At 71.7% G+C, this 56,886-nt stretch carries 49 protein-coding genes and 1 pseudogene (1 of these 50 only partly in view); 26 read left to right on the top strand and 24 right to left on the bottom strand.

Annotation, left to right across the window (positions count from 1 at the left end):
• The 9 genes from AB0959_RS34865 to AB0959_RS34825 all read left to right on the top strand — a co-directional run.
• On the top strand, positions 1 to 296 hold the 3' end of the coding sequence (locus AB0959_RS34865) for a sugar kinase (RefSeq protein WP_366830779.1). 634 nt of this gene lie to the left of the window's left edge; 296 of the gene's 930 nt are visible here — the last part of the coding sequence; the start codon falls outside the window, past its left edge; the stop codon is at positions 294 to 296.
• 749 nt (positions 297 to 1,045) lie between these two features.
• Entirely contained in the window at positions 1,046 to 2,128 is a 1,083-nt protein-coding gene (locus AB0959_RS34860; RefSeq protein WP_366830725.1) for a lactonase family protein, read from the top strand.
• Positions 2,129 to 2,194: 66 nt separating this feature from the next.
• Positions 2,195 to 3,724, top strand: coding sequence for an alpha-N-arabinofuranosidase (locus AB0959_RS34855; RefSeq protein WP_366830724.1), 1,530 nt, complete (start codon positions 2,195 to 2,197; stop codon positions 3,722 to 3,724).
• A gap of 73 nt (positions 3,725 to 3,797) precedes the next feature.
• A complete protein-coding gene (locus AB0959_RS34850; RefSeq protein ID WP_366830778.1) occupies positions 3,798 to 5,915 on the top strand; it encodes an alpha-galactosidase in 2,118 nt (705 codons plus the stop codon).
• A 137-nt stretch (positions 5,916 to 6,052) separates the two neighbouring features.
• Positions 6,053 to 8,965, top strand: coding sequence for a SpoIIE family protein phosphatase (locus tag AB0959_RS34845; protein WP_366830723.1), 2,913 nt, complete (start codon positions 6,053 to 6,055; stop codon positions 8,963 to 8,965).
• Positions 8,966 to 9,105: 140 nt separating this feature from the next.
• A complete protein-coding gene (locus tag AB0959_RS34840; protein ID WP_366830722.1) occupies positions 9,106 to 10,659 on the top strand; it encodes a sugar ABC transporter ATP-binding protein in 1,554 nt (517 codons plus the stop codon).
• Positions 10,656 to 11,789, top strand: a complete 1,134-nt coding sequence (locus AB0959_RS34835; RefSeq protein ID WP_366830721.1) for an ABC transporter permease — start codon at positions 10,656 to 10,658, stop codon at positions 11,787 to 11,789. Before AB0959_RS34840 ends, AB0959_RS34835 begins: the two co-directional genes overlap by 4 nt.
• On the top strand, positions 11,786 to 12,943 hold the full coding sequence (locus AB0959_RS34830; RefSeq protein WP_366830720.1) for a substrate-binding domain-containing protein: 1,158 nt from the start codon (positions 11,786 to 11,788) through the stop codon (positions 12,941 to 12,943). Before AB0959_RS34835 ends, AB0959_RS34830 begins: the two co-directional genes overlap by 4 nt.
• Before the next feature lie 35 nt (positions 12,944 to 12,978).
• Entirely contained in the window at positions 12,979 to 13,500 is a 522-nt protein-coding gene (locus AB0959_RS34825; RefSeq protein WP_366830719.1) for a hypothetical protein, read from the top strand.
• A 53-nt stretch (positions 13,501 to 13,553) separates the two neighbouring features.
• Here AB0959_RS34825 and AB0959_RS34820 read toward each other — a convergent pair whose 3' ends face one another.
• Positions 13,554 to 13,769, bottom strand: a complete 216-nt coding sequence (locus AB0959_RS34820; RefSeq protein ID WP_366830718.1) for a dodecin — start codon at positions 13,767 to 13,769, stop codon at positions 13,554 to 13,556.
• Positions 13,770 to 13,993: 224 nt separating this feature from the next.
• Here AB0959_RS34820 and AB0959_RS34815 point away from each other — a divergent pair, with 224 nt between their 5' ends.
• Positions 13,994 to 15,259, top strand: coding sequence for an extracellular solute-binding protein (locus AB0959_RS34815; protein ID WP_366830717.1), 1,266 nt, complete (start codon positions 13,994 to 13,996; stop codon positions 15,257 to 15,259).
• Between the two features lie 52 nt (positions 15,260 to 15,311).
• Here AB0959_RS34815 and egtD read toward each other — a convergent pair whose 3' ends face one another.
• The 4 genes from egtD to egtA are packed head-to-tail and all read right to left on the bottom strand — an operon-like array spanning position 15,312 to position 19,709.
• Positions 15,312 to 16,274, bottom strand: a complete 963-nt coding sequence (egtD, locus tag AB0959_RS34810; RefSeq protein WP_366830716.1) for an L-histidine N(alpha)-methyltransferase — start codon at positions 16,272 to 16,274, stop codon at positions 15,312 to 15,314.
• Entirely contained in the window at positions 16,271 to 17,098 is an 828-nt protein-coding gene (gene egtC, locus AB0959_RS34805; protein ID WP_366830715.1) for an ergothioneine biosynthesis protein EgtC, read from the bottom strand. Before egtC ends, egtD begins: the two co-directional genes overlap by 4 nt.
• Complete coding sequence (gene egtB / locus AB0959_RS34800; RefSeq protein ID WP_366830714.1) at positions 17,098 to 18,438, bottom strand: ergothioneine biosynthesis protein EgtB; 1,341 nt, start codon at positions 18,436 to 18,438, stop codon at positions 17,098 to 17,100. Before egtB ends, egtC begins: the two co-directional genes overlap by 1 nt.
• Positions 18,435 to 19,709 carry an ergothioneine biosynthesis glutamate--cysteine ligase EgtA gene (gene egtA / locus AB0959_RS34795; protein ID WP_366830713.1) on the bottom strand — a complete coding sequence of 425 codons (1,275 nt, stop codon included), beginning with the start codon at positions 19,707 to 19,709 and terminating at the stop codon, positions 18,435 to 18,437. The genes egtB and egtA overlap by 4 nt, the downstream gene beginning before the upstream one ends.
• Before the next feature lie 264 nt (positions 19,710 to 19,973).
• Here egtA and AB0959_RS34790 point away from each other — a divergent pair, with 264 nt between their 5' ends.
• Complete coding sequence (locus AB0959_RS34790; RefSeq protein WP_366830712.1) at positions 19,974 to 20,795, top strand: TIGR02452 family protein; 822 nt, start codon at positions 19,974 to 19,976, stop codon at positions 20,793 to 20,795.
• A gap of 78 nt (positions 20,796 to 20,873) precedes the next feature.
• Here the strand turns inward: AB0959_RS34790 and AB0959_RS34785 are convergent, their stop codons facing one another.
• From AB0959_RS34785 to AB0959_RS34760, 6 genes are all read right to left on the bottom strand, one after another.
• Positions 20,874 to 21,320 carry a type II toxin-antitoxin system PemK/MazF family toxin gene (locus AB0959_RS34785; RefSeq protein ID WP_366830711.1) on the bottom strand — a complete coding sequence of 149 codons (447 nt, stop codon included), beginning with the start codon at positions 21,318 to 21,320 and terminating at the stop codon, positions 20,874 to 20,876.
• 62 nt (positions 21,321 to 21,382) lie between these two features.
• Positions 21,383 to 22,885, bottom strand: coding sequence for an SPFH domain-containing protein (locus tag AB0959_RS34780; RefSeq protein ID WP_366830777.1), 1,503 nt, complete (start codon positions 22,883 to 22,885; stop codon positions 21,383 to 21,385).
• Positions 22,886 to 23,025: 140 nt separating this feature from the next.
• Positions 23,026 to 23,244 carry a hypothetical protein gene (locus AB0959_RS34775; protein WP_366830710.1) on the bottom strand — a complete coding sequence of 73 codons (219 nt, stop codon included), beginning with the start codon at positions 23,242 to 23,244 and terminating at the stop codon, positions 23,026 to 23,028.
• 61 nt (positions 23,245 to 23,305) lie between these two features.
• A complete protein-coding gene (locus AB0959_RS34770) occupies positions 23,306 to 24,727 on the bottom strand; it encodes an amidase (protein ID WP_366830709.1) in 1,422 nt (473 codons plus the stop codon).
• 133 nt (positions 24,728 to 24,860) lie between these two features.
• Positions 24,861 to 25,991 (bottom strand): helix-turn-helix domain-containing protein, encoded by a 1,131-nt coding sequence (locus AB0959_RS34765; protein WP_366830708.1) that lies wholly within the window; start codon positions 25,989 to 25,991, stop codon positions 24,861 to 24,863.
• Positions 25,992 to 26,119: 128 nt separating this feature from the next.
• Positions 26,120 to 27,067 (bottom strand): LysR family transcriptional regulator, encoded by a 948-nt coding sequence (locus AB0959_RS34760; RefSeq protein ID WP_366830776.1) that lies wholly within the window; start codon positions 27,065 to 27,067, stop codon positions 26,120 to 26,122.
• 105 nt (positions 27,068 to 27,172) lie between these two features.
• Between AB0959_RS34760 and AB0959_RS34755 the strand changes: the two genes are divergently transcribed.
• Both AB0959_RS34755 and AB0959_RS34750 read left to right on the top strand, forming a co-directional pair.
• A complete protein-coding gene (locus AB0959_RS34755) occupies positions 27,173 to 28,090 on the top strand; it encodes an NAD(P)H-binding protein (RefSeq protein WP_366830707.1) in 918 nt (305 codons plus the stop codon).
• Positions 28,080 to 28,445 carry a darcynin family protein gene (locus AB0959_RS34750; protein WP_366830706.1) on the top strand — a complete coding sequence of 122 codons (366 nt, stop codon included), beginning with the start codon at positions 28,080 to 28,082 and terminating at the stop codon, positions 28,443 to 28,445. Before AB0959_RS34755 ends, AB0959_RS34750 begins: the two co-directional genes overlap by 11 nt.
• A gap of 147 nt (positions 28,446 to 28,592) precedes the next feature.
• Here the strand turns inward: AB0959_RS34750 and AB0959_RS34745 are convergent, their stop codons facing one another.
• From AB0959_RS34745 to AB0959_RS34735, 3 genes are all read right to left on the bottom strand, one after another.
• Positions 28,593 to 29,561: an alpha/beta hydrolase gene (locus AB0959_RS34745; RefSeq protein WP_366830705.1), complete on the bottom strand. Its 969-nt coding sequence runs from the start codon at positions 29,559 to 29,561 to the stop codon at positions 28,593 to 28,595.
• Positions 29,562 to 29,709: 148 nt separating this feature from the next.
• Positions 29,710 to 30,717 (bottom strand): FkbM family methyltransferase, encoded by a 1,008-nt coding sequence (locus tag AB0959_RS34740; RefSeq protein WP_366830704.1) that lies wholly within the window; start codon positions 30,715 to 30,717, stop codon positions 29,710 to 29,712.
• 139 nt (positions 30,718 to 30,856) lie between these two features.
• Entirely contained in the window at positions 30,857 to 31,090 is a 234-nt protein-coding gene (locus AB0959_RS34735) for a hypothetical protein (RefSeq protein WP_366830703.1), read from the bottom strand.
• Positions 31,091 to 31,204: 114 nt separating this feature from the next.
• On the opposite strand from AB0959_RS34735, the gene AB0959_RS34730 reads away from it, so the two are divergent.
• From AB0959_RS34730 to AB0959_RS34715, 4 genes and pseudogenes are all read left to right on the top strand, one after another.
• Positions 31,205 to 32,110 (top strand): LysR family transcriptional regulator, encoded by a 906-nt coding sequence (locus AB0959_RS34730; RefSeq protein ID WP_366830702.1) that lies wholly within the window; start codon positions 31,205 to 31,207, stop codon positions 32,108 to 32,110.
• A gap of 106 nt (positions 32,111 to 32,216) precedes the next feature.
• Positions 32,217 to 33,251 carry a LacI family DNA-binding transcriptional regulator gene (locus AB0959_RS34725; RefSeq protein WP_366830701.1) on the top strand — a complete coding sequence of 345 codons (1,035 nt, stop codon included), beginning with the start codon at positions 32,217 to 32,219 and terminating at the stop codon, positions 33,249 to 33,251.
• A gap of 138 nt (positions 33,252 to 33,389) precedes the next feature.
• Positions 33,390 to 33,628: pseudogene (locus AB0959_RS34720) on the top strand (hypothetical protein); the annotation flags it as partial.
• A gap of 24 nt (positions 33,629 to 33,652) precedes the next feature.
• The gene (locus AB0959_RS34715; protein ID WP_366830775.1) at positions 33,653 to 35,089 is read left to right on the top strand and encodes a benzaldehyde dehydrogenase; all 1,437 of its coding nucleotides are present in this window, start codon (positions 33,653 to 33,655) and stop codon (positions 35,087 to 35,089) included.
• A gap of 93 nt (positions 35,090 to 35,182) precedes the next feature.
• Here the strand turns inward: AB0959_RS34715 and trxA are convergent, their stop codons facing one another.
• On the bottom strand, positions 35,183 to 35,575 hold the full coding sequence (trxA, locus tag AB0959_RS34710) for a thioredoxin (RefSeq protein WP_366830700.1): 393 nt from the start codon (positions 35,573 to 35,575) through the stop codon (positions 35,183 to 35,185).
• Positions 35,576 to 35,705: 130 nt separating this feature from the next.
• On the opposite strand from trxA, the gene AB0959_RS34705 reads away from it, so the two are divergent.
• Entirely contained in the window at positions 35,706 to 37,157 is a 1,452-nt protein-coding gene (locus AB0959_RS34705) for an NAD(P)/FAD-dependent oxidoreductase (protein WP_366830699.1), read from the top strand.
• Between the two features lie 69 nt (positions 37,158 to 37,226).
• Here the strand turns inward: AB0959_RS34705 and AB0959_RS34700 are convergent, their stop codons facing one another.
• Positions 37,227 to 37,883 (bottom strand): peptide deformylase, encoded by a 657-nt coding sequence (locus AB0959_RS34700; protein WP_366830698.1) that lies wholly within the window; start codon positions 37,881 to 37,883, stop codon positions 37,227 to 37,229.
• Positions 37,884 to 38,069: 186 nt separating this feature from the next.
• Between AB0959_RS34700 and AB0959_RS34695 the strand changes: the two genes are divergently transcribed.
• Positions 38,070 to 39,464: a PepSY domain-containing protein gene (locus AB0959_RS34695; protein WP_366830697.1), complete on the top strand. Its 1,395-nt coding sequence runs from the start codon at positions 38,070 to 38,072 to the stop codon at positions 39,462 to 39,464.
• A 96-nt stretch (positions 39,465 to 39,560) separates the two neighbouring features.
• On the opposite strand, the gene AB0959_RS34690 is transcribed toward AB0959_RS34695, so the two are convergent.
• Positions 39,561 to 39,908: a tetratricopeptide repeat protein gene (locus AB0959_RS34690; RefSeq protein ID WP_366830696.1), complete on the bottom strand. Its 348-nt coding sequence runs from the start codon at positions 39,906 to 39,908 to the stop codon at positions 39,561 to 39,563.
• Between the two features lie 153 nt (positions 39,909 to 40,061).
• On the opposite strand from AB0959_RS34690, the gene AB0959_RS34685 reads away from it, so the two are divergent.
• Positions 40,062 to 41,027, top strand: a complete 966-nt coding sequence (locus AB0959_RS34685) for a pirin family protein (RefSeq protein WP_366830695.1) — start codon at positions 40,062 to 40,064, stop codon at positions 41,025 to 41,027.
• A 120-nt stretch (positions 41,028 to 41,147) separates the two neighbouring features.
• On the opposite strand, the gene AB0959_RS34680 is transcribed toward AB0959_RS34685, so the two are convergent.
• The 3 genes from AB0959_RS34680 to AB0959_RS34670 are packed head-to-tail and all read right to left on the bottom strand — an operon-like array spanning position 41,148 to position 44,678.
• Positions 41,148 to 42,701 (bottom strand): long-chain fatty acid--CoA ligase, encoded by a 1,554-nt coding sequence (locus AB0959_RS34680; protein WP_366830694.1) that lies wholly within the window; start codon positions 42,699 to 42,701, stop codon positions 41,148 to 41,150.
• Positions 42,702 to 42,712: 11 nt separating this feature from the next.
• Positions 42,713 to 43,834: a DUF5938 domain-containing protein gene (locus AB0959_RS34675; RefSeq protein ID WP_366830693.1), complete on the bottom strand. Its 1,122-nt coding sequence runs from the start codon at positions 43,832 to 43,834 to the stop codon at positions 42,713 to 42,715.
• Between the two features lie 40 nt (positions 43,835 to 43,874).
• A complete protein-coding gene (locus tag AB0959_RS34670) occupies positions 43,875 to 44,678 on the bottom strand; it encodes an SDR family NAD(P)-dependent oxidoreductase (protein ID WP_366830692.1) in 804 nt (267 codons plus the stop codon).
• A 238-nt stretch (positions 44,679 to 44,916) separates the two neighbouring features.
• Here AB0959_RS34670 and AB0959_RS34665 point away from each other — a divergent pair, with 238 nt between their 5' ends.
• Positions 44,917 to 45,552: a TetR/AcrR family transcriptional regulator gene (locus AB0959_RS34665; protein ID WP_366830691.1), complete on the top strand. Its 636-nt coding sequence runs from the start codon at positions 44,917 to 44,919 to the stop codon at positions 45,550 to 45,552.
• 233 nt (positions 45,553 to 45,785) lie between these two features.
• On the opposite strand, the gene AB0959_RS34660 is transcribed toward AB0959_RS34665, so the two are convergent.
• The 3 genes from AB0959_RS34660 to AB0959_RS34650 form a co-directional block, all read right to left on the bottom strand.
• Positions 45,786 to 46,589, bottom strand: a complete 804-nt coding sequence (locus tag AB0959_RS34660; protein ID WP_366830690.1) for a GntR family transcriptional regulator — start codon at positions 46,587 to 46,589, stop codon at positions 45,786 to 45,788.
• Positions 46,590 to 46,886: 297 nt separating this feature from the next.
• A complete protein-coding gene (locus AB0959_RS34655) occupies positions 46,887 to 47,783 on the bottom strand; it encodes a hypothetical protein (protein WP_366830689.1) in 897 nt (298 codons plus the stop codon).
• A 91-nt stretch (positions 47,784 to 47,874) separates the two neighbouring features.
• Positions 47,875 to 48,789 (bottom strand): VOC family protein, encoded by a 915-nt coding sequence (locus AB0959_RS34650; protein WP_366830688.1) that lies wholly within the window; start codon positions 48,787 to 48,789, stop codon positions 47,875 to 47,877.
• Between the two features lie 824 nt (positions 48,790 to 49,613).
• On the opposite strand from AB0959_RS34650, the gene AB0959_RS34645 reads away from it, so the two are divergent.
• The 5 genes from AB0959_RS34645 to AB0959_RS34625 all read left to right on the top strand — a co-directional run bounded on the left by AB0959_RS34645 (position 49,614) and on the right by AB0959_RS34625 (position 54,263).
• On the top strand, positions 49,614 to 50,510 hold the full coding sequence (locus tag AB0959_RS34645) for a fumarylacetoacetate hydrolase family protein (RefSeq protein WP_366830687.1): 897 nt from the start codon (positions 49,614 to 49,616) through the stop codon (positions 50,508 to 50,510).
• Complete coding sequence (locus AB0959_RS34640) at positions 50,507 to 51,622, top strand: alcohol dehydrogenase catalytic domain-containing protein (RefSeq protein WP_366830686.1); 1,116 nt, start codon at positions 50,507 to 50,509, stop codon at positions 51,620 to 51,622. The genes AB0959_RS34645 and AB0959_RS34640 overlap by 4 nt, the downstream gene beginning before the upstream one ends.
• A complete protein-coding gene (locus AB0959_RS34635) occupies positions 51,610 to 51,939 on the top strand; it encodes a helix-turn-helix domain-containing protein (protein ID WP_366830774.1) in 330 nt (109 codons plus the stop codon). The genes AB0959_RS34640 and AB0959_RS34635 overlap by 13 nt, the downstream gene beginning before the upstream one ends.
• Positions 51,940 to 51,996: 57 nt before the next feature.
• Positions 51,997 to 52,479, top strand: coding sequence for an IclR family transcriptional regulator C-terminal domain-containing protein (locus AB0959_RS34630; RefSeq protein WP_366830685.1), 483 nt, complete (start codon positions 51,997 to 51,999; stop codon positions 52,477 to 52,479).
• A 449-nt stretch (positions 52,480 to 52,928) separates the two neighbouring features.
• Positions 52,929 to 54,263 (top strand): aromatic acid/H+ symport family MFS transporter, encoded by a 1,335-nt coding sequence (locus tag AB0959_RS34625; RefSeq protein ID WP_366830684.1) that lies wholly within the window; start codon positions 52,929 to 52,931, stop codon positions 54,261 to 54,263.
• A gap of 698 nt (positions 54,264 to 54,961) precedes the next feature.
• Here the strand turns inward: AB0959_RS34625 and AB0959_RS34620 are convergent.
• Positions 54,962 to 56,884, bottom strand: a complete 1,923-nt coding sequence (locus AB0959_RS34620; RefSeq protein ID WP_366830683.1) for a beta-galactosidase — start codon at positions 56,882 to 56,884, stop codon at positions 54,962 to 54,964.
• Positions 56,885 to 56,886: the final 2 nt, after the last annotated feature.

The following is a 56,886-nucleotide window of genomic DNA, read 5'->3' as shown; positions in this document are numbered from 1 at the left end:
TCGGGCCGAACGGGGCCGTCATCAAGCTGGGTGCCGAGGGCGCGTACGCGCTCCTCGACGGCAAGGAACACCGACAGCCCGCCGTCCCCGTCACCGTGCTCGACTCGGTGGGCGCGGGAGACGCGTTCGTCGCCGGCTACCTAGCGGAACTGCTCGCCGGCGAACCACCGGAGAGGCGCCTGCGGACGGCGGCCCTGCTCGGCGCCTTCGCCGTCAGCACCACGGGCGACTGGGAGGGCCTGCCCAGGCGCCACGAGCTGGAACTCCTCGACCACCACGACGACATCGTCCGCTGACCCGACTTGGCCGTCCGGCCCGGCCGCCCGGGCCCGTCGCCCGACCACCCCTGCCGACCCGGCCCGTCGCCCGACCACTCCGGCTGACCCGACCCCCCGACCACCCCGTCCGACCCGGCCCAGCCGCTCGGCCCAACCGTGCCCGCCTGCCTCAGCCTGCCTGGCTGACTCGACCACCCGACCACCCGACCACCCGACCACCCGACCACCCGACCACCCCGTCCGACCCGGCCCAGCCGGTTCGGCACGACCGTGCCCCATCGCCCTATTGCCCCAGCCGGCCTGGCCGACCCGCTCGGCCCGTCGACCCGACCGTAGTGACCCGGCCTGCCTGGCCGACTGTCTGGCCGGCCGTCTGGTCCGACTGGTTCGGCCCGTCCGCTCCGGTCTGGTTGATCGCCCCTACCGCCCTACCGCCATACTGCCCCTACCGCCCCGACCACATCGGCGGACCTGTCCGACTGGCCGGTCCGGTCCGGTCCGGTCGGACCGACGCGGCCGGACCGACCTCGCCCGACCCCGAACGCCCCGGTCGCTCGACCGCGAACGCCGCGGTCGCCCGGCCCGTCCCGCCGGCCGACCCACCCGCCTGCCAACCGCCCGGTCCAAACTGCCGGTCGCCCGGCCCGACCTGAACGCCCGGACTTCCGGCCGCGCCGATCGACCCAGCAGTCCGGACACGGACGACCCCAAGTCCCCATCCCCGCTCCGCCCACGCCCGCCCGTCCCAAGGAACCCCCGGAACCCCCATGCCAACGCCCGCTTCACACCCCCCGGTTCACGTCCTCGTCGGCTCCTACACCCCCGACACCGGAGGTGAGGGCACCGGGCTCTCCGCCCTGCGGCTCGATCCGTCGACCGGCGGACTGGCGTACGACACCGGGGTGCCGCCGCTCCCCGTCAGCGGTGCGTCCTTTTTGGCCGCCCACCCGACCCTCGACGTCGTCTACAGCACGAACGAGACCGACTCCGGCACGGTCAGCGCCGTCGCCCGGCGCCACGACGGCGTCCTCACCACGCTGGGAGCCCCGGCCGACAGTGGCGGCGCCAACCCGTGCCACCTCACCGTCCACCCGGACGGAAACTGGCTCCTGACCGCCAACTACGGCAGCGACAAGGTGCCCGGCAGCGTGGCCGTGCACCGCCTCGACGCGGACGGGAGCCTGCTGGAGCCGACCGACTTCGTGGTCCACGAGGGCTCGGGTCCCGTCACCGGACGGCAGGAGGGCAGCCACGCGCACCAGATCCTCGTCGACCCGGCGGGCCGCTTCGTCCTGGCCACCGACCTGGGGGCGGACGCGGTGTTCACCTACCGCCTCGATCCCGGCACGGGAACCCTCGAACGGACGGCGGTGAGCCCGCTGCGCGCCGGCTCCGGCCCCCGCCACCTCGCCTTCGCCCCCGACGGGGAACGGGTGTTCAGCGCCGACGAGTTGTCCTCCACCCTCACCTGCCACCGGTACGACGCCGCCACGGGCACCCTCACCGCCCTCGCCACCGTGCCCGCCACCACGGCCCGGGACGTCGTCAACCAGCCTGGCGGCATCGTCGGCTCACCCTGCGGGCGCTACGTCTGGCTGACCAACCGCGGCGCCGACACCGTGGCCGCGTTCGACGTCACCGGCATCACCCCGGAACCGATCGGCGAGACATCGAGCGGCGGCACCTGGCCCCGCGGCCTGACCTACGCGGCCGGTCACCTGCTGGTCGCCAACCAGCACAGCGGCACGCTCGCCGCGCTGCGCGTCCTGGACGACGGAGCGCTTCAGCCGCCGGACCAGCCGGACCAGGTGGTGTCCGCTCGGTCCGTGGTCTGTGCGCTCGCCCTCTGACAGCCCCCTCAGAAGCCAACCAGAAGCCAACCCCAGAAGCCAACCAGAAGTCACCGAGAGGCAGTCATGTCCGACCCCCGCCCCCTCACTCCCGCCCGGTTCACCCTCGACTCGGCCTTCGGCGTCGGAGCCGTCCACCCCCGGCTGTACGGATCGTTCGTCGAGCACCTGGGCCGCTGCGTCTACACGGGCGTCCACGAGCCCGGCCACCCCACCGCCGACGCCGACGGCCTGCGCCAGGACGTCCTGGACCTGGTCCGTGAGCTGGGCGTCACCACCGTGCGCTACCCGGGCGGCAACTTCGTCTCCGGCTACCGCTGGGAGGACACCGTGGGCCCGCGCGAGGAACGGCCCACCCGGCTGGACCTGGCCTGGAAGACCACCGAGACCAACGAGTTCGGTCTCGGTGAGTTCATGGCCTTCTGCGAGAAGACCGGCATGGAGCCGATGATGGCCGTCAACCTCGGCACGCGCGGGCTGGAGGACGCCATACGGCTGCTGGAGTACTGCAACCACCCCGCCGGCACCGAGCTGTCCGACAGCCGCGTCGCCCACGGAGCGAAGGAGCCGTACGGCATCAAGATGTGGTGCCTCGGCAACGAGATGGACGGCCCCTGGCAGATCGGGCACAAGACGGCCGAGGAGTACGGGCGGCTCGCCGCCGAGACCGCCCGCGCCATGAAGATGATCCAGCCCGGCCTGGAACTGGTCGCCTGTGGCAGCTCGGGCTCCGGCATCGAGACGTTCGCCGCCTGGGAGGCCACCGTCCTAGAGGCCACGTACGACCTCGTCGACCACATCTCGCTGCACGCCTACTACGAGGAGGCCGACGGCGACCGGGACTCCTTCCTCGCGTCCGCCGTCGACATGGAGCACTTCATCGATTCGGTCGTCGCCACCTGCGACCACGTCCGCGCGCGGCTCAAGCGGCAGAAGCGCATCAACCTGTCCTTCGACGAGTGGAACGTCTGGTACCAGAGCCGTCCCAACCCGCACCAGGTCGAGGACTGGCAGCAGGCGCCGCGTCTGCTGGAGGACGTCTACACCGTCACGGACGCCGTGGTCTTCGGCTCGCTGATCATCGCGCTGCTGCGGCACGCCGACCGCGTCACCGCCGCGTCCCTGGCCCAGCTCGTCAACGTCATCGCGCCGATCATGACCGAGCCGGGCGGCCCGGCGTGGCGGCAGACCACGTTCTTCCCGTTCGCGCAGGCGTCGGCGTACGGGCGCGGCCGGGTGCTGCGCGTCGAGGTGGACAGTCCCACGTACACCACCGCCAAGTTCGGCGAGGTGTCGCTCCTGCACGCCACCGCCGTGACCGACGACGCCACCGGTGACGTCACCGTCTTCGCGGTCAACCGAGGCCAGAGCACCGCCCTGCCATTGGAGATCGACCTGCGCGGAGTCGACGCCCACACCGTGGTGGAGCACCTGGCCCTGGCCGACGCCGACCCCGAGGCCCGTAACACCCTGGACCACCAGGACCGCGTCACTCCGCACGCCGCCGTCGGCACCACCGTCACCGACGGAGTGCTCCGCGCCGAACTGGAGCCGCTCTCCTGGAACATGATCCGCCTGTCACGAGCCCAGAGCTGACCCGCAGCCCCCCCCGGCACCCCCCCCCGGCAGCTCCGCCTCCCAGAGCCGAAAGGACATCACCACCGTGACCGTGCCCGACGCACAGCAGACCATCCGCTGGGGCCACGAGGCCCTCGAACTGGAAATCGGCATCGATGACGACGGCACGGTCCGGCTGGTACGCCTCGGAGCCCCCGGCGAGGCGACCGTCGAGCAACGCCCGGGCGCCCCACTGCCGCTGGTGGAGGTGACGGCGGCGGGGCACGGCCGCACCTGGTCGGGAAATCGCTTCATCGACACGGCCATCGGCGAACGGCTGCGCCACCGCTCCCACCGGACGGGCCGTGACGGTGTCTGGCACACCCTCACCGTGGAGCTGTACGACCCCGTCAGCGGCCTGGCCGCCGAGGTGACCTATCGTTCGCCGGACGGCGTCCCCGCCCTGCGCGGCGAGGTCGTCCTGCGCAACGAGGGGGACGGGACGCTCTCCCTCGAGTCCGTCACCACACTCGCCGCGGGCTGCCTGACCAGCGGCGGAGCGGAAGGGCTCGGCACCTCCGACCTACTGTGGGCCGAGAACGACTGGCTCGCCGAGTGCCGCTGGCAGCGCCGCCCCCTGCGCCTCACCTCGCCCGCGCTGTTCGGCCGCATCCGCTCCCACGACGGCCGGGGCACCTTCGAACGTGCCGGTCAGGGCGCCTGGTCGAGCTGCGGCTCGCTGCCGATGGGGGGTCTGACCGACCGCCTGACGGGCCGGACCTGGGTGTGGCAGATCGAGCACAACGGGGGCGGCTGGCGCTGGGAGTGCGGTGAACGGGAGGACGCGGCGTACGTCGCCCTGTCCGGGCCGGGCGACTCCCACCACAACTGGCGCCAGGCCCTCGCGCCCGGCGAGTCGTTCCGCACGGTCCCCGCGGCGCTCGCCCTCTCCACCGACGGCGGCCCGGACGGCGCGTTCGCGGTCCTCACCCGCTACCGCCGCGCGCTGCGGCGCCCGCACCCCGACCACCAGCGGCTGCCGGTGATCTTCAACGACTACATGAACTGCCTGATGGGCGACCCCACGACGGCCAAGCTGCTGCCGCTGGTCGACGCCGCCGCCGAGGCGGGCGCCGAGTACTTCGTCATCGACGCGGGCTGGTACGACGACGCCGACGGCTGGTGGGACAGCGTCGGTGCCTGGGAACCGGCCGCCTCCCGTTTCCCCGGCCCGCGCGGCATCCACGAGGTACTGGACCGCGTCCGGGACCGGGGCATGATCCCCGGCCTGTGGCTGGAGCCCGAGGTGGTGGGGGTGCGCAGCCCCCTCGCCGAGAGCCTGCCCGAGGAGGCGTTCTTCCGCCGCGCGGGCGTACGCCTCGTCGAGCACGGCCGTCACCACCTGGACCTGCGCCACCCCGCCGCCCGCGGCCACCTGGACCGGGTCGTGGACCGCCTGGTGGGGGAGTGGGGCGTCGGCTACCTGAAGCTGGACCACAACATCAACCCCGGCTCCGGCACCAGCGCCGACCCCGGTGAGGCACCCGGTGCCGGACTCCTCGGCCACAACCGCGCCCACCTCGACTGGCTCGACGGCATCCTCGACCGCCACCCCCACCTGGTGCTGGAGAACTGCGCCTCCGGCGGCATGCGCATGGATCACGCACTGCTCTCGCGCGTCCAGCTGCAGTCCACCAGCGACCAGGAGAACCTCCTGGAGTACGCGCCCGTCGCGGCCGCCGCCCCCACCGCGGTCACCCCCGAACAGGGTGCCGTCTGGGCGTACCCACGGCCCGAGGACTCCCTCGACGAGGTGGCGTTCACCATGGCGAGCGCGCTCCTCGGCCGTATCCACCTCTCCGGGCGCCTCACGGAACTGTCGCCCGAGGCCCGCGCCCTGGTCCACGAGGCGGTGGCCGTGTACAAGGAGATCCGCGCCGACCTCCCGGAAGCCCTGCCGCTGTGGCCGTTGGGCCTGCCCGCCTGGGACGACACATGGCTGGCCCTGGCCCTGCACGCTCCGGGCGCCACCTACATCACCGTCTGGCGCCGTCCCGGCGGCGACCAGGACGTGACCCTCTCGCTGCAGCACCTGAGGGCCGGCGAGGTGCGCGTCGACGTCCTCCACCCCTCCACGCACCGGGCCACCACGACGTGGGACCCCGCCACCGCCGAACTCTCCCTGCACCTTCCCGACGCCCCGTCCGCCGTCCTCCTCCGCCTCACCTGACCCTCGAAGCACGCGATACCTCTGGTGAACGGTGACTCGTAGCTCGATTTGCCCGTATCCTCGTCAATGCCAGGAAGTTTCGAAAGTTACTAGTTTGTCCGAGGAGTAGGTATCCCGGGGAGTGAGTGGGGCGGAACGTGGTTCGTTCCGGCGAAACGCCGATAGCGGCGGGGCGCGCGGCAGGTGGCGCGGCGCCCGCGCACAACCGCGAACGGTTCATGCAGGGTGAGCCGGTCGACGGTGGAGTGCGCCCATCGATCCTGAACTCCTGGCAGCGCAGCCGCGCCCTGGGCCTGTCGCCGGACCAGAGCGAGCTTCCCTTCCGGGAGGACTTCGACGCGGACGGCCGGCTCGTCCGGGCCGCCACTCCCGTGGTCGACCGGCTGCAGCGCAGGTTCGCGGGCAGCAGCATGAACATCTCCGTCGCCGACGCGAACGGGACCGTCCTGCTGCGCCGCTTCGGAGAGGCCTCCATGGCCCGGAGCCTCCCGGCGATCCAGAGCGTCCCGGGATTCGTGTTCGCCGAGCAGGTCGCCGGCACGAACGGAATCGGGCTGGCGCTCGCGGACCGGCAGCTCATCCGGGTGCACGGGGCCGAGCACTTCGCCGAGCGCTCCCAGGCGAGCGCCTGCCGCGCGCTGCCCGTCCGCGACCCCCTCAGCGGTACCGTCGAGGGCGTCCTGTGCCTGGGCTATCCGCGCTCCGCCGAGGACCCGGCGCTGGTCACGGTGATACGCAAGGCCGCCGAGGCCATCGAGGGGCGGCTGCTCGGCCAGAGCTCCGCACGGGAGCGCGCTCTGCTGCGGACCTACCTGGACGCCTCCCTCCCCGCGGCGGGCGCCGCCGCCGGGCTGGGCCGCACCGTGGGAGTGGACGAGCTGTCCCGGGAGCTGCGCCCCGGCGATCGGGCGGTCCTCCGGCAGAAGGCCGCCGAGCTGCTCTCCTCCGGGCTGCGGGCCGCCGTGGACGTGGCGCTCTCCGACGGTCGCCGGGTGACGCTGATGAGCCACCCCATGACGAGCTCCTCCGGGGTGGAGGGCATCGCCATCGAGGCCGTCCTCCCGGGCCTCGCCCCCCGGCAGCCGTTCCCCGTCCCGCGCCCGGCCGACCGGCCGACCCGTTCCCGCGCCGCGGCCCTCGCCCTCCCCGGCGGGCCGTCGGAACCTTCCGCCGTCGCCCTGCCGCACGGGCACGGGCCGCTCACCGCACCTTCGGAACCGCTCTCCGGCACCTCACGGGCCCCGGGCGCCACCGGCACCGACGGAGGCGTGCCCCACGGCCCCGGCGGAACCGACGGCTCGGGCGCCGGCTCCGCCGACGCCTCCGCGCCGACCGGAGGGCTCGTGCTGGTCGGCGAGCCGGAGGTGGCGAAGTACGCCCTGGCCGCACGACGCCGACTGGAGCTGCTCTCCGAGGCCAGTACCCGCATAGGTACCACCCTGGACGTACGCCGCACGGCCGAGGAACTCGCCGAGACGGCCGTCCCGCGCCTGGCCGACTTCGTCACGATCGACCTGTCCGAGGCCGTCCTGCGCGGCGACGAGCCAGCGGACCCTCCCGGCGACCTGCTGCGCACGGTGGTCCAGGGCATCCGTGACGACCTCCCCTTCAGCCCCGTGGGCAAACGGATGGACTTCCATCCGACGACACCCCAGCTGCGCTGCCTGTCCACCGGGCAGGCGGTACTGGAACCCGACCTGAAGGCCGCCGCGGGCTGGCTCGCCCAGGACCCCGAGCACTCCGAGCGGCTGCTCGCCCACGTCCACTCCCTCATCACCGTCCCCCTCGCCGCCCGCGGTGTCGTCCTCGGTGTCGCCAGCTTCTACCGCGGACAGGACCCGGCGCCCTTCGCGGACGACGACCGTGCCCTGGCCCTGGAACTGGCCACCCGCGCCGCCCTCTCCATCGACAACGCCCGGCGCTACACGCACGAGCGCACCATGGTCCTGGCCCTGCAGCGCAGCCTGCTACCGCGTGGTCTGCCCGAGCTGGACGCCGTCGAGGTCGCCCACCGCTATCTGCCGGCCGAGTCCGGAGTGGGCGGGGACTGGTACGACGTCATCCCCCTCTCCGGCACCCGGATCGGCCTGTTCGTCGGCGACGTCGTCGGTCACGGCATGCACTCGGCCGCCACGATGGGCCGCCTGCGGACCGCCGCACGCAGCTTCGCCGAGCTCGACTTCCCTCCGGAGGAAGTCCTCACCCACCTCGACAACCTCGTGGTGCGCCTGGACCGCGAGGAGGGCAAGGACGACCCCGCGGCCGACAGCATGGGCATCATCGGCGCCACCTGCCTCTACGCCATCTACGACCCGACCTCGAAGCGGTGCGCCATGGCCCGCGCCGGCCACCCACCGCCGGCGCTGGTCCGCCCCGACGGCACCGTCTCGCTCCTCGAACTGCCCGCGGGGCCTCCGCTCGGACTCGGCGGACTGCCCTTCGAGACCGCCGAGATCGACATCCCCGAGCGCAGCCGGCTCGTCCTCTACACCGACGGGCTCATCGAGGACCGGGAGCGGGACATCGACGAGGCCCTCGACCACCTGTGCGAGGCCCTGGCCCATCCGGACCACACACCCGAGGACACCTGTCAGGCCGTCCTGGACACCGTGGCGCCCGCCCACCCCGCCGACGACATCGCGCTGCTCGTCGCGCGCACCCACGCCCTGGACCCCCGCCGGATCGCCACCTGGGAGCTGCCCTCCGACCCCGCCCGGGTGGCCGAGGTCCGCACCGCCGCCACCCGTCAACTGGCCGACTGGGGACTGGACGAGATCGCGTTCTCCGTGGAGCTCCTGCTCAGCGAGCTCGTCACCAACGCCGTCCGCCACGGGGCCGGGCCCATCCGGGTACGGCTCCTCCACGACCGCACCCTGATCTGCGAGGTCTCCGACACCAGCAACACCGCCCCGCACCTGCGCCGCGCTGCCACCCTGGACGAGGGCGGCCGGGGCCTGTTCCTCGTCGCCCAGCTCGCCCAGGCCTGGGGAACGCGCTACATCCCGGAGGGCAAGGTCATCTGGGCCGAATGCTGGCTCGACACGCCCTGAAGCCACGACAGACCCAAGGATCATGACGGGATCCTTAATGTCGCCTATGTAATGATCGGTCCCACTGGTACCGCTCGTGCACCTGTGCACCTGTGCACCTCGTGCATGTCGGGAAGAACTCGCCAGGCCGACCCCCGGAGATGTCCGTGCAAGACACTCCCGACACCTCTGCGACGGCGCCCCCGCCCTTCGGCGCGGAGCCGCTGGTCCGCATTCGCGGCCTCAGCAAACGGTTCGGCGGTACCCGCGCCCTGAAGGGCGTCGACCTCGACATCCCGGCCGGCAGCGTCCTCGCCCTCCTCGGCCCCAACGGCGCCGGAAAGTCGACACTCATCAAGGTCCTCGCCGGGGTCCACCGCGCCGACGCGGGACGGATCACGGTGGCCGGGCACCCCCTCGGCACCCCTGCCGCCACCCGGAGCATGTCCTTCATCCACCAGGACCTCGGGCTCGTGGACTGGATGACCGTGGCCGAGAACATCGCGCTGGGCGCCGGATACGCACGCCGGGCGGGGCTGATCTCGTGGCGGCGGACCCGGGAGACCTGCGTCGAGGTCCTGCGGACCGTCTCCGGGCGGCTCGACCCCGACGCGCGCGTCGCCGACCTCGCCCCCGCGGAGCGCTCGCTCGTCGCCGTCGCCAGGGCTCTGGCGACACGGGCGCGGCTCATCGTCCTCGACGAGCCCACGGCCCGCCTCCCCGCCGCGGACTGCGCCCGCCTCTTCGATGTCCTGCACACCCTCCGCGACAGCGGACGCGGCATCCTCTACGTCAGCCACCGCCTGGACGAGGTGTACGAGGTCGCCGACACCTTCGCCGTGCTGCGCGACGGCCGCCTGGTGCGCCACGGACCGCTGGCGGGGCACAGCCCGGCCCGCCTGGTGCACGACATCGTCGGCGAGGAACCGGTTGGCCACCGTCCCGCCGCCGTTCCCGCCGACGGCGCCGCCGTCCTGACCCTGGACGGCGTGCGCACACCCGGCGCCGGCCCGGTCGGCCTGGACGTCAGGGCCGGGGAGGTGCTCGGCCTGGTCGGTCTCACGGGCGCCGGGCACATGGACCTGGGCCGGGCCCTCGCCGGCTCCCGGCCCCTCCTCGAAGGGACGGCGCTGCTGGGCGGCCGGCCGTACCGCCCCCGTCTGGTCGCCGACGCCGTCGGGCTCGGCGTCGGATTCGTGACCGGCGACAGACAGGGGGAGGGCTGCGCCCCCGAGCTGACCGTACGGGAGAACCTCCTGGCCAATCCCCGTGCGGGAGGCCTGCCGGCACTGCGCTGGATCAGCCCCCGCCGGGAACGCGCGGAGGCCACCACCCTGATCGAACGGTTCTCGGTCCGTCCCCGCGACAGCGAGGCGCCCATCGCCACGCTCTCCGGCGGCAACCAGCAGAAGGTCGTGATCGGCCGCTGGCTGCGGGTTGGACTGCGTCTGCTGATCCTCGAGGAACCCACCGCGAGCGTGGACGTCGGCGCCAAGGCCGCGATCCACCGCCTGCTCGACGAGGCGCTGTCCGCCGGCCTCGCGGTGCTGCTCCTCTCCACGGACTTCGAGGAGGTCGCGGGCGTGTGCAGACGCGCCCTGGTCTTCGTCCGCGGCACGGTGACAGCCGAACTGAGCGGCGCGGACCTCACCGTCACCGGGCTCACCCGGGCGGCCTCGGCCCTGCCCCCTTCCGGAACCGCGACGAGCCGATGACCACCCCGCCCAGCCCCTCCTCACCGCGGGGGACCCGGCCACGCCGACCGGTCCTGCCCGGACGGCTGCGCGGGCTGGGCGTTCCGGTCGGGCACCTCATCGGCACCTACGGCCTCCTCGCCCTCACGGCCCTGCTCTTCCTGGTCTTCTCCCTGGCCCTGCCCCGCACGTTCCCCACCCTGGACAACGTCGACTCGATCCTGTCCAGCCAGTCGATCCCGGCCATCCTCGCGCTGGGCGCCATGGTCCCCATCGTGACCGGGCAGTTCGACCTCTCCATCGGGTACGGCCTCGGCCTGGCGCACGTCATGGTGATGCAGCTCGTCGTGAACGAGGGATGGCCCTGGCCCCTCGCCTGCCTCACGGTGATCGCCGGCATGACGGTCGTCGGTGTCCTCAACGGCGTCGTCGTCGAGTTCGGCCGGATCGACTCCTTCATCGCCACGCTCGGGACCGGCAGCATGATGTACGCCGTCACCGGCTGGATCACCGACGGCGGACGGATCGTCCCCGGCCCCCGGGGCCTGCCCGCCGCCTTCACCGACATCTACGACTCCACCTTCCTCGGCCTCCCGGTTCCGGCGTTCTACGTGCTCGCCCTCGCCCTCGTGTTGTGGCTGCTGCTGGAACGGCTGCCGCTCGGCCGGTACCTGTACGTCATCGGCTCCAACCCCCGGGCCGCCGACCTCGTGGGCATCCCGACCCGCCGGTACTGTGTCTACGCGTTCACCGCCTCGGGACTGATCGTCGGCTTCGCGGGAGTGCTGCTGGCGGCCCAGCAGCAGATCGGGAACCCCAGCGTCGGCCTCGACTACCTGCTGCCCGCCTTCGTCGGCGCCCTCCTCGGCTCGACCGCCATCAGACCCGGACGTCCCAACGCCCTCGGCACCCTCGTCGCCGTCGCCGTCCTCGCCGTCGGCCTCTCCGGCATCGGCCAGCTCGGCGCGGACTTCTGGGTGATCCCGCTGTTCAACGGGGCCACCCTGCTGATCGCCGTCGGCCTGGCCGGCTGGTCGGCCCGCCGACGGCTGAGCACCGGCGCCACCTCGGCCCCCGACACAACCACCGGACCGTCGTCCGCCCCGTCCTCGTCCCCTCCGGACGGAAGCACACCAGGGACCAGCCCATGAACCGCACCACCGTGCCCACCGGCTTCCCGACCCGGCTCGCCTCCGCGGCCCTGCTGGTGGCGGCGGCCCTCCTCGCCGGCTGCGAACGAGGGTCGTCGACCGGCCCGGAGAACCCCACCTCGGGCCCCGACGGCTGCCCCGCCGTGCACGCCCGTGCCGAGGCCGCCGTGGAACGGGCCCAGCGGACCGACGTCCCCTGGAACGGGCCGACGAGCGGTCCCGCGGCGGTGTCCGGCAAGAACATCGTCTACGTCGCGCAGACCATGACCAACCCAGGAGTGGCGGGCGCCGCCAAGGGAGTGAGGGAGGCGGCGAGGGTCGTCGGCTGGAACGTCCGGGTGATCGACGGCGGTGGCACACCCGCCGGCATCCAGTCGGCCTTCGGCCAGGCCGTGGCGCTTAAGCCCTCGGGCATCGTCATCGGCGGCTTCGACCCCAACTCGACCTCGCGGCAGGTCCAGCAGGCGAACGCCGCGGGCATCCCTCTGGTCGGCTGGCACGCGGTCGCCGCCCCGGGCCCCAGCGAGAAACCCAGGCTCTTCGCCAACGTCACCACCAGGGTCCAGGACGTGGCCCGGATCAGCGCCCAGTGGATCATCGCTCACTCCAACGGCAACGCCGGGACCGTCGTCTTCACCGACGCCTCCATCCCGTTCGCCAAGTTCAAGTCCGACCTGATCAAGAAGCAGCTCGCCACCTGCTCCGGGGTGCGGCTGCTGGCGACCGAGAACATCCCGATCCCCGACGCGAGTACCCGGACCCCCCGGCAGGTCTCCTCCCTCCTCTCGCGCTTCCGCGGCGAATGGACACACTCCGTCGCCATCAACGACCTGTACTTCGCCGACGCCGCCCCAGCCTTCCGCGCCGCCGGCGAAGCGAGTGAGGGCCCTCCCTTCAACATCGGTGCCGGCGACGGCGACCCCTCCGCCTTCGAGCGCGTCAACAACAAGCAGTACCAGTCCGCCACCGTGCCCGAACCGCTGTCCCTGCAGGGCTGGCAGATCATCGACGAGTTCAACCGCGCCTTCTCCGCGACGCCCGCCAGCGGATACGTCGCCCCCGTCCACATCAGCACGGCCGCCAACAGCAAAGGCGCCACCACATGGAACCCCTCGGGCTACCAGGAGGGTTACCGGCAGATCTGGCACCGGTAAGGGTCGCGCCACCCCGGGCGCCTAGGGTGGGCCGCGTGACGGAGCAGAACAGCGGTCCGCGGGCCGCCGCGCGCGAGGACGGCCGGCCTCTCGCCGTGTTCGACCTGGACAACACCCTCGCCGACACCGCGCACCGGCAGCGGTTCCTGGAGCGCGGGCCGCGCGACTGGGAGGCGTTCTTCGCGGCCGCGCCCTACGATCCGCCGCTGGCGCGGGGCGTGGCGCTGGTGAAGGAGAGCGCCGAGGAGTGCGAGGTGATGTACCTGACCGGGCGGCCCGAGCGCTGCCGGCGGGACACGCTGGACTGGCTCGCCGCGCACGGGCTGCCCCAGGGGCGCGTGTTCATGCGCCGCGACGGTGACCGCAGGCCCGCCCGCCGCACCAAGCTGGAGATCCTGCGCCGCCTCGCCCTCACGCGCGAGATCCGTCTCCTCGTGGACGACGACGAGCTGGTCTGCGAGGACGCCGAGCGGGCGGGCTTCACGGTCGTACGGGCACGGTGGGCGGCCGCGTCGGCCGCGCTGAAGGTGGCGCAGGAACGGGAAGGACGGACCTGACGGCGCCGTAGCGGCACCGCGTGCCCGGAGCGGTCAGTCCGTGTCCGGGTCGGTCAGTCCGTGTCCTCCAGCCGGAAGCCGACCTTCAGCCCGACCTGAAAATGCTCGATCTCGCCGTTCTCGAGGTGACCCCTGATCTGCGTGACCTCGAACCAGTCCAGCTGGCGCAGGGTCTGGGAGGCGCGGGAGAGCGCGTTGCGGATGGCCTGGTCGACGCCCTCGGGCGAGCTGCCGACGATCTCGGTGACGCGGTAGGTGTGGTCGGACATAGGGGTGCTCCTCTCGGCCGTGGCCGCTGTGCCACGCGTCACTCCACGGTGCCGCAGAGCGCGGCGGTGCGCGAGACGTCGGGAGACCGAAGGCGGGACACCCTTGACGTCCACCAATGGTCTATACCAAAATCCGGCCAACCCGTACGAGCGACGAGCTCGTCCCCCACGTCGGGCGCACCCTCCCTGTCCGGATCTCCGGCAAGGCAGAACAGGACCCCCTCGTGAGACGTCGCTCCAGTCGTGCCGCTGTCGTGTTCCTCGCCCTCTTCCTGCTCACCTCGTGCGGGCTCCTGCCCGGCGGCGACGAGCGGACCGTCACCGTGTGGCTCATGAAGGGCAGTGCCTCGGGCGCTTTCCTGAAGCGGTTCACCGAGGACTTCGAGCGGAAGCACCCCGACATCCGGCTCGACTTCCGCATCCAGGAGTGGGGCGGGATCGGCGACAAGGTGAGCAAGGCGCTCAAGGCGGACGACGGCACCGGGCCCGACGTCATCGAGGTCGGCAACACCCAGGTCGCCCAGTACGTCGACGAGGGTGGGCTGCTCGACCTGACCCTGGAGTCGATGCGTGACTGGGACATGAACCACTGGCTGCCCGGCCTCGCGGAACCCGGCCGGTTCCTGGGCCACCAGTACGGCATCCCCTGGTACGCCGCCAACCGCGTCGTGGTCTACCGCAAGGACCTGTTCGCCCGGGCCGGCATCAACAAGCCGCCGAAGACACGGGCACAGTGGCTCGCCGACACCAAGAAGCTCGACTCCGGGCAGCAGCAGGGCATCTATCTCCCCGGACAGGACTGGTACACGCTGGCCGGGTTCATCTGGGACGAGGGCGGTGAACTCGCCGAGGAGTCCGCGGCCGGCTCCGGCCGGTGGACGGGCACCCTGGACACGCCCGCGGCCCTGCGGGGCATGGACTTCTACCGACGCCTCCAGGCGCTCGGCGACGGGCCCAAGGACACCGACGAGGACAACCCGCCCCTGGTGGGGGTGTTCGCCAAGGGGGACATCGCGCAGGTGGTGGCCGTGCCCGGGCTCGCCCAAGTCGCCGTGCACCAGAATCCCGATCTGAAGGACGACCTCGGGTTCTTCCCCGTCCCCGGCGAAACGGCCGCCAAGCCCGGCGCCGTCTTCACCGGCGGCTCCGACCTCGTCGTGCCCGAGAGCACGGACGACAGCGCGGGAGCCGTCGCCGTCATCTCCGCCCTCGTCGGCGCCAAGTGGGACACCGAACTGGCCCGGTCGATGGACTACGTGCCCAACAAGACGACCCTCGCGGGCCGGGTCGCGGACAAGTCCGGCGTCGCGGCCATGGCGGCGGGCGCGGCGGAGGGCCGGGCAACCCCCGCCTCACCCCAGTGGGGGGCCGTCGAGGCCAACAACCCCATCAAGGAGTACATGACCGCCGTCCTGACCGGCTCCGACCCCACCACCGAGGCCAAGCGCGCCTCCCGCCGGCTCACGGAGGCCCTGACCGAGAACATGTGAGCCGCGGGACACCGGGCCGGTCACGCGCGGCGGACCGGCCCGGCGGGGCGCCTCACCGGGCGACGCTCAGCGACAGGGCGAACCTCCCCTCGCGGTCCGTCCACCAGTGCGTCAGCTCCAGTGCGGCGGCGGCCAGTTCACCGCGCACACCGTCCTCACGGAACTTCGCCGAGACCTCGGTACGCAGCTCCTCCCCGGCGGCGAAGTCGACGGCGAGGCCGACCGCCGGGATCTTCACGGTCTGCGCCGTCCGCGACCGCAGCCGCATCTCGATCCACTCGTGCTCCGTGTCCCACAGGGCCACATGGTCGAAGGCGTCCAGGTCGAAGTCCGCGTCGAGCTCGCGGTTGACGACCGTCAGCACGTTCTTGTTGAACTCGGCCGTCACCCCGGCCGCGTCGTCATACGCGGCCACGAGCACCGACGGGTCCTTGACCAGGTCCGTGCCGATCAGCAGCGCGTCGCCGGGCGACATCAACGCCCGCACGGACGCCAGGAACCCCGCGCGCTCGACGGGCAGCAGATTGCCGATCGTGCCGCCCAGGAACGCCACGAGCCGCGGCCCGGGTGTGTCCGGCAGGGTGAGCGCCGCGGTGAAGTCGGCGATCAGCGCGTGCACATGGAGGCCGGACCGTTCGGCGATCAGCGCCTCGCCCGCCTGCCGCAGCGCGCTCTCACTGACGTCGACGGGCACGTACGTGTGCAGGTCGGGCATGGCGTCGAGCAGGTGCCGGGTCTTGTCCGAGGACCCGGAGCCCAGCTCTACGAGGGTGCGGGCGCCGGTCGCGGCGGAGATCTCCGGAGCACGGGTCAGCAGGATCTCGCGCTCGGCACGCGTCGGGTAGTACTCGGGCAGTTCGGTGATCCGCTCGAACAGTTCGCTGCCGTGCGCGTCGTAGAACCACTTCGGCGGCAGCGTCCTGGGCGTGCGGGTAAGGCCGTGCAGGACGTCGGAGCGCAGGGCCGCGTCCGTGGCGTCCTCGGGCAGGGTGCGGGTCAGATGGAACGGGCTCACGCGATGGGCTCCTTGGGTGGTGCGGGTGCCGTGTCGTCGGGTGCCGCGATGTGGGCGGTGTGCGTCGCCCGGTCGTCCGGGTCCTTGAGCGGGGTCAGCAGGACGTCCGTACGGCTCGCCACGAGCAGCGTGCGGTCGGGCACCTCCTGCCAGTGCGGATCGTCGTCGTACGGCTCGGACGCCACGACCGTGCGGCGGCCGGGCTCGGCCAGGTACCAGAGCGTGTCGCCCCAGGCCGTGGCGGCGATCGTCTCGCCGTTGGTGAGCAGCAGGTTGAGCCGGGAGCCGGGTGCGGCCTCGGCGACCTCCAGCACCGTGTCGGCGAGTGCCTCGCCCTCCTCCTGACCGCCGCGCAGCCGGCCGAGCACCAGCGCCCAGACGAACGCGGAGTCGGAGCGGGCCTCCAGCGACAGCAACTCCACCGGAGGGAGGGACGGCACCAGGGAGGCCAGGGAGCGCGGCCATCCGGCGACGGCCCCGTTGTGGCTGAACAGCCAGGTCCCCGCGGCGAACGGCGCCGCCGCGGCCTCCCCGTCCGCCCCCGCCAGGGTCGCGTCCCGCACCGCGGCCAGCAGCCCGGTGGTCCGCACCACCCGGGCCAGGTCCGCGAAGCTCTGGTCACCCCAGATCGGCCCGGCCCGCCGGTAGCGCCCGGGCACCGGATCGCCCTCCGCGTACCAGCCGATCCCGAAACCGTCGGCGTTGACCGTCCCGTACCGCTGCCGTCGCGGCGCCCACGACTGCCGGAACAGGCTGTGCGGCGGGTCCACGAGGAGCCGGCCGAGCGGCTCCTCGGGCCCCAGGAACGCCAGGTGGCGGCACATCAGTCGAGCTCCGACAGTTCCGGCGAGGCGTCCCGCGCCGTGCGGAAGCCCGAGAAGATCTGCCGCCGGATCGGATAGTCCCAGTTGCGGAACGTCCCCCGGCACGCCACCGCGTCCACGGCGAACGCACCACCGCGCAGCACCTTGTACTCCGGGCCGAAGAACACCTCCGAGTACTCCTTGTACGGGAACGCCGTGAACCCCGGATACGGCAGGAAGTCGCTCGACGTCCACTCCCACACGTCACCGATCAACTGCCGCACCCCCAGCGGTGACGCGCCCGCCGGGTAGCTGCCCGCCGGTGCCGGGCGCAGGTGACGCTGGCCGAGGTTGGCGTGCTCCGGCCCGGGGTCGGCGTCGCCCCACGGATAGCGCCTGGAGCGGCCGGTGGCCGGATCGTGGCGGGCCGCCTTCTCCCACTCGGCCTCCGTGGGCAGCCGGCGTCCCGCCCAGCGCGCGTACGCGTCGGCCTCGTACCAGGACACGTGCACAATGGGCTCGTCCGGCGGCACGACCTCGGTGACGCCGAAGCGCCGCCGCAGCCACTGCCCGCCGTCACGGCGCCAGAACAGGGGCGCCTCGATGCCGTGTGCCTTGATGTGGTCCCAGCCCTCGGGCGCCCACCAGCGCTCGTCGCCGTAACCGCCGTCCTCGATGAACGCCTGGTAGGCGCTGTTCGTCACCGGAGTGGTGTCGATGTGGAACGGCGGGACCAGGCGCCGGTGCGCGGGCCGCTCGTTGTCCAGCGCCCAGGGCTCGGTCGAGGTGCCCATCATGAACGGGCCGCCGGGCACGAGCACCTCGGAGGGGCCCGTGAACAGCGGCACCGGCTCCGGATCGGGAGCCGTCAGGGCGGCGCCGCCCTTCCTGAGCTGGTGGGTGATCAGCATCGTCTCGTCGTGCTGCTGTTCGTGCTGGGCGATCATCCCGAACGCGAAACCGGCCTCGGTGAGCCGGGTGCCGCCGTGGAACGCGGCGCTCTCCAGCACATCGAGCGCCCGCCCCCGCACCTCGGCCGCGTACTGGCGGGCCTCGGCGGGCGGCAGCAGCGGCAGCGAGGGCCGCTCGGCCCGCGGGTGCTCGAACGCGTCGTAGATCCCGTCGATCTCGGGCCGTATCGCCTCACGTCCCGCGACGGTCCGCAGCAGCCACAGCTCCTCCTGGTTGCCGATGTGCGCGAGGTCCCACACCAGCGGGGACATCAGCGGCGAGTGCTGGGCGGTCAGCTCGGGGTCCTCGACACAGGAGGTGAGCAGCGCGGTGCGGACGCGGGCCCTGGTCAGCGCCTGAAGCGCGCGCTCACGGAGTATCTCCGGGTCGGTCGTCTCGGGCGCGGTCATGTGCGGATGTCCTTCCCGTGAAGCTGGCTGAGCAGATCGTCGGCGGGGCAGCGGCCCCGGGCCACGTAGCGGTCGGTGAAAGCGGCGACTGCCGCCTGTACGCCGTCGCCGGCGCCGAGCCGGGGCAGCGCCTCGACCGCCGCGTCGAAGCAGGCGAGAGCCGCCTCGTGCAGCTCGGGGTCGGCGAGACCCGACCGGGCGGCCGCGATCCACAGCGGATTGCGCGGAGCCGGCAGCGAGCCGGCCCGCTCCGCGAGGGGCTTGACGGTCCGGTAGGCGATCTCCGCCGCCTCGGGGTCCTCGAACAGGGCGGCCGTCACGGCGAGCGGCACGATCCACCCGTCCTCGCCGGGCTGGGCGTCGATCATGCGCAGTTCGAGGTGGCCGCGGGGCCGAACGGGTGGAAAGAGAGTCGTCAGGTGGTAGTCGAGATCCGCACGGCCGGGCGGATCCGACGACCGGGTCCAGTCCCGGAAACTCACTCCCTCCGGGACTCCCCAGGGGCCCTCGTCGGCCCGGACGCACATCACCGGCGCGTCCAGGACGTGCCGCGCCCAGACCGTCCGCGGATCACCGTCGAGCCGGGGAGCGCCGGCCCGGCCGGGGTCCATCGCCGCCCACAGGGACTGCCGCGTGGAACGCCAGCCGGTGACACGGCCACGGGCGAGCGGGGAGTTGGCGAACGCCGCCAGCAGGACCGCGCCCAACTGGTACGACAGCCACCAGCGCCGCCCGTAGCCCAGGGGGCCGGGCTCCTCGTACCCGGCGTCCAGGCACACCTGGACGGACGCGGAGGTGCACATCATGGCCCGGCCCTCGGGCCCGAAGCGGTCGAGGCACTGCTCCATCGCGTCGTAGCGGGGCTCATGGAGGTAGCGGCGGGGAGGGTTCCAGGGATCCTGGCCGAAGCCGTTCAGGACGAGTCCCGCCTCGCGCAGTACCGCGCGGACGGCGTCCAGATCGGCGGCGACGGACGTGATGACGTCCGTCAGGGAGGTGGCGGGCGCCGAGCTGAGCTCCAGCTGGCCGCCGGGTTCGACGGTGAGCGCCGAGGAGAGGGGCAGGGCCCGCAGTGCGGCGTAGGCCGCTTCGAGACGTTCGGGTGATACCGGGAGCCGCGGGTCGCGCGACTCGTGGACGAGCCATTCCACTTCGACACCGAGGGTGCGGGGCGGGCCGGTCTTGAAGCAGATGCCGCGGACCAGCGCCTCGACCTCTGCCTCGGTGACGGCGGAGCGTTTCTCCGTACAGCCACTGGGCGAATCGGACATGTAGGGATCCTCCTGAGATTCCACCATGCCGCCGGTCCGATGTCGGTTGGGTCCGGACCGGCAACGCTCGTCCCACCCAAAACCCTCGCGCCGGTTCGCACAAGGGCGCACATCGTGTCTTTTGGTATTCGAGAACCTCTCCTTCAGGGGGCCAGAGGCCGTGTTTCAGCAGCTTTCACAGGCCGTTCCGGAGCAGGAAATCCCGTTGCGGCTCAGAACCAGCATCGCTCAGGATGCGTGCATGAGCACGACGGGGGAGGCGCCATGAGCGCGCGCCTGCGCGGAATCGCGCGGGACACGGAGGAGATCGTCGCCCACGGCGTGTACCGAGCGGCCGACGGGCGCGAGGTGTCCATCGCCGCCGCGGTCGCGGCGGCGCGGGCCGGAACGCGGATGTTCGGCCCGGACCCGGTGCAGGCACCGCGGGCCGACCCGGTCCCCGCCCGGACCGAGGTCACCGAGGAGAGCAGCCTGGAAGCGGCACGGCGGCTGACCCTGGCCGACGGCTCGCCGGTCGCCGTCCTGAACTTCGCCTCGGCACGCAACCCGGGCGGCGGTTTCCTGAACGGCGCGCAGGCCCAGGAGGAGGCACTGTGCCGCGCCTCCGCGCTCTACGCGTGCGTCCGTGAGGTGCGGGCCTTCTACGACCACCACCGCACCCACCGCGATCCGTTCTACACGGACCGTGTCATCCACTCACCCGCCGTGCCCGTCTTCCGCGACGACCGGGGACGGCTCCTGGACGAGCCGTACACGGCCGGCTTCCTGACCGCCGCCGCACCGAACGCGTCGGTCGTCCGGCGTACGTCACCGCAGCGCGTCCCCGAGCTGCCCCACGCCCTCGCGCTCCGCGCCGAACGGGTACTGGAGACGGCGGCGGCGTGCGGTTACCGCCGGCTGGTGCTGGGCGCGTGGGGGTGCGGGGTGTTCGGGAACGATCCGGGGCAGGTGGCGGAGGCGTTCAGGGAACTGCTGGTGAAGGGGCGTTTCGAGGGGTACTTCGAGCACGTGGTGTTCGGGGTGCTGGACCGTACGCGGGGTGCGGTGGTCCGAGGCGCCTTCGAACGCTTGTTCAGCAGTGTGTAGGGGCGCGGGGCTGTCACATTGTGCGGCACCGCCGCGTGGGCGCGACCAGCCACAATCAACCCGCACCCGGCCGACCGCTCAAACCCACCCGTACCGCTCCCGCAACCGCCGCACAACGGAGTTGAACCGCATCCGGTCCAACGCACACGCCTCCCGCCGCATCCCCGCCTCATGCAGCCGCAGCACCCGGTCCACGTCCACCCACGAGTCCCGCCCCGTCCGGTCCCACGGCCCGCTTCCGATCGGCACCCACTCCCGCTCGCCGTCGTGCCGTTTGCTGGACAGCTGCACGGCGAGGAAGGTGCCCGAGGGCTCGCGGGCGACCACCAGCACGGGCCGGTCCTTGCCCCGCCCGTCGTTCTCCTCGAACGGCACCCACGTCCAGACGATCTCCCCGGGATCGGGGTCACCGTCGTGCGCGGGCGAGTACTCGGTGCGCACCCGGCCGACCCTGCGCGGGTCGGCCTCGGTGGTGGCGGAGGGGCCGTGGCGGCCGGGGACGTCTTCAGCGGCGAACGCAGTCACGCGGCCACGTTAAGCCCCCGTCAGCCCTCGGTACGCGCCAGGCCCCCCTCACCTTCCTTACGTCACCTTTCGTCCTTGTCCACGTCCACCGGCACGGTCTCCGTCCGCGGCGGCGCGAACCCGTTCAGCACGGCGGCCGAGGCGTTGCCGTTGCCGCCCGCCGTGGCGCCGTTCTGGTTCATCGACGCCAGGAGCTGACGGGCGAGCCCCAGTCCCGTACCGCCCATGGTGAGCGCCTTCGCGAACACGTCGGCCATGCCGTCCGCGCCGTTGAGCAGCACCATGTTGTCGACATTGCCGAACGCGCTCGCGCCCGCCTGCACGATCTCCGGCCACTTCTCGGCGAGTTGCTGGGCGACCACGGCCTCCTGGTTCTCCGCGAGGGCGGCGGCGCGTGCCTTGATGGCCTCGGCCTCCGCGAGACCCTTGGCCCGCGCGGCCTCGGCGACCGCCAGGCCCTTCGCCTGCTGGGCCGCGGCCTCCGCCTCACCGGTGGCCCGCGTCGCGGTCGCGGCGGCGGCACCCCGCGCCTTCGTGGCCTCGGCTTCGGCGCCCGCGGCCGCCTTGACCCGGGTCGCCTCGGCCGCGGCCGCCAGCTCCGTCTCCTTCGCGTTGGCCTGGGCCGCGGAGATCCGCGCGTCGCGCTCGGCCTCGGCCAGCGTGCGCTTCTCGTACGCCTTCGCGTCCGCGGGCTTGCGGACATCGGCCTGGAGCTGCTGTTCCCTGCGGTGGGCCTCCAACTCGGCGACCCGCGTCTCCTGGACCACGACCTCCTGGCGGGCCGCGGCGTCCTCCAACGGTCCGGCCTGCCGGGACCGCGCGGCGGCCTTGTCGCGTTCGGCCTGGTAGCCGGCCTGGAGGATCTCGCTGTCCCGGGTCGCCTCGGCCATACGGGCGAACGACTGCTGCTCGGCCTCCGTGGCCAGACGGTTCGCCTCGGCCTGGGCTATGCGCGCGTCCCGCTGCACGGCCGCCGCGTGCGGCATGGCCAGGTTCTGGATGTAGCCCGTCGGGTCCTCGATCTCGTGGATCTGCAACGAGTCGACGATCAGCCCCAGCTTCTCCATCTCCGTACCGCAGGCGGCCCGGGTCTGGCCGGTCAGCTTCTCCCGGTCGCGGATCATGTCCTCGACCGTCAGCCCGCCCACGATGGAGCGCAGGTGACCGGCGAAGACGTTGTGCACCCGCTCCGACATCATTTTCTGCTGGTCCAGGAACCGGCGGCCCGCGTTGGCGATGGACACGAAGTCGTCGCCGACCTTGAAGATGACCACGCCCCGCACCTTCAGCGGGATGCCCTGGTGGGTCACGCAGTCGACGGACAGCTCGGTCTCGTTCAGGTCCAGCGACAGCTTGCGCACCGCCTGAACGCCGGGCAGCACCAACGTGCCGCGCCCGGTGACGATGCGGAAGCCCATGCCTTCCTCGAGGCCCTCGGTCCTGTGCTTGGAACCGGAGATGATCAGTGCCTCGTTGGGCTCCGCCACTCGCCACATGAGCTTGAAGACCCCGACGATGAAAATGAGCGCGAGGACGACAGCCCCCGCGACGACGCCGACGAACATCGGCACTCGCCCCCTTTGGATGGTGCCCTGACGGCACCGAACGAACGCGAGTGTCCCTCCGCGCACGCCCCGGGTACAGACGCCGGTGAAACCTTGCCGCAACCTTGACGCACACCGCTCTCACCTGGAGCGGAGCGCACTCAACTGTCGTACGCCGCCGTCACGTAGACGGTCCGCGGCGGCAGGTGCTCCACCACCATCACCACGGTCCCCGGCTCGATGCGCTCCTTCGCGGACGCCGCGTACGCGAGGAAGTGCTCGGCGCCGCCCCGCACCCGGACGATCACCTCACCGACCAGCCCGGGCCCCACCGTGCCGGTGACCCGCCCCATCAGCCCGACCATCGACACGTCGTCCATGGTCACAGCGTAAGGGCGCGGGTCCCCGCCACGGTATGGGCGGGCACCTCCGCCCCGCCCCTCACGCGGCAGCCGAATCGGTGGCGGACCGTACGGGCGGCCACCGTTCGTGCCACCGCTGGTCCGCCTCCAACTGCGCGGCCAGCGACACGAGAAGGGGTTCGCTGTTCGCCGGGCCGAGCAACTGGGCACCCACGGGCAGGCCGTCGACGAACCCGGCGGGGACGTTCACCCCGGGCCAGCCCAGCACGTTCCACGGCCAGGCGTACGGGCACGCCGCGATCATCGCCCGGTCGGTGCCGAGTCCGCCGAGGTGCAGCATGGCGCCGATACGCGGTGGGGGAGCGGCGGTCGTCGGGGCCAGCATCACGTCGTACGAGGTGAAGAGCGCCCCGATCCGCCGGTGCAGCGAGGCCTCCGCGCGGCGGGCCACCCGCAGGGGCGCCCCGGCCAGCAGCCGGCCCAGGCGGGCGGAGTCGCGGGTGCGCCGGTCGAGCAGGTGCGGGTGGGGGACCTCGCGCACCCACTCGGCGATACCGGCGGTGGCGCGCGGCACGAACGTCAGACCGATCCGGCCGTAACTCGGCTCCGCCTCCTCCACCACGTGTCCCAGCGCCGCCAGCCGCTCCGCGAGGGCCAGCACGCGCTCCCGCACCTGGGGATCGAGCCGCGCGGGCAGTGCCGTGAACGGCGGTTTGAGGGACACGGCGATCCCGAGCCGGCCGGGGTCGCGGCCCACCGCCTCCGAGACGCTCAGCGCGGGCGGGCGGTGCAGGTCACCCTCGTGGTTGCCGCTCGCCGCGTCCAGGAGGAGGGCGGCGTCGGCGACCGTGCGGGCGAGTGTGCCGTTGACCGTGATGCCCTGGAAGGACTCCGGGCGAGGCCAGGTCGAGATGCGTCCGCGCTGCGGCTTGATGCCGACGAGGTGGGTCCAGGACGCGGGGATGCGCACCGAGCCGGCGCCGTCCGAGCCCAGCGCGGCCGGGACCAGGCCCGCAGCGACCGCGGCCGCCGAACCTCCGGACGAGCCGCCCGGGGTGTGGTCGTGGTGCCACGGGTTGCGGGTGGCGCCGAAGGCGGGCCCCTCGGTGAACGGCCACTGGCCCAGCTCGCAGGTGTTGGTCTTGCCGACGACGACCGCCCCGGCCGCGCGCAGCCGCCGTACCGCCTCGCCGTCCTCGGCACGTGGAGGGAACTCCCCGCAGCAGCCGAACGCGGTGGGCTCGCCGGCGACGTCCATGTCGTCCTTCACGGCCACCGGCACCCCGAGCAGCGGGCGCCGCTCAGCTGCCGCCAGTGCCCTGTCCGCGGCGTCGGCCTCGGCGAGGGCCGCCTCCGTCCGCACCCGGCGGAAGGCGTTGACCGTCGGCTGGGTCGCCTCGATCCGGGCCAGCGCCCGCTCGACGAGCGTCCGCGACGTCACCTCCCCGGCGGCCAGCGCGCGAACGCACTCCGCCAGACCGGCGGAACGGTCGGGAGCCATACGGGACACCTCCGGTGGGACGTTCCGGCAGGACGTTGTCTACCGAACGGTAACGTCCGGGTGGGCGCGGGGGCACGAGAAGCGGAACATCGCAGGCGGGGACGGCGGTTCGCGCCGCGGACCGGCTCGTCCCCTACCCCCGCGCCAGTCGCCGCATGGCCAGGGCGAGCTGCAGCCGCAGGCGGCCCTGAGGAGTGCGGACCGGCCAGCCGAGGAGCGACTCGGCGTGGGTCAGGCGGTCCTGGAGCGTCGAGTGGTGGACGTTGGCCTCCGCGGCCGCCGCGCGCAGGCTCGCCGTGGAGGCGACGGCGTACAGGGTGAGGAGCATCCAGGGAGCGTCGGCCGCCGCTCCCTCCAGGGCGTGGACGTCGGGCGGCGGCTCCGCGCCCGCAACGACGAGATCGGCGAGGAGGGCGATACCGCCCAGCTCGTCGGCGTGCACGACCCGGGAGCCCGGATCGCGCGCGGTCCCCTCGGCGGTGAACCGGAGGGCGGTACGGGCAGCGGTCCAGGAACGGGGCAGGTCGAGCAAGGGAACGGCGGGGCCGACACCGAGCCGGCCCACGGACACGGGCAACCGGGTGTCGGCCGGGCTCTCTGCCATTTGCGCGGGCAGGATCCGTGGCGGGCCGTCGAGGGGTGCGAGGGCGCGGGCCCGCGTGGCGGGGTCACCGGTGTCGAGGCCCGGGCGCCGGGCCGTCTGCGCGGGCAGGATCCGTGGCGGGCCGTCGAGGGGTGCGAGGGCGCGCGCCCGTGTGGCGGGGTCACCGGTGTCGAGGCCCAGGCGCCGGGCCGCGTGCAGCCGGACCCGTTCGGTGGCGGTGGCGTCGAGAACGGTCTCGACGAGGGCCGGGTCGTCGGCGGGGGAGACGGGCGCCCGGCCGCGGGTACGGTCCAGGACCAGCCTGATCGCGCCCGCCGCCCGCTCCAGGATCACCGCGTCGACCACGCTCGGGCCGGGCGCGGCGCGCTCCAGCCACAAGGCCGCGGCGCCGTCCGGCGTCAGCTCCTCCGACGGCCAGGCCGGGTCCGGCGGGAGATCCGCGGGGTCGTCCCGGCGGCTGCCGTCGGGTTCGACCCGCACGCGCACCCGCCGTCCGCTGTCGACGAGTCGTGCGGGGCAGCCGGCCAGCACGGCCGCGCCACGGACCAGCGCCTCCAGGCCGGCCCGGGACTCGGCCAGTCGGTCGAAGTAGGCGATGACCCGTACGGCGGCGCCGGCGTCCGGGTCGAGCGCGGTCAGGCGCCCGGCCAGCTCTTTCATGTGCCCATGGTGCGGTACGCCCGCCGGATGTCGTAGGGCCACGGGGGTTTTTCGCCCCCGCCGCCGCTACACGTGTCGGTTCGGGCCCGTGTCCGGGTGCCCGGGTATGCGCGGGCCCGCGCTGTGGACTATTCCTCTCGGGTTGGACGGAGTACCCGGCGCACGGCGCCACGCAGCCACTGGTGGGCCCCGTCGGCGGTGTGGCGCGGGTGCCAGGCCATGCCGATCGTCAGTGGTGGCAGCGGCAGCGGGATCTCCAGCAGGCGCAGTCCCAGCGCGTGCGCCGCGTGGGTGAGTGGTGAAGGGGGCTCGCCCGGCAGCGCGGTCGGCACCAGACAGACCACGTCGCCGACCGCGGCCAGCGCCATCGCCGCCAGATGTCCGGGCAGGGCGGCGCTGACCCGCCGGCTGAGCCCTTGCTCGGCCAGGGCCGCGTCCAGCGGGCCGGTGAAGCGTCCCCTGCGGCTGACCGTCACGTGCTCGGCCGCGGCCAGCCTCGCCGCTGTCAGGGTTCCTTCGGCGAGCGGGTGCCCGGCCCTGACGCCGGCCGCCATCCGCAGCGTGACCAGCTCTTCGACCCGGGTCTCCGGGTCGACGTGGTCGATGGCCCCGATCTCCAGATCGATCCGGCCCTCGCGCAGCGCGGGCCCCGCCTCCCACTCCTCCGCCAGCACCCGCAGCGAGACGCCCGGCGCCCGGTGCCGGGCCAGTCCGAGAAGGCCCGGCGTCAGCGCCGCGCCGACCAGGTCGGCGGCCTGGATGGTGAAGGTGCGCCTCAGTGTGGCGGGGTCGATCCCGCCACTCGGGGTGAGCAGTGCCTCCAGCCGGCGCACCACTGCGGCGGCCTCGCCCCGCAGCGCCTCGGCGCGGGGTGTGGGCACCATCGCCTGCCCCGCCCGCACCAGGAGCGGATCCTGGAGCACCCGTCGCAGCCGGGCCAGGGTGCGGCTCATCGCCGCGGGGGAGGTGTGCAGCCGCGCGGCGGCGCGGGTCACGCTCTGCTCGGTCAGCAGGGCGTCGAGGGCGACGGCGAGGTTGGCGTCGAGGTTCGGGGAGGAGCTGCTCACCGGCAAAATTCCGTTTCAGGCAATGATTGGATGCTGAAGTTCCCATTGTGGCAATGCTGTTGGCGTCCGCACGATGAAAGGGCGTACCGATCCGACACACACCACGAGGTTTTCATGATCGTCATTACCGGCCCCACCGGGAACATCGGCCGCCGACTGCTGTCGCTGCTGGTCGAGGCCGCGCCCGCACACGGAGAGGAGTTGCGCGTCGTGGTCCGCGATCCTGCCCGCCTCTCCGAGGCCGTGCGCGAACGGGTCGAGGTGGTCACCGGTTCGCACGGCGACGCCGCGACCGTCGAGCGTGCCCTCACCGGGGCCGACGCCGTTTTCTGGCTGGTGCCGCCGGACGCCTCGGGCACGCCCGACGAGGCGTACAGCGGCTTCACCCGCCCGGCCGCGCGGGCGTTCGCCGCCCACGGCGTCGGCCATGTCGTCGGCGTCTCGGCGCTGGGCCGCGGCACGCCCCAGGCCGCCCGGGCCGGGCTGGTCACCGCCTCCCTGGCCATGGACGACCTGATCGCCGACTCCGGCGTCGCCTACCGCGCCCTGGCCAACCCGTCCTTCTTCGAGAACCTGCTGGAGGAGGCCGACTCGATCCGCGAGCACGGCGTCTTCACCGACACCGTCGCCGCGGACCGCCCGGCCCCGCTCGTGGCCGTCGCCGACATCGCCGCGACGGCGGCCGGACTGCTGCTGGACCGCTCCTGGACCGGCGTCGCCAGTGTTCCGGTGCTCGGCCCGCAGGACCTGTCGCCCAACGACCTGGCCCGCATCATGACCGAGGAACTGGGCCGTCCGGTCCGCTACCGGCGCCAGCCGCTCGACGAGCTGCGGTCCACCCTGCTCGGCCACGGCCTCAACGAGGCGTTCGTCGAGGGCATGGTCGACATGAAGCGCGCCAAGGACCAGGGCCTGGACTCGGGCGTCGACCGCTCGGCGCAGGCGGGCCCGGCCACCGGATTCGCGCAGTGGTGCGCGCGGACCCTCAAGCCCGCCGTCCTCGCCACCCCGGAGGCAGTCGATGCCCACTGACCGAACCGAGCCGCCGGTCACCGCGTTCATGCTGGTCAAGACCACACCCGAGTGGCTGGCGATGACCGTGGCCGAACGCGTCCAGGCGTTCACCACCCAGGTCGTCCCGGTGATCGAGGCCCGTACCCGCGGCGTCCGCTCCCGCTTCTACGACACGGAGTTCTACTCGGCGCGGGTCACCGACATATGGGTCTGGGAGGCGGACGACCACGACGCCTACCGGCTGCTGATCGACGCACTGCGCGAGACCCCCTTCTGGGACCGCTACTTCAGCGTCGTGGACCTGCTCGTGGGCACCGAGAACGGCTACGCCCGCACGTATGGCCTGGAGCCGGTGGCCACCCTCGCTACCTGACAGTGCCCCGTAAGGGGCGCGGGGAACTGCGCGACCAGCCACAGACAACCCGCGCACCACCCCACCCACCCCCAGACGCCCCCCACGGGGGTCTGGGGGCGGAGCCTCCAGGGGCAGGATGGGACGGTAGAGGCGGCGGAGGCGAGGTCACTCGCCCACGAGCCGCCGCAGCCACGCCAGCCGCGCCCCCACCGTGGCCTGGGAAACGGCGGCCTGCGGCGCGAACCCCTCGTAGCCGTGGAAGCCGCCGGGCCAGACGTGCAGCTCGGCGACACCCCCGGCCTGCCAGATCCGCGAGGCGTAGGCGACCGTCTCGTCCCGGAAGGTCTCCGCCGACCCGACGTCGAGAAGGGCGGGCGGAAGCCCGGACAGGTCCTCGGCCCGCGCCGGAGCCGCGTACGGGGACACGTCCGGCCCACCACGCCGGTCGCCGAGCAGCGCGGTCCACCCGGTCTCGTTGGCCGCGCGGTCCCAGACACCGAGCCCCGCCATCTGGTGGGAGGACGGAGTGTCGTTGCGGTCGTCCAGCATCGGGCACATCAGCATCTGCCCGATCGGCCGAGGACCCCCGCGGTCGCGGGCCAGCAGCGCGAGCGCGGCCGTCAGACCGCCGCCCGCGCTGCCTCCCACGATGACGATCCGCTCCGGATCGCCGCCGATCTCCTTGGCGTGCTCCGCCGTCCACAGCAGACCGGCGTAGACGTCCTCGACCGGCGCCGGATGCGGATGCTCCGGAGCCAGCCGGTACTCCACGGACACCACGACCGCGTCCAGCTCCCGCGCCCAGTCCAGGGCGAGGTCGATCCCGATCCTGTTGTTGCCGAGGATCATCCCGCCACCGTGGGTGTTGTAGATCACCGGCCGCCCGCCGGCGGACCCGGCCGGCCGGCAGATCAGCAGTGAGATGTCGGGCGCGCCCTGCGGCCCCGGCACCGTCCGGTCCTCGACCTCGAAGAACCCGTCGCGGCTCAGTGCCTCCTCGGGCTGGTCCATGGAGGCCAGGCCCTGGCGCAGCTCGGCGATCCCGTCGAGCGTGAAGGACGAGGGCAGCGACTCGGCGACCACCTCCAGGGCGGCGGCGAGCTCGGGGTCGAACGGCGGCGGGGTCAGCGTCATGGGGTTCTCCTCACACGGGGGTGCCGTGCCGGCGGCTCGTACGGCCCCATGGTCCGCGCGCCGGGCCCGACCCCGCAGCCCGCCGCACGGCGGCACCTGCCCGCCAACCGGCGGGTGGCACCGTACAGGCGGGCCGCGGCCGGAGCCCTCAGCCCTTCGAGGGAGCCGCGTCCGCGCGCATCATCACGCAGTCGAACTCGACCACGCGACCCGTGCTCTCCTCGCGCGTCACCGGGTACATGCCGGTGATTCCGAACCCGCTGCGCTCGTAGAGGGCGATCGCCTCGCTCATCTCCGGACTGCCCTCGTACAACCGCAGCGCGGCGACCTCCGACTGCAGGCCGACGAAGTCCGCGATCCGCTCCCCGGCGCCCGCGAAGACCTCCAGGTCGTAGCCCTGGGTGTCCATCTTGAGGTAGGGGCGGGGATCGGCGATGCCGTCCAGGGCCTTCTCGATCACCCCGTCGAGCCGCCGGATCTGGATCTCCTCCGTCTGCGTCTTCGCGAACCGCTTGTAGCGGCCCCGGCCGTAGTCGCTCGGCGGCAGCAACGAGTTCATCGAGTTCCAGCCGGTGTGGATGGACTGCGTGGTCTCCTCGCGCCCCAGGGCGAAGTGGTGCACGTGCCACTCGGGGTCGTCCGCCGAGGCCCGTTCCAGGCGGGAGAAGGCGTCCGCGGTGGGCTCGAAGGAGAGGATCCGGCCGGTGTAGCCGAACCGGCGCAGCCGCTTGGCGTACTGGCCGGCGTTGGCCCCGACGTCGAAGACGCAGTTCACCTCGTAGGCCGCCAGCATCCCCGCCACGTGCTGGGAGCACAGGTACTCCCCGGCCGCGAGCTGGAAGCGGCGCTCGTCCGCCGTCGCGCTCTCGGTCATCAGCAGGTGTGCGCCGGTGTCGCCGAGGCGGACGTCGGTCCACTTGCCGGGCGACTGCGCGGCCTTCTGGGCCTTCTTGTCGAGGACCACCCACGTGCCCTTGCCGGCGCGGGTCACGGAATACCGGCCGGCGCCACTGGCGAGCAGGTCCGCACCCGGCTGGAGCGGAATCCGGGCGGGCCCGCCGCGCCGGGAGACCACCGCGGTCCCCGGGCCGAGGTCGGTGACCTGTACACCCATCCGGGGCATCAGCCTGAGCAGTCTTCTGTAAAGCGTCTCCATCCGCCCACCCTTGCAGAGATGGCGCGAAACGGGTGCACGCTTGAGCGAATTCGAGTCGTGCGTCGCTCGCCTGCCCGACGTGAGGCGCGGACCGCCGGCCGATGATCCGTTCCAGGGGCTCCTCGGCCGGCCGGGACGGTCAGCCGCCGGCCGAGCCGCACGGTTCGCGCACCCCCGCCGGGGCGGGGGGCCGGCTGCGGGAGACGACGCGCATCCCGCGCTCGTCGACGACGCGGACCTGGAGCGAGCCGCACCCGCAGCGGATCCAGGCGGTGTGGCCCGCGGCCGTGACGTGCCGGGACACGACCCGGAAGGGCTCGGCGTGGTCGGGCCAGCCGCAGTGCGGGCAGGCTCCGGCCATCGTGCTGGTCATGGCAACTCCTTGTGGTGCGGACATGGTTGACCGTCGCGACACAGCCAGGGTGGGCCGAAGCCGACGTACACGTCCAGGTTGACTTTCTGGACCACACCTTGAAGCGTAGCCTTCATGATTGACCTGCGCCGACTGCACGTCCTGAGGGCGGTCGCCCACTACGGCACGGTCACCGCGGCCGCCAACGCCCTGCACTTCACACCGTCCGCCGCCTCGCAGCAGATCCGTCAGCTCGCCCGCGACCTGGACGTCGTCCTGCTGGAACCGCAGGGCCGCGGCGTCCGGCTCACGCCTGCGGCACAGAGCCTGCTCGCGCACGCCGACGCCATCCAGGCCCGCTGGGAGCAGGCCGAACTCGACCTACGGGCCGACCACGGGTCCCCGGCCGGCATCCTGCGCACGAGTGGATTCCCCGTCGCCGTCTCGGTGTTGCTCGCCCCGATGGCGGCCCGCCTGCGAACCCTCCACCCGCGCCTGTCCGTACGGATCCAGGAGGCGGGAGTGCCCGAGAGCTTCGACCTGCTCTTCGAGGGGGAGATCGACCTGGCGGTCGTCGAGGCGACCCCGCACAACCCGCCCCTCGCCGACGAGCGGTTCGACCAACAGCCGCTTCTCGACGACCCGTTCGACCTGGTCGTCCCCGACGACCATCCCCTGGCGGGCCGCGAACGCATCGACCTCGCGGACGCGGCGCACGAGGACTGGATCGCCCCGGTGGCCGACAGTCCCTGCCGTCCCCACGTGCTGTCGGCGTGTGGTGGTGCCGGATTCAGCCCCAACATCGTGCACCATGCACTGGACTGGAACGTTTCGGCGCATCTGGTCGCCCACCGGCTCGGTGTCGCGCTCGTTCCGCGCCTCGCCCAACTGACCCCTCACCTGCCCATCACCCGCGTCCGCTGCGCCGGCAACCCCCATCGCAAATTGCTGACGTGCACGCGCGGCGGCGGCGCCCAACGGCCCGCCGTCGTCGCGGCGTTGGCTGAGTTGCGTATGGTGGCACCCACGGCGGTCGCGTGACCGTCCCGCAAGGGACCGGCGCGCGCTACCCCGTCACCTGCCCTGCCACCCCCCCGACCTCCCCTGCCCGAACGCCCGTCACAGCTTCTGCAAAGATGCGTACGTCATGGTCCAGATACCGAACCAGCCCGCTCCTTCGTCGCCCGCACAGCGATCCGTGCCGACCAGTGCAGATGTGGCGCGCCTTGCGGGCGTCTCGCGCGCGACCGTCAGCTACGTCCTGAACAACACCAGCGCCGTCCGGATCAGCGAGCCCACGCGTCGCCGCGTCCACGAGGCGGCCAAGGAACTCGGATACGTGCCGCACGCGGCCGCCCGCAGCCTGCGCGCCGGACACAGCCGCCTGGTGCTGATGCCCGCTCCGCACGTCCCCGCGAACCCGCTGTACAGCGGGTTCATCTACGAGATCCAGTGGGCGCTCAGCCGCCTCGACTACACCGTCGTCCAGTACGGCAGCCTCGGTCTCCACGGTGACGAGGCCGCCCGGGCCTGGGCCGAACTGCGCCCGGTCGCGGTCATCGTACCCGGGGCCGGACTCGGCCCCAAGGGTGTCGCCGTCCTCAAGCGGTCCGGGGCCCGGGCCGTGGTCACCATGGGACCCGAGCCCGTCGAGGGCTCGCACGGGATGCTCCTGGACCACCGTGAGGTCGGGCGCAGCGCGGCGGCCCACCTGCTGGCCCGCGGCCGCCGTCGCATCGGGGTGGTCATGCCCGAGGAGCGGGGCCTGAGCGTCTACTCGCGCCCCAGGCTCGCCGGTGTGCGACAGGAGTTGCAGGACACCGACGCCACGGTGACCGAACTGCCGCTCGCCTACGAGGAGAACGCCGCGGTCGAACTCGCCGGGCGCTGGCGCTCCCTCGGCCTCGACGCCGTGTTCGGGTACAACGACGAGTACGCGATGCTGCTGATGCGTGCCCTCCAGGACGAGGGCATCGCCGTTCCCGAGGAGACGGCCGTGATCGGCGCCGACGACCTCGTGCTCGGCCGGCTGCTGCGGCCCCGTCTGAGCACCGTTCACCTGGAGCTGCCCGCCGGGCGTGAACTCGCCGACCTGGTGGACCGGGTGGTCCGCGATCCCGGCGGGGTCCCCGAGACGAACCACGTGCTCGGGTTCCGCGTGGTGCACCGGGAATCGAGCTGACGGGCCGCCCGCCCGCCGACTGCCGCATCGTGCGGACCGAGGTCCTGAAGGGCCTCGCCGACCCCCGAGTCGCCCACGGCACATCACTGTCGTCCGAGGGCCGAGTCCGCCCGACTCCTGGGCGGACAACCGAACTCGTGTGTCGATCTGGTGTGGCGGGCAACACGTTTCTCCTATGACATGACTAGGATGTTGCGCGCTCAACAAGATGGGGCGTCTTCGACCACCGCCCTCAGCCCGCGCGGCTGCGGCGGATCACGGCGTCCCGCCACGCGGCCGCCGCACCGGCCGCCAACCACACGGGACTCCCGTTCGCGCCGCGAGCCCCCGGGTACGAGCCCGGTTCGTGCGACGGGAGTCATCAGTCCCACCGGTGATCAGTGACCGATCGGAGCGCCGTCATGCCGCTGCTCGACCCGAAGACCTGGCAGTCCCGCACCCTGTCGGGGGGTGAGTACGCCGTCACCGAGCCGGCGACCGGCGAGACGCTCGCCACCGTCACGCTGGCCGCCGCCGCCGACGTGGCGACGGCCGCGCGTCAGGCCCGTGCCGCGCAGGCCGAGTGGGCCCGCACCCCGCACTTCGTCCGCGCCGGAGTGCTGCGCAGGGCGGGCGACCTGTTCACCGCGCACGCCGAGGAACTGCGCGACTGGATCGTGCGGGAGTCCGGCTCCATCCCCGGCAAGGCCGAGTTCGAACTGCACGTCGCGGCCCAGGAGTGCTACGAGGCCGCCGCGCTGGCCTCACGCCCGGCCGGCCAGATACTTCCCTCCGAGGCGCCCCGGCTGTCGTACACGCGCCGGGTACCGGCGGGTGTGGTCGGGGTGATATCCCCGTTCAACGCACCGCTGATCCTGTCCATCCGCTCCGTCGCCCCGGCCCTCGCCCTCGGCAATGGCGTCGTCCTGAAGCCCGACCCGCGCACCGCCGTCTGCGGCGGGCTCTCGCTGGCCGCCGTCCTCGCCGAGGCCGGGCTCCCCGAGGGACTGCTGCACGTGCTGCCCGGCGGTCCGGAGGCGGGCCAGGCGCTGGTCGCCGACCCGCTCGTGCCCGTCATCTCCTTCACCGGGTCGACGGCCGCCGGACGCGCCGTCGGCGAGGCCGCGGGCCGCCACCTCAAGCGCGCACACCTGGAGCTGGGCGGCAACTCCGCGCTCGTCGTGCTGGAGGACGCCGACATCGACGCGGTGATCTCCACGGCCGCGTGGGGGTCGTTCTTCCACCAGGGCCAGATCTGCATGACCACGGGCCGCCACCTCGTCCACGCCTCGCTCTACGAGGAGTACGTCGAACGGCTCGCGGCGAAGGCCGACGCGCTCGCCGTCGGCGACCCGTACCGCGAGCAGGTCCACCTCGGCCCCATCATCGACGACAACCAGCTCGCCAAGATCCGGGGCCTGGTGGAGTCCAGCACGGCACAGGGCGCCAAGCTCGCGGCGGGCGGCACGCACGAGAGGCTGTTCTACCGGCCGACCGTCCTCGCCGGAGTCGACGACGCGACGCCCGCGTACGCCGAGGAGGTCTTCGGTCCGGTCGCGCCCGTGCGCTCCTTCAAGGACGTCGACGAGGCTGCCGCCCTCGCCGCCGACGGCCCGTACGGGCTGTCCCTGGGCATCGTCACCCGCGACACCGCACGCGGCCTCGACCTGGCCGAGCGCATTCCGACCGGCATCGCCCACATCAACGACCAGACCGTCAACGACGAGGCCGTCGCCCCGTTCGGCGGGATCGCCGCCTCCGGCACCGGCGCCCGCTTCGGCGGCGAGGCCAATCTGGAGGCCTTCACCGAACTGCGCTGGACGACGGTGCGCGGGGACGTGGCGGCGTACCCCTTCTAGGCGACCGGTTCCGGAGACCGATTCAGGAGACCGGTTTCAGGCGACCGGTGCCGGGTGACCCGCCCCCTCGGGTCGCGTGGTCTCGCGCGGGACCTACTGGACCTGGCCGTTGCCCTCGGCCTGGGCCTGCTGCTCGACGACCGCCTTGCGGACCTCGTCCATGTCCAGGTTCCGGGCCTGCCCGATGACGTCCGTCAGGGCGGACTCGGGCAGGGCACCGGGCTGTGCGAACACGGCGACCTGGTCACGAACGATCATGAGCGTCGGGATCGACTGGATGCCGAAGGCCTGGGCCAGCTCCGGCTGGGCCTCGGTGTCCACCTTTCCGAACACCAGGTCCGGGTTGTCGTCGGCCGCCTTCTCGTAGACCGGTGCGAACTGGGTGCACGGCCCGCACCAGGACGCCCAGAAGTCGATCAGGACGAATTCGTTGTCCGTGACCGTCTGGTCGAAGTTCTCCTTGGTGAGCTCCACGGTGCTGCTCATCGCGTGTATCCCTCTCCTGGTGGTTCGTGGCCCGGAGGCCGAGCCGGTGTAGACAACGTCGCCGTCGGGCGGCGTATTCCGCGCGCGTACCCGTGTGGCCACGGCGCACACCACCAACCAGACTGACCTCATGACGGACACGGAATCCGCAGAACACACAGCATCCAACACATACGACGTCGTGGTGCTCGGCGCCGGGCCCGTGGGGGAGAACGTGGCCGACCGCACCCGCGCGGCCGGCCTGTCCACCGCGGTCGTGGAGAACGAACTCGTCGGCGGCGAGTGCTCCTACTGGGCCTGCATGCCCAGCAAGGCCCTGTTGCGCCCGGTCATCGCCCGAGCGGACGCACGCCGCGTGCCGGGCCTGCGACATCTGGTGCAGGGGCCCCTCGACGCGGCCGAGGTCCTCGCCCACCGCGACTACGAGACCTCGCACTGGAAGGACGACGGCCAGATCCGGTGGCTGGAGAGCATCGGCGCGGACCTGTACCGGGGCCGCGGACGCCTCGACGGCACCCGCCGGGTCACGGTCGACGGCCCGGACGGCACCCGCCAGGTACTCACCGCCCGGCACGCCGTGGCCGTGTGCACCGGCAGCCGGGCCGTCGTGCCCGACCTGCCGGGCCTGGACCGGGTACGGCCGTGGACGAGCCGTGAGGCCACCAGCGCCCACGCCGTGCCCGGCCGGCTGGTAGTGGTCGGCGGCGGCGTCGTGGCCGTGGAGATGGCCACGGCCTGGCAGGCGCTCGGCTCCCGGGTCACCATGCTCGTCCGCGGCAAGGGCCTGCTGCCCCGCATGGAGCCCTTCGCCGGGGAACTGGTCGCCGAGGCGCTGGGCGAGGCCGGCGTGGACGTGCGCATGGGGACGTCGGCCGAGTCGGTCAGCCGCGAGAACGGAACCGTCGTCGTGCGCACCGACGCCGGGGACCGCGTCGAGGCTGACGAGATCCTTTTCGCCATCGGGCGCGCCCCGCGCACGGACGACATCGGCCTCGACACGGTCGGCCTGGAGCCCGGTTCCTGGCTGCCGGTCGACGACAGCCTCCGCGTCACGGAAAGCGACTGGCTGTACGGCATCGGTGACGTCAACCACCGGGCGCTGCTCACCCACCAGGGCAAGTACCAGGCTCGAATCGCGGGCGCCGCCATCGCCGCCCGCGCGGCCGGCGTACCCCTCCTGGAGACCGACTCCTGGGGCGCGCACGCCGCCACCGCCGACCACGTCGCCGTACCCCAGGTCGTGTTCACCGACCCGGAGGCCGCGGCCGTGGGCCTCTCCCTGGCCGAGGCAGAACAGGCCGGCCACCGCGTCCGCGCCGTGGACGTCGACCTCGCCTCGGTCGCCGGAGCAGGCCTCTACGCCGACGGCTACCGTGGCCGCGCGCGCATGGTCGTCGACCTGGAGGCGGAGATCCTGCGGGGCGTCACCTTCGTCGGCCCCGGCGTCGGCGAACTGATCCACTCGGCGTCGATCGCGGTCGCCGGACAGGTCCCGGTCAGCCGTCTCTGGCACGCGGTCCCGTCCTACCCGACGATCAGCGAGGTCTGGCTGCGGCTGCTGGAGGCGTTGCGGGACACGTGAGCCTGTGCGTGCCGGTGCCGGTGCCGGGGTCGGCACGACGATACGGAGCCGGTCGCTGGTCGCCGGTCGTCAGCCGGGCAGCGTGAAGCCGAGGGACCGGGCCGCCCGGTGCGGCACCGGCTCGTTCCAGAGGTCGGCCATGGCCTGGTTCGAGGACAGCGAGCGCAGTTCGGCGCGGTCGAGGTAGAGCGTGCCGTCCAGGTGGTCCGTCTCGTGCTGGACGATACGGGCCGGCCAGCCGGAGAACTCCTCGTTCACCGCGCGGCCGTGCTCGTCCAGCCCCGTGAGCCGTACCCGGGCGGGCCGGGCCACCACGGCCTGCCAGCCCGGCACGCTCAGGCAGCCCTCGAAGAACGCGGCACGCTCGCCGCCCACGGCCTCGTACTCCGGGTTGACCAGGACGCGGAACGGCTGAGGCTCCCGGCCGCGGGCGAGCCGCACCTCCTCGGGCACCGGCGCCGGATCCTCGATGACGGCGATCCGCAGCCCCACCCCGACCTGCGGCGCGGCGAGCCCGACACCGGGCGCGGCGTGCATGGTCGCGCGCAGGGCGACGACGAAGCGGACGAGGAGCGCCGGATCCAGCTGGCCGTCGAAGGGCTCGGCCGGCCGGCGCAGCACGGGGTCGCCCGCGGCGACGATCGGCAACGGGCCCTCGTGGGAGAGGAGTTGCTCGACCCGGTCACGGAGCGGGAGGGAGGTCGGACGGTCGCTCTCTGATGCCATCGCGCCAGCATGCCAAGACGCGTCGCGCGATGTGGGGCGGATCGGCCGGAAGAGGTACAGACCACACTGTCACAGCGCCGATCTCCGGTGTGATGGGCGTCACGCGCGCGGCCGGGAACTCGATGCCCTCCGGCTCCGACTACTGGACCGCAACGACGTTCCCTTCCTCCCCGGAGTAGCCCGCCGATGTCCACCGCTCCCACGACCGAGACGGGCGAGTCCCCGAAACCCGTCCCCGACGCACCGGAACCCCGGGCCGCCGCCCTCAGGACGCTCAGACCGCTCGTGCTGCGGCTGCACTTCTACGCCGGTGTGCTCGTCGCCCCGTTCCTGCTGGTCGCCGCGCTGACCGGCATGCTGTACGCGGCCTCGTTCCAGGTCGAGAAGATCGTGTACGCGGATGAGCTGACCGTCCCGGTCGGTGACCGCGAGCTGCCGATCTCCGAGCAGGTGGCCGCCGCCCGCAAGGCCCACCCCGAGGGCACGATCTCCGCCGTACGGGTGTCGCCGGAGGACGACGCCACGACCAGGGTGCTGCTGTCCGGGGTTCCCGGCGTCGACGAGACCCACGTGCTCGCGGTGTTCGTCGACCCCTACACCGCCAAGGTGCGCGGCTCGCTCGAACAGTACGGCTCGACGGGAGCGCTGCCGCTGCGGACGTGGATCGACGAGTTCCACCGCGACCTGCACCTCGGGGAGAACGGCCGCCTCTACAGCGAACTCGCGGCCAGCTGGCTCTGGGTGATCGCGGCCGGCGGAATCGCGCTGTGGTTCGGCCGTCGCAGGGCGCAGCGCAAGGTGCGCGGCACCAGCGGCCGGCGCCGCACCCTCGGCCTGCACGGCACCGTCGGCGTGTGGGCGGCCGCCGGGTTCTTCTTCCTCTCCGCGACGGGCCTGACCTGGTCCGCGTACGCCGGGTCCAACATCGACACCCTGCGCACCTCGCTCGGCCAGGCGACCCCGGCGATCTCGGCGGCCGCGGGCGACCACGCGGGCCACGGCGACGGCGGGGGAGCGTCCGGCAAGCCGGCCGAGGGCGACCTCGACAAGATCCTCGCGGCGGCGCGCGCCAAGGGCCTCGGTGACCCGGTCGAAATCGTGCCGCCCGCCGACGCGGCCTCGGGGTACGTCGTGCGGCAGATCCAGCGCAGCTGGCCCGAGAAGCAGGACGCGGTGGCCGTGGACCCGGCGACCAACGAGGTCACGGACACCATCCGGTTCGCCGATTTCCCCGTACTCGCCAAGCTCACCCGCTGGGGCATCGACGCCCACACCGGCGTCCTGTTCGGCCTGGTCAACCAGCTCGCCCTGATGGCCCTGGCGCTCTCGCTGATCCTCCTCATCCTGTGGGGCTACCGGATGTGGTGGCAGCGGGGTCGCGACTCGGCCTTCGGGCGCCCCATCCCGCGCGGCGCCTGGCAGCAGGTACCCCCGCAGATCCTGGTCCCGGCGCTGGCGGCCGTCGCCGTCCTCGGCTACTTCGTCCCGCTCCTGGGCATCCCGCTCGCGGCCTTCGTCGTGGTGGACGTCGTGCTCGGCGAGATCGCGTACCGGAAGGGCAGGCGGACGTACGCGCAGTAGGGCGATGTGCGCGCGTACGGCGGCGGGCTCACCTCAGGGGTGAGCCCGCCGTTCGTGCGATGACCGCTCCGTTTCCCGGGTTCTTTGAACGCTCTGTCAGAGCTGCTCGAAGTCGCCGGCGAGGGCGGAGGCGATCCGCAGGTGCGACTCCGCCTCCTCGTGCCGCCCCTGCCGCTCCAGGGTGCGCCCCAGCATCAGCCGGGCGTAGTGCTCCACCGGATCGCGCTCGACGATCACGCGCAACTCGGCCTCCGCGCGGCGCAGCTGGGCCGAGTGGTAGTACGCGCGCGCCAGCAGCAGCCGCGGTCCGGTCTGCTCCGGCACCTCCTCGACCAGCCCGCCGAGGGTCCGCGCCGCGGCCGTGTAGTCCTTGGCGTCGAAGAACATCCGCGCCCGCTCCCAGCGCTCCGCGGCCGTCCCGTGGTCGTAGTACGTCGTGTCCACTCGTGACCTCCTTCGCGGCGTACAACCCTCGGAGGCGGTTGAACATTCCACTACTTGCCCCGGGACGGTGAGCTCGACCGGGCCGCATCCGAACGCCCTTCCGCAGGCAGGGATGGCCTGACGTGGAGGGGGCGACGGGTCTAGGTTGAGCGCATGAGCAATCTTGATCGTGAGGCCGTGCCCGCGATGTGCGGTGGGCGGGGTTTCGTGGTGGCCGAACCGGTGCGCGAACTCCTCAGCCCCCGTCGGGTGCAGCTCGGCGAGTCCACCGAGGTCCGCCGGCTGCTGCCCAACCTGGGCCGCCGCATGGTGGGGGCGTGGTGCTTCGTCGATCACTACGGCCCGGACGACATCGCCGACGAGGCCGGCATGCAGGTCCCGCCGCATCCGCACATGGGCCTGCAGACCGTCAGCTGGCTGCACGAGGGCGAGGTGCTGCACCGCGACTCCACGGGCAGTCTGCAGACGATCCGCCCGCGCGAGCTGGGCCTGATGACCTCCGGCCGGGCCATCAGCCACTCCGAGGAGAGCCCCCGGTCGCACGCCCGCTTCCTGCACGGCGCCCAGCTGTGGGTCGCGCTGCCGGACGGTCACCGCCACACCGACCCGCACTTCGAGCACCACGCCGAACTGCCGGTCGTCACGGCACCCGGCCTCAGGGCCACCATGGTCCTGGGCACCGTGGACGGCGCGAGCTCGCCCGGCACGACGTACACCCCGATCGTCGGCGCCGACCTGTCCCTCACCCGCGGCGCCGACGTACGCCTGCCGCTGGAACCGGACTTCGAGTACGCCGTCCTCTGCATGTCCGGCGAGACCCACGTCGACGGCGTCCCCGTCCTCCCCGGCTCCATGCTCTACCTCGGCTGCGGCCGCACCGAACTCCCGCTCCGCGCCGAGTCGGACGCGGGCTTGATGCTCCTCGGGGGTGAGCCGTTCGAGGAGGAGCTGATCATGTGGTGGAACTTCATCGGGCGTACGCAGGAGGAAATCGAAGCGGCCCGGAAGGACTGGATGGAGGGCTTCCGCTTCGGTGAGGTGAAGGGGTACGACGGGGGTCCGCTGGCTGCTCCCCAACTGCCGCCGGTGGCGCTGAAACCGCGGGGGAGGGTGCGCTGAACTGCGGTGGTGTGCCGTGGGTGCGTCACCGTCAGGTGCCTTGTCTCCCGAGCGACCTGCTCGGCCATGACCAGGCAGGTCTCGCTTCTGCCGGGCTTGCTGAACGGGACCCGCACCTACTCAGGCATGCGAACTCCCGTGCAGCAGGCGGGATTTGACCTCGGTCTTGAGAACCTTGCCGACCTTTGACCGGGGGAGATCCGGCCATACCTCGACCTGTTTGGGGGCTTTGACGCTCCCGATGCGGGCCTTCACGAAGGCACGCACCTCGTCGTCGGCGACGCCCTGGCCGGGGTGGAGTTGCACGACCGCCGTCACCCGCTCGCCCCACTTGTCGTCCGGGAGTCCGACGACCGCGCAGTCCTGGACGGCCGGGTGCTCCATCACGGCCTGTTCGACTTCGGCGGAGTAGACGTTGAAGCCGCCGCTGATGATCATGTCCTTCGCGCGGTCGACGATGAAGAGGTAGTTGTCTTCGTCGAGGTAGCCGATGTCCCCGGTGTGGTGCCAGCCGTGCCGGGAGGCCTCCTCGGTGGCTGACGGGTTCTTGTAGTAGCCGGCCATCACCAGGGATCCGCGCACCACGATCTCACCGCGCTCGCCGGGCGGCAGCAGTCGGCCCTCGCGGTCCATGATGGCGACGGTCACGAGGGGGGCGGGGTGCCCGGCGGAGGTGAAGCGCTCGACGGCGAGCGAGCCGTCGGCGTGGAAGTGCTCCTCGGGCGCCATCGTTGAGATCATCATCGGCGCCTCGGACTGGCCGAAGAGCTGTCCCATCACCGGGCCGATCCGGTCGATGGCCTCCTCCAGCCGTGCAGCCGACATGGGGGCCGCGCCGTACCAGAGGCAGCGCAGGGATGTCAGGTCGGTGGATGCCAGAGCGGGGTGGCCGAGGAGCATGTAGATCAGGGTCGGGGGCAGGAAGGTGTGGGTGACGCGGTGGCGTTCGACCTGTGCGAGGAAGTCGGTGAGGTCGGGGGCCGGCATGATGACGATCTCGCCGCCGAGGGTCATGACGGGGAAGCACAGCACTCCGGCGGCATGGGTCAGCGGGGCGAGCGCCAGGTAGACCGGGCGGATGCCGAAGGGGTAGCTCATCAGTGTCAGCGCCGACATCGTCTCGATGTTGCGGTCGGTGAGCATGACGCCCTTGGGACTGCCGGTGGTGCCACCGGTACCGACGAGCATGACGGTGTCGTCGGCCGGCGATGCGTCCCATGGCTCGACGGGCACGTCGGCCAGCCAGCGCGCGAAGGGGATGCCCAGGCCCGGGGATCCGTCTGTTCCGTCGAGGCAGACCAGCGTGGTCAGTTTCGGCAGGTCCGGGAGGATCTTCGCGACCAGGGGGGCGTAGGCCTTCTGGAAGATCAGGCAGGTGCAGTCGAACAGGTCCAGCAGGTCGCGGTTCTCGGCGGCCTCGTTGCGGGGGTTGACCGGGCACCACACGGCGCCCGCCCGGGAGATGCCGAAGACGCAGGAGAACGCGGTGGGATCGTTGGCGGACAGGACCGCCACTTTGTGACCCGGCCGTACGCCTGACCGGTCCAGGGCTCGGGCCACCCGCCAGGACAGTTCCCGCACCTCGCCATAGCTGAGGGATCGGTCCCCCGTGGTGAGGCAGGGCGCTGAGGAGCCCAGCGAGGCGCCCTTGTCGAGGTAGTCGGTCAGACGCACGGCAGGACCTTTCAGCTGTGAACGGTGAGCACCGGGTCGAGGACGAGCCCGAAACTCCTGAGGACGCCCAGCAGTTCGCGATGGCCGAAGGCCTGGCAGGCCGAGGCCAGGCCGACGCGGCGGGGCGGCTGCTGGAGCAGTGAGTACGCGGCGTACGCCTGGAGCAGCCCGGTCTGCTTGTAGTTGCTGTTGCCGTGAATCACGCAGTGGGCGCGGCCCAGCGGGCCCGAGGCATGGACGGAATCCACCGAGGTGTTGATCCGCGGGTTCTCCCGGGGCGGCATGCCGGCCTGGACCGAGGCGGCCACCTGTGCGAGGGCGGCGTCCTGTTGGTCGGCCGGGAGGGTCTTGATCTGCGACTCGACCATCTTCACCGTGTCCACGACGCCCTGCATGACGGCGCGGTCCGTGACCCCGCCGAGCACCCTGCAGGTTGCCACCCTCGGGTCGTTCCTGAACCACACGGGGTGGCTGGTGCCGCCCCACGGCAGGGCCAGCGCCGTTTCGTGCCGTCCGGGGACGGCGACCTCGACGGCGGTGAGAGGGTCCCACTTCTTGTACTGGTTCTCCTCCAGGTAGTGCCAGTCGGCCTTCAGGATGGTGAAGATCGTCTGCGTGGAGGCGTAGGTCGGGAATCCCTTCCAGAGGACGAGGATGTCGAGGGTGTCCAGTCCCGGGGTCTCCAGGCAGATGTTGGCGGCTATCTCGCCGGTGGTGTACATCTGCGCGACGCCGGGGGAGAGCAGGAGGCCCTTCTCGGCGTACTGGTCGCCCCACCGGGCCTGGGCGTCGAGGACCCAGTCCTGCTCGCCGGTGGTGTCGAGGTAGTGGCAGCCGGCCGCGAGGGCGCCCTCCACGACCTCCGGCCCGTACTTGATGAAGGGGCCGACCATGTTGCACACGACCCTGGCGTCGCGGAAGAGCTCGGTCAGCGGTCCGACCGCGTGCTCGACCTCGACGACCTCGTGCTCCACGGTGTCGATGCCGGGGACCTTGTCGAGGACTTCCTGGATGCGCGCCTTGTCGCGCCCGGCGGCGATGAAGGGGACGTTGTACTCGCGGAGGTACTCGCAGACGAGCCGGCCGGTGTAGCCGGAGGCGCCGTAGACGACGACGGGCTTGTCACTGTTCATGGTCGTGAGTCCTTTCGGAGGAGGGGGAATCCAGGGCCCGTCACATGCCCATGCCGCCGTCGACCGGCAGGCCGGCGCCGGTGATGAAGCGGGCACCGTCGGAGGCGAGGAAGACCACCGCGTCGGCCATGTCGGCGACCTCGCCGAGCCGGCCGAGAGGCGTCAGGCCGATCACCTCGCCGACTGCTGCCTCCGCGCTGGGGAAGATCCCGAGGGTTTCCATGTCGGCCGCGAGCCTGGTGCCCATCTCGGTCGGTACGAGGCCGGGGTAGACGCAGTTGACCCGCACGCCGTAGCCGAGCTGCCCGGACTCCAGCGCGGCGACCCGGGTGAGCCGGTCGACCGCCGACTTCGTCGCGGAGTAGCCCGCGATGGCGGGGAACGCGATGGTCGCGGCGACCGACGAGATGTTGACGACCGCACCGCCGTTGCCGGCCGGTCCGCCTGGGCGCATCGCGCGGAACGCGTGCTTGACACCCAGCGCCGTCCCGAGGACGTTCACCTCCAGCATCCGGCGAACGTCGGCCGGGTCGAGGTCGACGACCAGACCGGAGATCTCTATCCCGGCGTTGTTGACGAGGATGTCCAGGCCGCCCAGCTCGGCGATCGTCTGCGCCACCGCCGCTTCCCAGCTCGCGTCCTCGGTCACGTCGAGCGAGACGAACCCGGCGGTGGCGCCGGACTCCCGCAGTGCCTCGGTCGTGGCCTTGCCCGACTCCTCCTGGATATCGCCGATGACGACGGCCGCGCCGGCCCGGGCAAGGGCCTCGGCCATCCCCGCGCCCAGTCCGCGGGCACCGCCCGTCACCAGGGCCTTGCGTCCGGTCAGGTCGTACACACTCATGGAACATCTCCTCGTTGAGATGACTGCACCGCGTGGCAGCGCCGCACGCTCAGCCGCGGACCAGTAGCCCGGACCGTGGGGCGCATCGCCAGAGTCCAAGAGTCCTTGACAGTCGTCAAGACTTTCTTTGACGACTGTCAAGATTTTTGCTGTGAGCCCGTCGCGGGCCGCGATAGCCTGGTGAGGGCCCGTACGGTGCGGGCGGGCAGAAGGGCCGACGGAGGCGGGGAGACGTGCTGTGACCCAGGTCGTGGGCAAGAACCAGGATCGGATCTCCCGGAGGCAGGTCGACAAGTTCGCCGAGCGGCGGGCGCAGCTCGCCGCGTCCGCGCTGCGGACGCTGTCCGAGCTCGGCTATGCCCGTACGAGTCTGCGTGAGATCGCACAGAACTCCGAGTTCTCCCATGGCGTCCTGCACTACTACTTCCGCGACAAGGTGGAGCTGATCACCTACTGCGTGCGGCAGTACAAGGCGGAGTGTGTCACCCGCTACGACAAGATCGTCATCACCGCCGGCTCGGCCGAGGAGCTCAAGCGGGGCTTCGGTGCGGCGATGGCCGGTACGTTGCGTGAGGACGCGACGATGCACCGGCTCTGGTACGACCTCCGGAACCAGGGCCTGTTCGAGGAGTCCTTCCGCGACGATGTCCTCGAGATCGACCAGAGCCTGGAACAGATGATCTGGCGCATCGTCAGTCACTACACGGAACTCGTCGGTTCGCCCGCCGCGGTGTCCCCCGCGGTGGCTTACGCGATCTTCGATGGGCTGTTCCAGCAGGCACTGCTCAAGTACCTGACCGGGCATGACAGTGCCCCGGCCGATCTGCAGACGAGTGTGGAACAAGTCCTGGAGCGGTTGGTCACACTCACGTGAGTCGGACGGTGCACGCTCCCAGGGACGGGGCGACGGGCGCCTTCGACAAGTGACCTGGCCGGACATGGCGTGCCCTGCTTCAGAGGCCCTACGTCCTGCGGGAGCGTGTAGAGAGCTGCTCGCGAGTGTCGTCTCGGGCGACGACGCCTACTGCGAGGAGCACAAGGCGGCCGACCCGAACTGGACACCGATGGTTCCTTGAAGCGACCGTGGTCCGACGGGCATCACCGAGGTCAGGACTGACCCGTGCCCGCGATCCCCAGGGCCGTCCGCGTCGCCACGGGTTCGTACTCGGGGGCGATGTCCGCCAGCACGCTCAGAGCGGTGCGCGCCAAATGACGGGCGACCACGCGTGCGGCTTCGGCCGGGTCGCTCGTGCGCAGTGCCTCCAGGAGCGCTTCGTGCTCCGCGTATGCCTTGCCCCATGAGGCGGGCGCGCCCAGCTGAGCCAAGCGGATGTAGCGCTCGCTGTGTTCGCCGAGCGACGCGAGCATGCGCTGCAGGTGTGGCCCCACCGCCTGGGTGGCGATGCTGTGGAACTCGTGGTGCGCGGTGTGCCACTCGTCCGGCTGTTCGTCGACCGCCAACCCCTGCATCCGCTTCAGGGCGCCGCTCATGCGTTCGATGTCCTCAGCCGTGAATGACTTGGCCGTCATGCTGACAGCGAGCGTTTCGAGCATGATGCGGGCCCCGTAGACAGCGTCCAAATCCTCGGGGTCCACTGCCCGCACCCGTGCTCGCTGGTCGGGCCGCGCGTCGATGAGCCCCTCTTCCTGGAGCAGCCGGAACGCCTCGCGCATCGGCGTACGGCTGACGCCCAGCTTCCGGGCCATTTCCGCTTGGAGCAGCACCGACCCCGGGGGTAGCTCGCCGCTGAGGATCATGGTGCGCAGCCGCCCGTGAACGTCGAGAGCCAGGCGGCGCCCGCCCGCGGCGGCTGCCGGGCTTTCGCCCGCTGGCACGGCCTGAGCCTGCCCGTCGCTGCTGTGGTCGGCCGGCTGCTGTTCCTCGGGGGACTTGTTCCTGCTCCTGATCACACGGGGAGTCTACCCAGTGTGTATGCAGCCGATACGGCAGATCCTCTCAACTCCAGCCTGATCGCCCGCATGTCTGTCCTCGGCCAGGTTCGGACGACGCGCGACTGTATCCACCTGCGGTGGAAAGGCAGGGCCGTCGCCCGGTCGGCTGGACCCGGCGACGGCCCCGCTTCATCGCTCGAGAACGAGGGCAAGGCCCTGCCCCACGCCCATGCACAGGCTCGCCACACCGAGGCCCGAGCCCGCGGCAGCGAGTTGGTGGGCGAGCGGGATTCTCCGGCTCGGTGACGGCTGGCGTCAGCGTCCCTGACCGGGACCGATAAGGGATGTGAGCGGGCAGGCGGGCCGCCAATCCGGGGTGAAGCGGCGGCGCAGGCCGGCCACCGCCTCCATGCCGCGCAGGGTCACCTCGGGTGAGGTCGACAGTCCGGCGGGCCCGAGGAGGCCGGGGACCGCGGCCCGGACGGCGGCCTCGGGCAGACCGTGCCGCAGCAGAGCCGCCTCGATGCCGGGTGGGCCGGAGGTCAGCAGTTCCTCGGTACTCAAGCGGCAGACCTCGACGTAGGCACGGGTGTGCCACGTGGTGGCGGTGTCGCGAGGGGCGACCACCACGTTGGTGATGAGGTCGGGTGCGACCTGAAGGTGGCCGCCGACGCGCGGGAGTCCCTTCTCGGCGGCCAGGACGTCGAACGGCGGGTGGAGAGTGGTCCCGTCCACAGCACCCGTCGGCAGGATCTGGAACCTCTGCAACGTACCCCCCACCTGGACGAGTTGGTCGTCGGCCACCGGCGAGCAGGCGACGTCGGCGAGCACGGCGCGCAGCACGAACGCGAAGGCGCCTTGCGCGTTGTCGACCGCCCATCGGTCCGTCGGCAGGGGCGCTCCGGGACGCCGGTGAACAACCAGTTCGCCCATGCCCTCGGCCCGGACAGCCACCGGATCCCGCTTCAGCAGCCCACGCAGCAGATGGTCGGGAGAGGTGTGCATGATGTCGAAGTCGTCAGCGTTCCAGCCCGCCATCTGCTGGTCGGAGGAGACGACCTGCACGAGGTTCACCTCCAACCCCGCCTGCTCGAAGTACCCGGAGCAGATGGCGTGGTAGAGATGCACGTTGCCGGCGCCGGGGAAGACACCCACAGTCAGCTGTCGGATGGGTTCACCGGGCGGGCGGAGCGCATTCAGCGTGGTAGACATGCTCCGTTGCATGGGATGGTTCCTCTGGGTCAGAAGGCAGGGGCTGAAAGTTGTCGGCCAGGGGCGTTCGGCGGTTACCCGATGACGACGATCAGGCGGGCTTCTCTTCCTGGTTGGTGATGAAGTCGGCCGGCGCCTCGGGGCTCCAGACGGCGGCCGGGCAGTCCCAGTCGTTCGGCTGCCAGTTCTCCGTGATGCAGTCCATGTCACTGGAGTACTCGATCCAGCTGCCCCAGGGGTCCTGGATGTAGTGGAAGAGGTTCGAGCCGAGGGTGTGACGGCCAAGGCCCCAGCCCTTCGTGTGGCCCTCGGCGGCCATGTTCCGCGCGCCCGTGGCGATCTGGTCGATGTCGGCCACCATCCAGCTGGAGTGGTGCAGGCCGGGGTGCTCCGCCGGGACGAAACCGAAGACATGGTGGTCGCCGGGCCCCGAGTTCAGGAAAACGGGCCCGTTGACGATCCGGTCCGACAGGCGCAGCCCGAGTGTGCGGGTGTAGAAGGCCTCGGAGGCGCTCACATCGGAGCTGAAGATCAGCATGTGGCCGAGACGCTGGGGGCGGGTCTTCTCGGTCGCGTTCAGCCAGCGGGCCTGGTCGATACGGCGGACCCGGTCGCCGACGTTGGCGTCCTGAGCGTCCGTGGTCCCGAACGCGCGCCAGGGGGCGATCCCCTCGTCACGGAGGTTGACCAGGTTTTCCTCGTGATCGCGGAACCACAGCCCGCCGGGCGCATCGGCCGGCGCGTCCAGGAGTTTCAGGTCCAGGTCCTCCAGATGCCGCTGCCACTCGGGCAGCGAGTCCGGGTCCACCGCGAACGCCACGTGGTGCAGCCGCTTGGCCGGCCCCTCCGTCAGCACCGTCTGGTCCTGCTCCCGGCCGTCACAGCGGATCACGACCGCGTTGCCACGCTCCGCCGCCTGCAGTCCGAACGCGCTGTAGAAGTCCGCGCCCGTATCGAGCGACGGCACCTGGAGTCCGTAGTGCAGGAGACCTTTGACACGCAACATGTGCACTCCTCATGGTTCTGGCGAACCCGCATCCCACACGGGCACCCAGGTCAAGTGTGTACACATTATGGGCTTGGCGTCCAGGTGTCCGCCAAACCCTTTCCATTCCGGGATCGCCGAGTGGGCGAGATGCTGCGCCATGAGCCGCACGGCTCGGTGCGACTCATCGGCGCGACCGCGACGAACGGGTCGCAGCACTCCTGACGGCGCCATGCACGCCGGTCCGGGTGTCGTTCCCGCCGCATCCGGACACAGCACTCACTGCGCTCGGCGGAGGCCATGGGTGCGCGGCACTGTCGGCGTACACCGGACGACGGGGAGCCGTCGGAAGGCACAGCGGACCTCATGCCGGGTCGTGGAGTCCCCGACCTGTTGCGCGCGGTCCATGTCTTGCAGCTGGGCCGACGCGCCCTGCGCCTCCTGGCGGGTCAGGCGCGCCGCGGTGAAGCGCACGCCCATGCGCTCAAGGGAGATCCATGTCATCTAGAGGCAGTCCAGGTCGGCGGCATCCGGCGACGTCACCCGACCGCGGTGATTGAGTTCGGCCTGCTTCCACTCCGAGCCCGGCGGCAGGGCACCTTCGAGGATCAACAGTCGGTGGTGTGGATCTTGACGCTGGTGCGTCCGTGGTGCGAGGTGGCGGGCCGGGGCGGGTCGTCGAGCAGGCCGGCCACCCCGTCCGCGCCGCTCCCGCCGCCCGTGTTCGATCGATGAGTGCCTGGCTCCCGCCATCGACCGTTATGCATCCCGAAACTCGCCCTTCCCCTCTCAATGTGTATGCACTATGGTTCTGCTGCTTCAGAGAGCCGCTTGCCGGAGGAAACATGACACCGCCTGAATGGTCGCTGGTGCAGTACCGGGTCGATGAGTCGGAGAAAGTTGCCGTCGGTGCGTACACCGACGGGACCGTGGTCCAGGGGCCGCCCGGGACCGAAGGCCTGACGCTGATGGAAGTGCTGGGCCGATGGGAGTCGCTCGCGCCGCTGTTCCGTGACTGGACGCCGGCAGCGTCCGACGTCGTTGCGGGCGCCCGACTCGCTCCGCCGCTGACGTATCCCGGCAAGGTGCTCTGCGCGGGCGCCAACTACTGGGACCACATCGCCGAGATGGGCTGCGAGCGCCCGGACGAGCTGGGTGACCCGTTCTTCTTCCTCAAGCCGCCGACGACGACCGTGACGGGACCGGGGGACCCGGTGCCGCTGCCCGCCTACCCGGACGCCCGCGTCGACTGGGAAGCGGAACTGGCCGTCGTCATCGGCAGAAGTGGCCGCAACCTCGCGCCCGAGCAGGCCATGGACCATGTGGCCGGCTACCTCGCGGCGAACGACATCTCAGCCCGGGACCGGCTCAAGGCCGCGAACCCGGTCGCCGACCCTTTCACCTACGACTGGGTCGGCCACAAGGGACAGGACGGCTTCTGCCCGCTCGGCCCCGGACTCGTGCCCGCCTGGCAGATCACCGACCCGCAGAACCTGAAAATCCAGCTCAGCATCAACGGAGTGGTGAAACAGGACTCCTCCACGGCGCAGATGATGGTGAAGATCCCCGAGGTGGTCGCGGCGGCCAGCCGCATCACCCGCCTTGAACCTGGGGACGTCATCCTCACCGGCACACCGGCCGGCTGTGGCGTACCGCGCGGGGAGTTCCTGGCTGTCGGCGATGACATAGTGATTGAAATCGAGCGGATCGGCCGTCTGGAGAACACGGTGGTGGCGTCATGAGCATCACGTTGCCCGCTTCCGAGCTCGGCTGGTCCGATCCGCTGCCGGTGCCCGCAACCATGAGAGCCATGCTTTTCCGCCGATTCGGACCGCCCGACGTCCTGGAGCAGGCCACGGTGGACACACCGCGCCCCGGCCCCGGAGAGGTCCTCGTCCAGGTCGCCGCGGTCGGTATCGGCCGGCTGCTCGACCTCACGGCCCGCGCCGGCAACCACCCCTACGCCACCATCGAGCCGCCCCACATTCTGGGCGCGGACCACGCCGGCACCATCGCCGCACTGGGCGAGGGCGTGGACTCCGTACAGGTAGGTGACCGTGTGGCCGTCCTGCCCGGTGTCGCCTGCGGCACCTGTGCTTACTGCGCCGACGGCCGCGAGGAAGTCTGCGACGCTCTGACCGTGATAGGCACCCACCACCCCGGTGCCTACGCGCAGTACTGTGCGGTGCCCGCGCGCAACGTCCACAAGGTCCCGGACGGCATTCCGGCCGCGATGGCCGCCTCGCTCGCACTCCTCGGCACGGTCGCCGCCAACCAGATGGCCCAGGCAGGACTCCGCCCCGGACAGTGGGTACTCGTCCAGGGCGCCTCCTCCGCGCTCGGCTCCACCACGGCTGCCTACGCCCAGCACCTGGGCGCAAAGATCATCTCGACCTCCCGCTCGGCACAGAAGCGCGCGGCCATGGCCGCGGCGGCAGCCGACCTCGTGCTGGACACCAACGCGCCGGACTTCGTGGAGCGGGTACGCGAGGCGACCGGCGGTCGCGGCGTCGACATCGCCGTCGACAACCTCGGCGACCCGGCCGTCTGGGACGCCACCATCGACTCCCTCGCCCGCGGCGGCACCGTGGTCACCTCCGGAGCCTTCCTCGGCGGCCAGGTCAAGATCAACCTGCGGCGCGTCTACTCCGACTGCCACCGCATCATCGGGGTCCGCACCGGTAACCCGGCCGCAGTGGCGGAACTGTGGACGCAGGTGGAGAAGGGCTTCCGTGCGGTCGTCGACACCACGTTCCCCATCGCCCGCGCCGCCGACGCCCACCGCTACATGGAGGACGACAACAGCCTCGGGCGGGTGGCGCTCACGCTGCGCCCCGAGGACTGGGACGCGTAACGGCACCCGGTCCTCGGCCCCGGCCCTCGGCCGGCTGCCGGTGGGACAACCTTGGGGACGGTGCGGATCAGTCGTCTTCAAGGCGTGTCCCGCCGGGGCCTCACTGTCGCCGCGGGCCCCGCCGCCACGTCTGGGAGAGATCACGCGCCGCTTCTCGCAGACGCAACCAAGGGCGCCCGGAGCTGACCCTCGCCCAGATCTGCCGTCTCACCGGCCCCCGCCATGCCACCGCGCATCGGCTGGTCGGCGAACTGGCGGACTGGGGAGCGCTGGAACGGGTGTCCGGTGGCGCCTACGTCATCGGCCTGCACCTTTGAGAGCTGGGCACGCTCAACCCCCGAGGTCTACCTCTGCGCGTCCGAGCAATGCCCGTCATGGAAGATCTGCACACCGCTACGCGGCAGTACGTGCATCTGGCCGTTCTCGACGGTACCGACGCCCTCGGCGTCGAGCGGATCTCCGCGGCAGCAGCCGTTTCCGGTGGTGTCCAACGTCGGGGGCGGCTGCCCAGGCATGCGTCCGCCGTCGGCCAGATACCGCTGGCGCACGCAGGTGAGGCACAGTTCGCCGCAGTCGTACAGGACGGCCTGGCCCGTCTCACGCCCGGGACCATCACAGATCCGGCCACGCTGCGTCTGACGCTGGCGGAGTGCCGACGTACCGGCGTCGCGGTCGTCCACGAGGAGGTGAGCCCGGACGCCCATTCGGTGGCGGTGCCGGGCACCGGCTCGACAGGTCGTGTGGTCGCCGCCTCGTCCGTCGTATGCGCCGTCGCCCGAACCCGTCTGCTGGTCCCCGCTGTCGTGCCGGCCGGCCGCGGCATCTCCCGGGGCCTCGGCGCGAGTGCCGTTCCGTAAGCCGCTACCTCCCTCAATGTGCATACACATACACCAGTTTGAGTTGTGCGTAGCCTGAGTTCGCTCCCTGGCCCCCGAACCGCGGCCCCATCAGGATATTCGCCGCATACCGACCGTTCATCTACGGGCACCAGCGCAAAGCCGGTTGCCAGAGGGCATCGCCACAGCCTCCGCCCGCGCCGGGTATCCGGTCCAGGTTTCCCGTACGGAACCCTTTACAGTCCCGTCATAGTGTGCACACTTAGCGGTCAAGGTGGGGTGCAGGCGATGCAGTCAGGCCCTCGAGTCGAGGACACCCGCTGATCAAGGCCGCGTGTGCCCGCAGTCAACGGGGCCTGCGCCCGCCGCCTTCCAGTGCGAGAGAGATACCACCGACAAAGCCCAGTGAGAGGGATGTCATGCACGAAGAGAGCCGCGGAGGAAGTGGTGGCAGAGCCACCTGGCCTCCGGTGACCTTGCTGGTACTCGCGATCTGTGGATTCGCCATCGTCGCCGACGGATACGACGTCGTCATTTACGGCGCTGTCATCCCGTCCCTGCTCCACGAACACGGGTGGGGTCTGACACCTGCCGGTGCCGGTCTGATCGGTTCCTTTGCTCTGATCGGGATGCTCATAGGAGCCACGACCGTCGGTACGCTCACCGACATACTGGGCCGCCGCAGGATGCTGATCGGCTGTCTGGCCTGGTTCTCGGTGATGACAGGCCTGTGCGCGATCGCGACCTCCCCAGAGGTGTTCGGCGCCTTCCGGTTCCTCGCCGGTCTCGGCCTCGGCGGCGTACTGCCGACCGCCTCCGCTCTCAGCGGTGAATACTCACCCCCCAAGGCACGCAATCTCGTCTTCGCCATCATCTTCAGCGGCTTTCCCGTGGGTGGCATCATCGCCGCTTTCACCGGGATGTTCGTGATACCCCGGTTCGGCTGGCAGGCGATGTTCCTGCTCGGTCTCCTCCCACTGGTCCTGATCGTGCCCGTGGCCTTGAAGTTCCTGCCCGAGTCAATCGCCTTCCTGCGGGCGAAGGACAGGCACGCCGAGGCGGAGAAGACAGCCCGGCGCTGGAACATCCCTCTGGAAGACACACGCGAAGAGGCATCGACGTCGACGCAGGCACCGACCGGAACAGCTTCGGACAACATGCCGCCGGTGAAGGCCCTGCTCTCGCGCAACTACGTCGTGGCGACCCTGTGCTTCCTGGCCATGTCGTGCCTGTGCTTGTTCATGATCTACGGATACAACACCTGGCTCCCGGAGATCATGCGCCGGGCCGGCTACTCCTCCGGTTCCGCACTCGGCTTCCTCCTGATGTTCAACCTCGGTGCTGTCGTCGGCCAGCTCCTCATCTCCCTGGCCGCCGACCGACTCGGCTCGAAGCCGATCATCGTCACGACCTACCTCTTGGCCGGCCTTGCCGTGATCCTCCTCAGCCTGCGGTTGCCGACGGCGGTGCTGTACGCCGCCGTTGCGCTCGGCGGTGTCGGAGCGATGGGAACGCAGACATTCGTCCTCGCGTACGTCTCCAAGTACTACCCAGCACGGATGGGCGCCACAGCGATGGGCTGGGCACTGGGCTTCGGCCGCCTCGGGTCGATGCTCGCACCGCCGCTGCTCGGGCTCATCATCGGGGCGGGGCTGGCGTTCCAGTGGAACTTCTACGCCCTCGCGGTACCCGCCATCATCGGTGCCGCACTGATCGGACTGGTTCCCAGCGCTCCCGGAGAGGAGGCGCCGAAGGGACACGCGAGCACGGACGCGACCATGCGCTCCCTGCCGGAGCCGACCTGACCAGCACGCCGCGATCGGCCCCGACACCGACTGGGCACCCGGAAGCGGGTGCCCAGTCGGTGTCGGTGTCCACACGTGCACACACCGGAAAGGTGATCAAGACAGGGCCTGGTCACCCCGAGATCGGCGACAGAGCCCGGGACGGGTCTGTAGCCCTTCTCGTCGCTGCTGAGGCAGTTGTAGCCTCAGCGGCGCCCGTTTTCTGCCTGCCATCGCTGGTCTCTGCGGCCACGGAGTCCGCCTGCGCCAAGGGGGCGCTGAACCCGCTGGCCGACTGACTGACCGCGCTCTGGGCCTGGTCCGCTGTGACGGACGTCGAAGGTCAAGGGCTTGCGGCCCCCGAGTGGCAGAAGACTTGGCTCAATCACCGCGCGGCAGATCGTCGCCGTCGCAGCCTCATCCGGGCCTGCTCGACGGCCGCTCCGCGGAACATCAGCGGCAAGGCCACGTTTTCACCGAGGGCAGTTCCGACGGCAGCCGGTCGGGCCGGTTCGTGAGGGCTGGACGATTATCCCCTTGGCTTCGTCGGCGGGAACTCCGTGGTCGGCTCGGCCCTGCATCCCGCCGTCGGCCGACCAGCCAGTGCAAGCGGGCGCCCAGCTTCTCGATCGTGTCGTCGTGGTGCTCCGCGGCGGTCCGGTCGGACCTGGGCCGCGTATCTGGCGTGGTGCGGCGGTCCGGTCCCTTCGGCAGGCGGGTCAGTGTGGTTCGCGGACGACGGCGACGCCTCCAGGCGGGAGGGTGACGGTACCCGTGGCTGGTGTGCCGGTGAGGAGTTCGACGCCTTCGGCGGGCGCCTCGGCGCCCTTTCCCGCGTGGTCGATCAGGAACAGGTAGTCGGCCTCCGCGCCGCGGCGCCGGACGACCTCGACTCCGGCAGGCGCCTCATGCTCCGGTGACACGCCGGCATCCTGGCGGATGCGGTGGAGCAGCGCGGCGAGCGTGTCCTGGTCGGGGTGGGTGGCCACATACCAGGCGGTGCCGTTGCCGTGCGGGTGGCGGGTGACGGCAGGGTGGCCGGCCAGTGGGCCGTCGGCGTGGGAAGCGACGGCCAGCGCGCCGGTGAGCCGAATCCGTTCCGACCACAGGTCGGCTGTGGCGCCGGAGGGGACCTCGCCGATCAGGCCGGTCGTCTGTCCCGGCAGCAGAGGGAAGAGCTCGTCGGTGACCACCCCGAGGACATCACGGAACGCGCCGGGGTAACCGCCGAGGTACACGTGGCAGTTGGCGTCGACCATACCGCTGTGGAAGCCGACGGCCAGTGTGCCCCCGCGCTCGGCGAACCGGGCGAGGTTCGTTGCGGCTGCCTCCGTGACCAGGTACAGCGAGGGTGCCAGGACGAGTTTGTAGCGGTCGAGTTCGGGGTCCTCGGGGCGTACGAAGTCGACGGCGACCCCTGCCCGCCAGAGGGGGGTGTACCAGTCCCGTACAAGGTCCTGGTAGCGCAGTTCCCCGCTGGGCTGGGAAGGCAGTTCCAGTGCCCAGCGGGCGTCCCAGTCCCACACGATCGCCACCTGCGCCGTGCTGGTGGAATCCCGCACTTCGGCCAACGCCCGGAGGTCCGCGCCGAGTTGGACGACGTCCTGCCAGATCTGGCTGTCGGTTCCGGCGTGCGGGAGCATCGCCGAGTGCCACTGTTCGGCTCCGGCCTTCGCGGCCCGCCACTGGAAGAACGCGATGCCGTCGGCGCCGTGGGCCACGTGGGCCAGGGCGTTGCGCCGCATCTCCCCAGGGAGCTTGGCACGGTTGACGGGCTGCCAGTTGACGGCACCGGGCGCGTGCTCCATGAGGAACCACGGGCCACCCGCGAGCGAGCGCATCAGGTCGCCGTGGAGGGCGATGTCGACCTCGGCCTCCGGGTCGTCGGACAGCAGGTAGTGGTCGTTGGAGAGGATGTCCAGCTCCGGTGCCCAGCGCCAGTAGTCGAGGGCGTCGATGGTGCGTAGGACCAGGAAGTTGGTGGTGGCGGGGATATCCGGAGCGGCCCGGCGCAGCACCTCACGTTCGGCCGTGCACAGGGTTAGCAGTTCGTCGGAGCAGAAGCGGCGCCAGTCCAGCCGGTGGGTGGGGTTCGGGGGAGCCGAGGTGGCGCGAGGCGGAAGGATCTGGTCCCAGTCGTAGTACCACTGGCTCCAGAAGGTGGTGCCCCAGGCGTGGTTGAGGGCGTCCAGGTCGTCGCCGTAGCGGGCGCGCAGCCAGGTGCGGAAGGCGGCGGCGCTGGTGTCGCAGTAGCAGGCGTCGTTGTGGCAGCCGTACTCGTTGTGCACGTGCCACATGGCGACGGCCGGGTGGGCGGCATAGCGCTCGGCGAGGGCTCCGGCGATGCGCAGCGCCGCTCTGCGGTAGGCGGGACTGCTCGGGCAGAACGTCTGGCGGCTGCCGTACGACAGTCGGCGGCCGTCCCGGTCGACCGGCAGCGCTTCCGGGTGCTTGTGGAAGAACCAGGCCGGCGGTGCCGCCGTCGGTGTCGCCAGGTCGGCGGCGATGCCGTTCTCTTGGAGCAGGTCGAGGATCTTGTCCATGCGGGCGAAGTCGTAGACGCCCTCGGCCGGTTCGAGCAGGGCCCAGGAGAAGATGCCGACGCTGACCATGGTGACCCCGGCCTCGCGCATCAGGCGCATGT

The organism is Streptomyces sp. NPDC046862 (genome assembly GCF_040704615.1).
In the GTDB taxonomy this organism is placed as follows: domain Bacteria; phylum Actinomycetota; class Actinomycetes; order Streptomycetales; family Streptomycetaceae; genus Streptomyces.
Note: the sequence above shows the minus strand (reverse complement) of the source record. Positions and strands in the feature narration are given on the sequence as shown.

Excerpts from the sequence above, each read along its gene's own strand:
- AB0959_RS34860 (WP_366830725.1), top strand. The coding sequence starts at position 1,046 with ATGCCAACGCCCGCTTCACACCCCCCGGTTCACGTCCTCGTCGGCTCC.
- AB0959_RS34855 (WP_366830724.1), top strand. The coding sequence starts at position 2,195 with ATGTCCGACCCCCGCCCCCTCACTCCCGCCCGGTTCACCCTCGACTCG.
- AB0959_RS34840 (WP_366830722.1), top strand. The coding sequence starts at position 9,106 with ATGTCCGTGCAAGACACTCCCGACACCTCTGCGACGGCGCCCCCGCCC.
- AB0959_RS34835 (WP_366830721.1), top strand. The coding sequence starts at position 10,656 with ATGACCACCCCGCCCAGCCCCTCCTCACCGCGGGGGACCCGGCCACGC.
- AB0959_RS34830 (WP_366830720.1), top strand. The coding sequence starts at position 11,786 with ATGAACCGCACCACCGTGCCCACCGGCTTCCCGACCCGGCTCGCCTCC.
- AB0959_RS34820 (WP_366830718.1), bottom strand. The coding sequence starts at position 13,769 with ATGTCCGACCACACCTACCGCGTCACCGAGATCGTCGGCAGCTCGCCC.
- egtC (WP_366830715.1), bottom strand. The coding sequence starts at position 17,098 with ATGTGCCGCCACCTGGCGTTCCTGGGGCCCGAGGAGCCGCTCGGCCGG.
- egtB (WP_366830714.1), bottom strand. The coding sequence starts at position 18,438 with ATGACCGCGCCCGAGACGACCGACCCGGAGATACTCCGTGAGCGCGCG.
- egtA (WP_366830713.1), bottom strand. The coding sequence starts at position 19,709 with ATGTCCGATTCGCCCAGTGGCTGTACGGAGAAACGCTCCGCCGTCACC.
- AB0959_RS34790 (WP_366830712.1), top strand. The coding sequence starts at position 19,974 with ATGAGCGCGCGCCTGCGCGGAATCGCGCGGGACACGGAGGAGATCGTC.
- AB0959_RS34780 (WP_366830777.1), bottom strand. The coding sequence starts at position 22,885 with ATGTTCGTCGGCGTCGTCGCGGGGGCTGTCGTCCTCGCGCTCATTTTC.
- AB0959_RS34775 (WP_366830710.1), bottom strand. The coding sequence starts at position 23,244 with ATGGACGACGTGTCGATGGTCGGGCTGATGGGGCGGGTCACCGGCACG.
- AB0959_RS34770 (WP_366830709.1), bottom strand. The coding sequence starts at position 24,727 with ATGGCTCCCGACCGTTCCGCCGGTCTGGCGGAGTGCGTTCGCGCGCTG.
- AB0959_RS34765 (WP_366830708.1), bottom strand. The coding sequence starts at position 25,991 with ATGAAAGAGCTGGCCGGGCGCCTGACCGCGCTCGACCCGGACGCCGGC.
- AB0959_RS34755 (WP_366830707.1), top strand. The coding sequence starts at position 27,173 with ATGATCGTCATTACCGGCCCCACCGGGAACATCGGCCGCCGACTGCTG.
- AB0959_RS34750 (WP_366830706.1), top strand. The coding sequence starts at position 28,080 with ATGCCCACTGACCGAACCGAGCCGCCGGTCACCGCGTTCATGCTGGTC.
- AB0959_RS34745 (WP_366830705.1), bottom strand. The coding sequence starts at position 29,561 with ATGACGCTGACCCCGCCGCCGTTCGACCCCGAGCTCGCCGCCGCCCTG.
- AB0959_RS34740 (WP_366830704.1), bottom strand. The coding sequence starts at position 30,717 with ATGGAGACGCTTTACAGAAGACTGCTCAGGCTGATGCCCCGGATGGGT.
- AB0959_RS34735 (WP_366830703.1), bottom strand. The coding sequence starts at position 31,090 with ATGACCAGCACGATGGCCGGAGCCTGCCCGCACTGCGGCTGGCCCGAC.
- AB0959_RS34730 (WP_366830702.1), top strand. The coding sequence starts at position 31,205 with ATGATTGACCTGCGCCGACTGCACGTCCTGAGGGCGGTCGCCCACTAC.
- AB0959_RS34725 (WP_366830701.1), top strand. The coding sequence starts at position 32,217 with ATGGTCCAGATACCGAACCAGCCCGCTCCTTCGTCGCCCGCACAGCGA.
- AB0959_RS34715 (WP_366830775.1), top strand. The coding sequence starts at position 33,653 with ATGCCGCTGCTCGACCCGAAGACCTGGCAGTCCCGCACCCTGTCGGGG.
- trxA (WP_366830700.1), bottom strand. The coding sequence starts at position 35,575 with ATGAGCAGCACCGTGGAGCTCACCAAGGAGAACTTCGACCAGACGGTC.
- AB0959_RS34705 (WP_366830699.1), top strand. The coding sequence starts at position 35,706 with ATGACGGACACGGAATCCGCAGAACACACAGCATCCAACACATACGAC.
- AB0959_RS34700 (WP_366830698.1), bottom strand. The coding sequence starts at position 37,883 with ATGGCATCAGAGAGCGACCGTCCGACCTCCCTCCCGCTCCGTGACCGG.
- AB0959_RS34695 (WP_366830697.1), top strand. The coding sequence starts at position 38,070 with ATGTCCACCGCTCCCACGACCGAGACGGGCGAGTCCCCGAAACCCGTC.
- AB0959_RS34685 (WP_366830695.1), top strand. The coding sequence starts at position 40,062 with ATGAGCAATCTTGATCGTGAGGCCGTGCCCGCGATGTGCGGTGGGCGG.
- AB0959_RS34675 (WP_366830693.1), bottom strand. The coding sequence starts at position 43,834 with ATGAACAGTGACAAGCCCGTCGTCGTCTACGGCGCCTCCGGCTACACC.
- AB0959_RS34670 (WP_366830692.1), bottom strand. The coding sequence starts at position 44,678 with ATGAGTGTGTACGACCTGACCGGACGCAAGGCCCTGGTGACGGGCGGT.
- AB0959_RS34655 (WP_366830689.1), bottom strand. The coding sequence starts at position 47,783 with ATGTCTACCACGCTGAATGCGCTCCGCCCGCCCGGTGAACCCATCCGA.
- AB0959_RS34650 (WP_366830688.1), bottom strand. The coding sequence starts at position 48,789 with ATGTTGCGTGTCAAAGGTCTCCTGCACTACGGACTCCAGGTGCCGTCG.
- AB0959_RS34645 (WP_366830687.1), top strand. The coding sequence starts at position 49,614 with ATGACACCGCCTGAATGGTCGCTGGTGCAGTACCGGGTCGATGAGTCG.
- AB0959_RS34640 (WP_366830686.1), top strand. The coding sequence starts at position 50,507 with ATGAGCATCACGTTGCCCGCTTCCGAGCTCGGCTGGTCCGATCCGCTG.
- AB0959_RS34630 (WP_366830685.1), top strand. The coding sequence starts at position 51,997 with ATGGAAGATCTGCACACCGCTACGCGGCAGTACGTGCATCTGGCCGTT.
- AB0959_RS34620 (WP_366830683.1), bottom strand. The coding sequence starts at position 56,884 with ATGCGCCTGATGCGCGAGGCCGGGGTCACCATGGTCAGCGTCGGCATC.